The sequence below is a fragment of the Pseudomonas sp. BIGb0278 genome (assembly GCF_024809895.1).
GTDB lineage: Bacteria > Pseudomonadota > Gammaproteobacteria > Pseudomonadales > Pseudomonadaceae > Aquipseudomonas > Aquipseudomonas shirazensis.
This window is the reverse complement of the sequence record NZ_JANUEL010000006.1, coordinates 114,156-171,826: the sequence shown is the minus strand read 5'-3', so window position 1 is coordinate 171,826 and position 57,671 is coordinate 114,156. Positions and strand designations below refer to the sequence as shown.

General features: G+C 64.6%; 41 protein-coding genes and 1 other RNA gene (2 of these 42 cut by a window edge). 17 read left to right on the top strand and 25 right to left on the bottom strand.

Annotation, left to right across the window (positions count from 1 at the left end):
- The 4 genes from smc to ffs all read left to right on the top strand — a co-directional run.
- Nucleotides 1-3,387, top strand: partial view of a chromosome segregation protein SMC gene (gene smc, locus M2396_RS19505; RefSeq protein WP_259077363.1) — the 3' portion only. It extends 102 nt beyond the left edge of the window; 3,387 of the gene's 3,489 nt are visible here — the last part of the coding sequence; its start codon lies off the left edge, out of view; the stop codon is at nucleotides 3,385-3,387.
- Between the two features lie 205 nt (nucleotides 3,388-3,592).
- On the top strand, nucleotides 3,593-4,480 hold the full coding sequence (gene zipA, locus M2396_RS19500; RefSeq protein WP_103436714.1) for a cell division protein ZipA: 888 nt from the start codon (nucleotides 3,593-3,595) through the stop codon (nucleotides 4,478-4,480).
- A 308-nt stretch (nucleotides 4,481-4,788) separates the two neighbouring features.
- Nucleotides 4,789-7,119: an NAD-dependent DNA ligase LigA gene (gene ligA / locus M2396_RS19495; protein WP_150569728.1), complete on the top strand. Its 2,331-nt coding sequence runs from the start codon at nucleotides 4,789-4,791 to the stop codon at nucleotides 7,117-7,119.
- A gap of 121 nt (nucleotides 7,120-7,240) precedes the next feature.
- Nucleotides 7,241-7,337, top strand: an RNA gene (gene ffs, locus M2396_RS19490) — signal recognition particle sRNA small type.
- A 79-nt stretch (nucleotides 7,338-7,416) separates the two neighbouring features.
- On the opposite strand, the gene M2396_RS19485 is transcribed toward ffs, so the two are convergent.
- A complete protein-coding gene (locus M2396_RS19485; RefSeq protein ID WP_259077359.1) occupies nucleotides 7,417-7,821 on the bottom strand; it encodes a helix-turn-helix domain-containing protein in 405 nt (134 codons plus the stop codon).
- Nucleotides 7,822-7,904: 83 nt separating this feature from the next.
- Between M2396_RS19485 and M2396_RS19480 the strand changes: the two genes are divergently transcribed.
- Nucleotides 7,905-8,393 carry a DUF2938 domain-containing protein gene (locus M2396_RS19480; RefSeq protein ID WP_259077356.1) on the top strand — a complete coding sequence of 163 codons (489 nt, stop codon included), beginning with the start codon at nucleotides 7,905-7,907 and terminating at the stop codon, nucleotides 8,391-8,393.
- Here M2396_RS19480 and M2396_RS19475 read toward each other — a convergent pair.
- The gene (locus M2396_RS19475) at nucleotides 8,382-9,152 is read right to left on the bottom strand and encodes an ABC transporter substrate-binding protein (protein WP_259077353.1); all 771 of its coding nucleotides are present in this window, start codon (nucleotides 9,150-9,152) and stop codon (nucleotides 8,382-8,384) included. The genes M2396_RS19480 and M2396_RS19475 overlap by 12 nt on opposite strands.
- Nucleotides 9,153-9,280: 128 nt before the next feature.
- On the opposite strand from M2396_RS19475, the gene dnaX reads away from it, so the two are divergent.
- The 3 genes from dnaX (at nucleotide 9,281) to recR (ending at nucleotide 12,529) form a co-directional block, all read left to right on the top strand.
- A complete protein-coding gene (dnaX, locus tag M2396_RS19470; protein ID WP_259077350.1) occupies nucleotides 9,281-11,314 on the top strand; it encodes a DNA polymerase III subunit gamma/tau in 2,034 nt (677 codons plus the stop codon).
- A 65-nt stretch (nucleotides 11,315-11,379) separates the two neighbouring features.
- Nucleotides 11,380-11,706, top strand: coding sequence for a YbaB/EbfC family nucleoid-associated protein (locus M2396_RS19465; RefSeq protein WP_101318032.1), 327 nt, complete (start codon nucleotides 11,380-11,382; stop codon nucleotides 11,704-11,706).
- A 220-nt stretch (nucleotides 11,707-11,926) separates the two neighbouring features.
- On the top strand, nucleotides 11,927-12,529 hold the full coding sequence (gene recR, locus M2396_RS19460) for a recombination mediator RecR (RefSeq protein ID WP_101318035.1): 603 nt from the start codon (nucleotides 11,927-11,929) through the stop codon (nucleotides 12,527-12,529).
- Nucleotides 12,530-12,547: 18 nt separating this feature from the next.
- Here the strand turns inward: recR and M2396_RS19455 are convergent, their stop codons facing one another.
- On the bottom strand, nucleotides 12,548-14,401 hold the full coding sequence (locus M2396_RS19455) for a sigma-54-dependent Fis family transcriptional regulator (protein WP_259077346.1): 1,854 nt from the start codon (nucleotides 14,399-14,401) through the stop codon (nucleotides 12,548-12,550).
- Nucleotides 14,402-14,680: 279 nt separating this feature from the next.
- On the opposite strand from M2396_RS19455, the gene M2396_RS19450 reads away from it, so the two are divergent.
- The 5 genes from M2396_RS19450 to M2396_RS19430 are packed head-to-tail and all read left to right on the top strand — an operon-like array spanning nucleotide 14,681 to nucleotide 20,009.
- The gene (locus M2396_RS19450) at nucleotides 14,681-15,736 is read left to right on the top strand and encodes an ATP-NAD kinase family protein (protein ID WP_150569720.1); all 1,056 of its coding nucleotides are present in this window, start codon (nucleotides 14,681-14,683) and stop codon (nucleotides 15,734-15,736) included.
- Nucleotides 15,737-15,758: 22 nt separating this feature from the next.
- Complete coding sequence (locus M2396_RS19445) at nucleotides 15,759-16,736, top strand: thiamine pyrophosphate-dependent dehydrogenase E1 component subunit alpha (RefSeq protein ID WP_101318041.1); 978 nt, start codon at nucleotides 15,759-15,761, stop codon at nucleotides 16,734-16,736.
- A gap of 33 nt (nucleotides 16,737-16,769) precedes the next feature.
- Nucleotides 16,770-17,792 carry an alpha-ketoacid dehydrogenase subunit beta gene (locus M2396_RS19440; RefSeq protein ID WP_150569719.1) on the top strand — a complete coding sequence of 341 codons (1,023 nt, stop codon included), beginning with the start codon at nucleotides 16,770-16,772 and terminating at the stop codon, nucleotides 17,790-17,792.
- Nucleotides 17,789-18,895 carry an acetoin dehydrogenase dihydrolipoyllysine-residue acetyltransferase subunit gene (locus tag M2396_RS19435; RefSeq protein ID WP_150569718.1) on the top strand — a complete coding sequence of 369 codons (1,107 nt, stop codon included), beginning with the start codon at nucleotides 17,789-17,791 and terminating at the stop codon, nucleotides 18,893-18,895. Before M2396_RS19440 ends, M2396_RS19435 begins: the two co-directional genes overlap by 4 nt.
- A 49-nt stretch (nucleotides 18,896-18,944) precedes the next feature.
- Complete coding sequence (locus tag M2396_RS19430; protein WP_259077553.1) at nucleotides 18,945-20,009, top strand: 2,3-butanediol dehydrogenase; 1,065 nt, start codon at nucleotides 18,945-18,947, stop codon at nucleotides 20,007-20,009.
- Between the two features lie 67 nt (nucleotides 20,010-20,076).
- Here the strand turns inward: M2396_RS19430 and M2396_RS19425 are convergent, their stop codons facing one another.
- From M2396_RS19425 to ccoN (M2396_RS19350), 16 genes are all read right to left on the bottom strand, one after another.
- Complete coding sequence (locus M2396_RS19425) at nucleotides 20,077-20,625, bottom strand: adenine phosphoribosyltransferase (RefSeq protein ID WP_101318049.1); 549 nt, start codon at nucleotides 20,623-20,625, stop codon at nucleotides 20,077-20,079.
- A gap of 48 nt (nucleotides 20,626-20,673) precedes the next feature.
- Nucleotides 20,674-21,408 (bottom strand): Crp/Fnr family transcriptional regulator FnrA, encoded by a 735-nt coding sequence (gene fnrA / locus M2396_RS19420; RefSeq protein ID WP_101318051.1) that lies wholly within the window; start codon nucleotides 21,406-21,408, stop codon nucleotides 20,674-20,676.
- 180 nt (nucleotides 21,409-21,588) lie between these two features.
- The gene (gene hemN / locus M2396_RS19415; protein WP_259077343.1) at nucleotides 21,589-22,971 is read right to left on the bottom strand and encodes an oxygen-independent coproporphyrinogen III oxidase; all 1,383 of its coding nucleotides are present in this window, start codon (nucleotides 22,969-22,971) and stop codon (nucleotides 21,589-21,591) included.
- Nucleotides 22,972-23,068: 97 nt separating this feature from the next.
- Entirely contained in the window at nucleotides 23,069-23,752 is a 684-nt protein-coding gene (locus tag M2396_RS19410) for a sulfite exporter TauE/SafE family protein (protein ID WP_259077341.1), read from the bottom strand.
- On the bottom strand, nucleotides 23,745-23,954 hold the full coding sequence (gene ccoS, locus M2396_RS19405; RefSeq protein ID WP_150569714.1) for a cbb3-type cytochrome oxidase assembly protein CcoS: 210 nt from the start codon (nucleotides 23,952-23,954) through the stop codon (nucleotides 23,745-23,747). The genes M2396_RS19410 and ccoS overlap by 8 nt, the downstream gene beginning before the upstream one ends.
- A gap of 11 nt (nucleotides 23,955-23,965) precedes the next feature.
- A complete protein-coding gene (locus tag M2396_RS19400) occupies nucleotides 23,966-26,428 on the bottom strand; it encodes a heavy metal translocating P-type ATPase (protein ID WP_259077337.1) in 2,463 nt (820 codons plus the stop codon).
- Between the two features lie 152 nt (nucleotides 26,429-26,580).
- Nucleotides 26,581-27,105, bottom strand: a complete 525-nt coding sequence (locus M2396_RS19395) for a FixH family protein (protein ID WP_101318061.1) — start codon at nucleotides 27,103-27,105, stop codon at nucleotides 26,581-26,583.
- 12 nt (nucleotides 27,106-27,117) lie between these two features.
- Nucleotides 27,118-28,533 carry a cytochrome c oxidase accessory protein CcoG gene (ccoG, locus tag M2396_RS19390; RefSeq protein WP_101318063.1) on the bottom strand — a complete coding sequence of 472 codons (1,416 nt, stop codon included), beginning with the start codon at nucleotides 28,531-28,533 and terminating at the stop codon, nucleotides 27,118-27,120.
- A gap of 223 nt (nucleotides 28,534-28,756) precedes the next feature.
- A complete protein-coding gene (ccoP, locus tag M2396_RS19385; RefSeq protein ID WP_259077330.1) occupies nucleotides 28,757-29,737 on the bottom strand; it encodes a cytochrome-c oxidase, cbb3-type subunit III in 981 nt (326 codons plus the stop codon).
- Complete coding sequence (locus tag M2396_RS19380) at nucleotides 29,734-29,931, bottom strand: cbb3-type cytochrome c oxidase subunit 3 (protein ID WP_101318067.1); 198 nt, start codon at nucleotides 29,929-29,931, stop codon at nucleotides 29,734-29,736. Before M2396_RS19380 ends, ccoP (M2396_RS19385) begins: the two co-directional genes overlap by 4 nt.
- 5 nt (nucleotides 29,932-29,936) lie before the next feature.
- Entirely contained in the window at nucleotides 29,937-30,545 is a 609-nt protein-coding gene (gene ccoO / locus M2396_RS19375) for a cytochrome-c oxidase, cbb3-type subunit II (RefSeq protein ID WP_101318069.1), read from the bottom strand.
- Nucleotides 30,545-31,987 carry a cytochrome-c oxidase, cbb3-type subunit I gene (gene ccoN, locus M2396_RS19370; RefSeq protein ID WP_103436733.1) on the bottom strand — a complete coding sequence of 481 codons (1,443 nt, stop codon included), beginning with the start codon at nucleotides 31,985-31,987 and terminating at the stop codon, nucleotides 30,545-30,547. Before ccoN (M2396_RS19370) ends, ccoO (M2396_RS19375) begins: the two co-directional genes overlap by 1 nt.
- 422 nt (nucleotides 31,988-32,409) lie before the next feature.
- On the bottom strand, nucleotides 32,410-33,351 hold the full coding sequence (gene ccoP / locus M2396_RS19365) for a cytochrome-c oxidase, cbb3-type subunit III (protein WP_101318073.1): 942 nt from the start codon (nucleotides 33,349-33,351) through the stop codon (nucleotides 32,410-32,412).
- The gene (locus tag M2396_RS19360) at nucleotides 33,348-33,539 is read right to left on the bottom strand and encodes a cbb3-type cytochrome c oxidase subunit 3 (RefSeq protein WP_101322973.1); all 192 of its coding nucleotides are present in this window, start codon (nucleotides 33,537-33,539) and stop codon (nucleotides 33,348-33,350) included. Before M2396_RS19360 ends, ccoP (M2396_RS19365) begins: the two co-directional genes overlap by 4 nt.
- Before the next feature lie 9 nt (nucleotides 33,540-33,548).
- On the bottom strand, nucleotides 33,549-34,157 hold the full coding sequence (gene ccoO, locus M2396_RS19355; RefSeq protein ID WP_101318075.1) for a cytochrome-c oxidase, cbb3-type subunit II: 609 nt from the start codon (nucleotides 34,155-34,157) through the stop codon (nucleotides 33,549-33,551).
- 13 nt (nucleotides 34,158-34,170) lie between these two features.
- Nucleotides 34,171-35,595 carry a cytochrome-c oxidase, cbb3-type subunit I gene (gene ccoN / locus M2396_RS19350; protein ID WP_101318077.1) on the bottom strand — a complete coding sequence of 475 codons (1,425 nt, stop codon included), beginning with the start codon at nucleotides 35,593-35,595 and terminating at the stop codon, nucleotides 34,171-34,173.
- Nucleotides 35,596-35,644: 49 nt separating this feature from the next.
- On the opposite strand from ccoN (M2396_RS19350), the gene M2396_RS19345 reads away from it, so the two are divergent.
- On the top strand, nucleotides 35,645-36,337 hold the full coding sequence (locus M2396_RS19345) for an alpha/beta family hydrolase (protein WP_259077323.1): 693 nt from the start codon (nucleotides 35,645-35,647) through the stop codon (nucleotides 36,335-36,337).
- Between the two features lie 49 nt (nucleotides 36,338-36,386).
- Here M2396_RS19345 and M2396_RS19340 read toward each other — a convergent pair whose 3' ends face one another.
- Nucleotides 36,387-36,671, bottom strand: coding sequence for a pyrimidine/purine nucleoside phosphorylase (locus M2396_RS19340; protein ID WP_101318081.1), 285 nt, complete (start codon nucleotides 36,669-36,671; stop codon nucleotides 36,387-36,389).
- 77 nt (nucleotides 36,672-36,748) lie between these two features.
- Nucleotides 36,749-37,300 carry an exonuclease domain-containing protein gene (locus M2396_RS19335; RefSeq protein ID WP_101318083.1) on the bottom strand — a complete coding sequence of 184 codons (552 nt, stop codon included), beginning with the start codon at nucleotides 37,298-37,300 and terminating at the stop codon, nucleotides 36,749-36,751.
- Nucleotides 37,301-37,450: 150 nt separating this feature from the next.
- Here M2396_RS19335 and M2396_RS19330 point away from each other — a divergent pair, with 150 nt between their 5' ends.
- Entirely contained in the window at nucleotides 37,451-38,254 is an 804-nt protein-coding gene (locus M2396_RS19330) for an ABC transporter substrate-binding protein (RefSeq protein ID WP_259077551.1), read from the top strand.
- A gap of 3 nt (nucleotides 38,255-38,257) precedes the next feature.
- On the opposite strand, the gene M2396_RS19325 is transcribed toward M2396_RS19330, so the two are convergent.
- Nucleotides 38,258-38,788 (bottom strand): RNA polymerase factor sigma-70, encoded by a 531-nt coding sequence (locus M2396_RS19325; protein WP_150569709.1) that lies wholly within the window; start codon nucleotides 38,786-38,788, stop codon nucleotides 38,258-38,260.
- 289 nt (nucleotides 38,789-39,077) lie between these two features.
- Here M2396_RS19325 and M2396_RS19320 point away from each other — a divergent pair, with 289 nt between their 5' ends.
- Nucleotides 39,078-52,031, top strand: coding sequence for a non-ribosomal peptide synthetase (locus tag M2396_RS19320; protein ID WP_259077319.1), 12,954 nt, complete (start codon nucleotides 39,078-39,080; stop codon nucleotides 52,029-52,031).
- Nucleotides 52,032-52,157: 126 nt separating this feature from the next.
- Nucleotides 52,158-53,777: a PvdJ/PvdD/PvdP-like protein gene (locus M2396_RS19315; protein ID WP_259077318.1), complete on the top strand. Its 1,620-nt coding sequence runs from the start codon at nucleotides 52,158-52,160 to the stop codon at nucleotides 53,775-53,777.
- 33 nt (nucleotides 53,778-53,810) lie between these two features.
- On the opposite strand, the gene M2396_RS19310 is transcribed toward M2396_RS19315, so the two are convergent.
- The 3 genes in view from M2396_RS19310 to M2396_RS19300 are tightly spaced (at most 3 nt apart) and all read right to left on the bottom strand, a layout consistent with a single transcriptional unit that may run on beyond the window.
- Nucleotides 53,811-55,214, bottom strand: a complete 1,404-nt coding sequence (locus M2396_RS19310) for an efflux transporter outer membrane subunit (protein ID WP_101318091.1) — start codon at nucleotides 55,212-55,214, stop codon at nucleotides 53,811-53,813.
- Between the two features lie 3 nt (nucleotides 55,215-55,217).
- Complete coding sequence (locus M2396_RS19305; protein WP_259077316.1) at nucleotides 55,218-57,179, bottom strand: MacB family efflux pump subunit; 1,962 nt, start codon at nucleotides 57,177-57,179, stop codon at nucleotides 55,218-55,220.
- A protein-coding gene (locus tag M2396_RS19300; protein WP_101318096.1) for an efflux RND transporter periplasmic adaptor subunit crosses the window boundary here: on the bottom strand, nucleotides 57,180-57,671 show its final stretch. The gene runs 687 nt beyond the window's last position; only the last 492 of its 1,179 coding nucleotides appear in the window; its start codon lies off the right edge, out of view; the stop codon is at nucleotides 57,180-57,182.

The window sequence follows — 57,671 nt, the reverse complement described above, 5'->3', positions numbered from 1 at the left end:
TGTGGCAAGTCCAACATCATCGACGCGGTGCGCTGGGTGATGGGCGAAAGCTCGGCTAAAAACCTGCGCGGCGAGTCGATGACCGACGTCATCTTCAATGGCTCGACCAGCCGCAAGCCGGTCAGCCAGGCCAGTATCGAACTGGTGTTCGACAACAGCGACAACACCCTGGTCGGCGAGTACGCCGCCTACGCCGAGATCTCGATCCGGCGCAAAGTAACCCGCGACGCGCAGAATACCTACTACCTCAACGGCACCAAATGCCGTCGCCGCGACATTACCGATATCTTCCTCGGAACCGGGCTGGGCCCGCGCAGCTACTCGATCATCGAGCAGGGCATGATCTCCAAGTTGATCGAGGCCAAGCCAGAAGAGCTACGTAACTTCATCGAAGAAGCCGCCGGCATCTCCAAGTACAAGGAGCGCCGCCGCGAGACCGAAACCCGAATTCGCCGCACCCAGGAAAACCTCGCCCGCCTGACCGACCTGCGCGATGAGCTCGGGCGCCAGCTCGAGCGTTTGCACCGCCAGGCCCAGGCCGCAGAAAAGTATCGCGAGTACAAAGCTGAAGAGCGTCTGCTCAAGGCGCGCTTGTCGGCCCTGCGCTGGCGTGAGCTGGACCAGAAGGTGCAGCAGCGCGGCGCCGTCATCGGCGATCAGGAAGTAGCCTTCGAGGCGCTGGTGGCCGAGCAGCGCAATGCCGATGCCAGCATCGAGCGCCTGCGCGACGGCCACCATGAATTGTCCGAACGCTTCAATCAGGTCCAGGGCCGCTTCTATTCGGTGGCCGGTGACATTGCCCGGGTCGAGCAGAGCATTCAGCACGGCCAGCAGCGCCTGCGCCAGTTGCAGGATGATCTCAAGGAAGCCGAGCGCACACGGCTGGAAACCGAGTCGCACCTGGGCCATGACCGCACCCTGCTGGCGACCCTCGGCGAAGAGCTGGAGCAGCTTGAGCCTGAGCAGGAGATGACCCTCGCGGCAGCCGAAGAAGCGGCTGCCGTGCTCGAAGAAGCCGAGTTGGGCATGCACGGCTGGCAGGAGCAGTGGGACAGTTTCAATACCCGCTCAGCGGAGCCGCGGCGCCAGGCCGAAGTCCAGCAGTCGCGCTTGCAGCAGCTGGAAACCAGCCTCGAGCGCTTGGCTGAACGCCAGCGCAAGCTGGCTGACGAGCGTGATCAGCTCAGCGCCGACCCGCAGGACGCAGCCATGCTCGAGTTGACCGAGCAGGTCGCCAGCAGTGAGCTGCTGCTGGAAGAACTGCAGCTCAGCGAGCAGGACGTGCTCGAACGCCTCGAAGCTGTGCGTGAGCAACTGCAGCAGCTCAACCAGAGCCATCAGCAGTTGCAGGGCGAGCAACAGCGTCTGGGCGGCCGGCTGGCGTCGCTGGAGGCGTTGCAGCAAGCCGCCCTGGAGCCGTCTGCCGGTGCTGGCGAGTGGCTGCGCGAGCAAGGTTTGCAACAGCGTCCGCGCCTGGCCGAGGGTTTGCGCGTCGAGGCAGGTTGGGAGCTGGCCGTCGAGACGGTGCTGGGTGCTGACTTGCAGGCAGTGCTAGTCGACGACTTCAGCCAGCTGGACTTTGCCACGCTGGAACAAGGTGATTTGCGCCTGTTGCTGACGGCCGGCGAGGGCGCTCGGGTGCCCGGCAGCTTGCTCGACAAGGTCGAAGGGCGCACCGACCTCAGCCCTTGGCTGGGCCAGGTGCGTCCGGTCGAGACCCTTGAGCAGGCGCTGAGCCAGCGCGCAAGTCTGCTGGCTGGCGAAAGCCTGGTCAGCCGCGATGGCTACTGGGTGGGCCGGCATTTCCTGCGCGTCAGCCGCGGCAGCGAAGCGCAAGGCGGCGTGCTCGCCCGCGCGCAGGAGATCGAACAGCTGGCCGAGCAGCAACTGCAGCAACAGGAGCAGTTGGACCAGTTCGAGCAGCGCCTGCACAGCCAGCGCGAGCAACAGCGTGACCTTGAAGAGCAGCGTGAACAACTGCGCCGCCGTAGCCAGGACGAAAACCGTCAGCACGGTGAGCTCAAGGCGCGTTTGTCTGCCGGTCGCGCCCGCGCCGAGCAGCTTGAGCTGCGTCGCCGCCGCCTTGAAGAAGAATTAAGCGAGCTCGGTGAGCAGCGCGCCATCGAGCACGAACAGCTCGGCGAGGCGCGGCTGATCCTGCAAGAGGCCCTTGACCTGATGGCCGAGGACACCGAGCAGCGCGAACAATTGCTGGCCCGCCGCGACACCCTGCGCGAAAGCCTCGACCGCATCCGCCAGGAAGCCCGCCAGCACAAGGACCACGCCCACCAGTTGGCCGTGCGCCTGGGCTCGCTGCGCGCCCAGCATGATTCCACCCGGCAGGCGCTGGAGCGGCTGGAGCAGCAAGCCGAGCGCCTGAGCGAGCGCCAGGAGCAGTTGAGCCTGAATCTGGAAGAGGGCGAAGCGCCGCAGGAAGAGCTGCGCCTGAAACTTGAAGAGCTGCTCGAACGGCGCATGAGCGTCGATGAAGAAATGCGCCTGGCCCGGCTGCATATGGACGACGCCGACCGCGAACTGCGCGACGCCGAAAAACGCCGCACCCAGGCCGAGCAGCAGTCGCTTTTGCTGCGCGGTCAGCTGGAACAGTCACGGCTTGAATCGCAAGGCCTGAACCTGCGCCGCAGCACCTTGCAGGAACAACTGCTGGCCGACGGTTTTGACCTGCAAGGCGTGCTTGCCACGCTCGATCCCGAGGCCAGCGAAGCGACGACCGAACAGCAGCTCGAACAAATCGAAGGGCGTATTCAGCGCCTAGGTGCGATCAACCTGGCAGCCATCGAAGAGTACGAGCAGCAGTCCGAGCGCAAACGCTATCTGGATGCGCAGGACGCCGACCTGGTCGAAGCGCTCGAGACCCTGGAAAATGTCATCCGCAAGATCGACAAGGAAACCCGCACCCGCTTCAAGGATACCTTTGATCAGATAAATGCCGGTTTGCAGGCACTTTTTCCAAAAGTTTTCGGCGGTGGCAGCGCTTACTTGGAACTGACGGGCGAAGATTTACTCGATACTGGGGTGACAATCATGGCGCGCCCGCCGGGCAAGAAAAACAGCACCATCCATTTGTTGTCGGGTGGCGAAAAAGCCCTGACTGCGCTGGCGCTGGTGTTCGCTATCTTCAAACTCAACCCGGCACCGTTCTGCATGCTCGACGAAGTCGATGCGCCGCTGGACGATGCCAACGTCGGGCGGTACGCCCGGTTGGTCAAGGAAATGAGCGAGACCGTGCAGTTCATCTACATCACCCACAACAAGATCGCCATGGAGATGGCCGATCAACTGATGGGGGTGACGATGCACGAGCCAGGCTGTTCACGTCTTGTTGCAGTTGATGTAGAGGCGGCAATGGCCATGGTAGACGCCTGATAAGCGACGCTGAGGCGTTTTCAGCAGCTAAAACGCCTGTCATGTGTGACAGACGGTGTAAAGTTGCCTTTGGTCGTGCTAGCTTTACCGTCACGTGTATTCTGCGTGGGTAAAACGCCTGTCAGAACATAGAGTTGGCGCCACGTGTTAAAGGGCTTTGAACCCTTTGTTTTCAAGCATATTTTTTATAGAGGCACGGGATTAAATGGAAATCGGTCTGCGCGAGTGGCTGATCGTCATCGGCATCATTGTCATCGCCGGTATTCTTTTCGACGGCTGGCGTCGCATGCGTGGTGGCAAAGGCAAGTTGAAATTCCGTCTCGATCGCAGCTACTCCAATGTTGCGGACGAAGAAGGCGGCGCGGAAGTGCTCGGCCCGGCACGCGTGCTGGAAGGCCAGCACAAAGAGCCCGAGCTGGATGAAACCGACCTGCCGTCGATGAGCGCAGGGCGTGAGCGCGAGCGCGAAGCCAAACCCGTCAAGGCCGCCAAGCGCGGCAAGCGCAACAGCGAGCCGCAGCAGGGCGATCTGAGCCTGGCGGCCGAGCCGCGTGAGCCCGACCTGTTCGCCGAGCCTGACAACGCCTACGAGACTGACAACAACCGCACTAGCGGTTTCTCCTCGAGCTCGTCCAGCAGCAGCGTCAAGGAGCTGCCACCGGCTGAAGAAGTGCTGGTGATCAGCGTGATCTCCCGTGACGAAACCGGCTTCCGCGGCCCGGCCCTTTTGCAGAACATTCTCGAGAGCGGTCTGCGCTTTGGCGAAATGGACATCTTCCACCGTCACGAGAGCATGGCCGGCCACGGCGAAGTGCTGTTCTCGATGGCCAACGCGGTCAAGCCAGGGGTGTTTGACCTGGATGACATCGACCATTTCAGCACCCGTGCGGTGAGCTTCTTCCTCGGCTTGCCAGGCCCGCGCCACCCCAAGCAGGCGTTCGACGTAATGGTCGCTGCTGCGCGCAAGCTGGCCCATGAGCTCGATGGCGAACTCAAGGATGACCAGCGTAGCGTGTTGACGGCGCAGACCATCGAGCATTATCGCCAGCGCATCGTTGAGTTCGAGCGTCGCGCGCTGACTCAGAAACGTTGATTTAACTGTGCGGGCAGGGTCGATAGTGATCCTGCCCGCAGTGATTTTTGCGCTAGAGCAGCTTTGGGGTTGAGTGGGGCAGGCGAGTGCGGCGGTGCCTGGATTGGGGCTGCGGCGCAGCCCTTTCGCGACACAAGGCCGCTCCTACATGGATCCCGTTGCCCTTGAGGTCAGTGCGCTCCCCGCCGCTCTTTAGGCATGCGCGGTCCCCTGTAGGAGCGGCCTTGTGTCGCGAAAGGGCCGCATAGCGGCCCCCCATCCGCCAAACCCACCCAAAGCCGCTCTTGTGCCCAGCAAGAGACCCCCCCATGACCGCCGAAACCCGCATCCATCAGCTGCGCGCCGAACTCGACCAGCACAACTACCGCTACTACGTCCTCGACGAGCCAAGCATCCCCGACGCCGAATACGACCGCCTGTTCAACGAACTCAAAGCCCTCGAAGCCGAACACCCGCACCTGGTCACCCCTGACTCGCCAACCCAGCGCGTCGGCGGCAGTGCCCTGGCGGCTTTCAGCCAGATCCGCCACGAAGTGCCCATGCTCAGCCTGGGTAACGCCTTCGAAGAAGCTGACCTGCGCGAATTTGATCGCCGCGTAGTCGACGGCCTCGATCAGCCCGGCGCCGTCGACTACAGCTGCGAGCCCAAGCTCGACGGCCTTGCGGTTAGCCTGCTGTACCGCGATGGCCAGTTGGTGCAAGGTGCCACCCGTGGCGACGGCACCACCGGCGAAGATATCAGCAGCAACGTGCGCACCGTACGCAACATCCCGCTCAAGCTGCAGGGCAGCGGCTGGCCAGCCGTGCTCGAAGTGCGCGGTGAAGTGTTCATGAGCAAGGCCGGCTTCGACCGTCTCAACGCCAGCCAGGCTGCCATTGGCGGCAAGACCTTCGCCAACCCGCGCAACGCCGCCGCCGGCAGTCTGCGCCAGCTGGACTCGAAGATCACCGCCAGCCGCCCGCTGGAATTCTGCTGCTATGGCGTTGGGCAAACCTCCGAAAGCATCGCCGACAGCCACATCGACACCCTCGAGAAGCTCAAGACCTGGGGCATGCCGATCAGTCGCGAGCTCAAGCACGCCGCTGGTATTGAAGAATGCCTGGCCTACTACCAGGACATCGGCGCTCGCCGCAACGAGCTGGCCTACGAGATCGATGGCGTGGTGTTCAAGGTCAACAGCCTGGCCGCACAGCGCGAGCTGGGCTTCCGTGCACGCGAGCCGCGCTGGGCGATCGCCCATAAATTCCCGGCCATGGAAGAGCTGACCGAAGTGCTCGACGTCGAGTTTCAGGTCGGTCGTACCGGCGCAGTCACGCCTGTCGCGCGCCTCAAGCCGGTCAAGGTCGCCGGCGTCACCGTATCCAATGCCACCCTGCACAACATGGACGAAGTCGCCCGGCTCGGCGTGCATATCGGCGACACGGTGATCATCCGTCGCGCTGGCGACGTCATCCCGCAAGTCATGCAGGTGGTGCTCGAGCGCCGCCCAGCTGACGCCCGTCCGGTGCCGGTTCCGAGCGAATGCCCGGTGTGCGGCTCGCAGGTCGAGCGTACCCAGTTGATCAAGCGCAGCAAAGGCAAAGAGACCACCAGCGAAGGTGCGGTCTACCGCTGCGTTGGCCGCCTGGCCTGCGCCGCGCAGCTGAAGCAGGCGATCATCCACTACGTCTCGCGCCGCGCCATGGACATCGATGGTCTAGGCGAGAAAAGCGTCGAGCAGTTGGTCGATGAGGGGCTGATCCGCTCGCCGGCTGACCTGTACAAGCTGACTTTCGAGCAGATCGTCGACCTCGAAGGCTTTGCCGAGGTTTCCAGCAACAAACTGCTCGAGGCCATCAACAACAGCAAGCGACCAAACCTGGCGCGCTTCATCTACGCCCTCGGCATCCCCGATGTCGGCGAAGAGACCGCCAAGGTCCTCGCGCGCTCGCTGGGCAGCCTGGCGCGGGTGCAGGAGGCGCTGCCGCAGGTGCTCACCTACCTGCCCGATATCGGCCTGGAAGTCGCCCACGAGATCCACAACTTCTTTGAAGACCAGCACAACCGCGACGTCATCCAGCAGTTGCTCGACAGCGGCATGCAGTTGCAGGAGGAGGGTGAGCTGGCCCCCGAGTTCGCCGCCAGCACTACCCTCGCCGGGCTGATCGCCAAGCTCGACATCGCTTCGGTCGGCCCGACTGGCGCCGAGAAGCTGGTGGCCAAGCTCGGCAGCCTCGAGCAGATCATCCAGGCCGACGGCATCGACCTGCGTCAGGCCCTGGCGGCCAAGCAAGCCGAAGCCGTGCGCGAGTTCTTCAAGGTCGAGGCCAACCAACAGCTGGCACGCGCTATCGAAGCGCAACTGCTGAAGTTCGGCATGCACTGGGCCAGCGAGAAGCGCGTGGTCGAAGGCCTGCCCCTGGCCGGGCAGACCTGGGTGCTTACCGGCAGCCTCGAGCGCATGAGCCGCGACATCGCCAAGGACAAGCTCGAACAGCTCGGCGCCAAGGTCGCCGGTTCGGTCTCTGGCAAGACCCACTGCGTCGTCGCCGGCCCCGGCGCCGGCTCGAAGCTGGCCAAAGCCAGCGAACTCGGGGTCAAGGTGCTCGATGAAGACGCCTTTGTCGGCTTTTTGGCCGGCCACGGCATCGACATCTGACTGCCTCGCGGGACAAGTCATTGAGAAATGATGATTTTTTCTTGATGCAGAGGTTGTAACTTCGTCCCAGAGCGGTACAATGGCGCGGCTTGTCACATGGCAAGTCGCGTTATGGTGGCCCTATCGGTCCCTCCGCATTGATTACCCGTTGACCTGGTCAGATCCGGAAGGAAGCAGCCAAGGCGGGGACATTGAGTGCCGGGGTGTGGCTGGTGGGGCTGCCTCCATTTCAGGGGTCGGAAAATCTTTCGACGCGCCTGCTTCAGCATCTCCCTTCGCTGTCCAACCCAACTCCCCTCAGTTATTCGAGCGCCGCTCGCGTACACGTACCCCTGCAGCCGCAACCTTCATCAACCGCTGAAACGTCGGACACGCCAGATGATCGTCCTCAGGGCACGCCGCCGCATGCCGCAGCCCTTTGCTCATGGCCTGCAAGCGTTTGACCTGTTCATCGATTTCGTCCGCCTTGGCCCTGAGCATGTCGCGATCGACCTGCAGGTCTACCAGCATCGCCCGCACTTCACTCAATGAAAACCCTGCTGCCTGCCCAAGCACGATCAGGGCCAGGCGATCGGCTACGTCTGCGGAAAACTGGCGACGTTGGCCGGGGCTGCTAAGTGACTCGAGCAAGCCAGTCTTGGCGTAATAGCGCAGGGTCGAGGCGGGTACTCCGGTGCGCTTGGCGACATCGGCGATGTCCATGATTGCTCCCTTGACTTGAAGTTTACTTCAACTTCTATGCTGCGCGGCATTGGGGTTTTTCGTCAATCTGCGAGGGTGTATTCATGGGCATTACGGTTTTATTGATTTCCACGCTGGTGCTCGGCATCGGCGCCACGTTGGTGATGGATGTGTGGGCGATGGTGCTGCGCCGCCTGGGGGTGACAACGCTGAACTACGCCATGCTCGGGCGCTGGGCGGGGCACCTGCTGCGGGGCAGGGTGCACCATGCAGCTATCGCCAAGGCGGAGCCGATCAGGCACGAGCGGGTGTTGGGCTGGGCGCTGCATTACGCGATTGGCCTGTTCTTCGCCGCCGCGTTGCTGGCACTGCAAGGGGCCGACTGGCTGCACGCGCCGACGCTGCTGCCAGCGCTGACCTTTGGGCTGTGTACCGTTGTGGCGCCGCTGTGCATTCTACAGCCGGCGATGGGGGCGGGCTGGTTTGCCAGCAAGACGCCAGCGCCGCTGCGCAACAGCCTGCGCAGTGTGGCCACGCACCTGGTGTTCGGCAGCGGCTTGTATGCCACGGCGTTGCTGCTTTCACTGGTGTGAGCCGATCACCATCGGCGCTGGCGAAGTGGGCGCGGCGTAGTGCTGAACAATGCGTTCCATCTCGCCGGACTGCTTGATCCGCACCAGCGCCCTGAGCAGCGCCTGGGTCGGGCGCGACGGGTCGCTGCGGACCACGCAACCGAGGTTTTGCTCTTCCAGCAGCGCGCGGCTCTGCAATTGCGCTTCGGCTGGCAGTTGGCGGTTGAACCACTGCAGCGATAACTCATTGCTCACTGCGTACTGGTAGCGCCCGGCCTGTAGTTTCTGCAGGGCCAGTTGTTGGCTACGGCTGTCTTCGCGGTGCAATTGTCCTCGGCTGAACAGGGGTTGCAGGGTTGGGTAGCTATAGCCGAGGACCGTACCAATGGCTTGAGCCGGCAGGCGCGAGGCATCCACGGGGTCGAGCAGGCCGGCGCGGCTCACCAGCAGATCGCGCTGGACCATCAGCGGCACGCTCCAGATGTACTCGCCTGGGCGCTCGATCAACCAGTTGGTTGCGAGGTGGCAGCGCACGTCGACATCGCCGTCCTCCATGGCTTGCTGCATGCGCAGGCGGGCCAACACGTGGTACTCAGGCCGCACCCCGGCTTCGCGCGCGGCAGACTGCATCAAGTCATAAAGAATGCCTTCGACCGGCTGACCCTGCTCGATGCGGATCAGCGGCATGCTCCAGCTCTCGGCAATGGCGAAGCGCAGCACCGGTTGCTCGGCCCAGCTGGGCGTGGCGCATAACAGCAGGCTGGCCAGTAGTCGGCGCACGTGTATTCCTCCTTGATCTGCGTCGAACCGTGCATGGCTTAGCGTAGACGAGATTGGCCGGGTGCAATTTCGGCCCCGCTCCGCTAGCATTAGCGATCTTCCGCTGGTTCAGTTTGCGATGGTTTTTGATGAGTTATCAGGTTCTTGCACGTAAGTGGCGTCCGCGCTCGTTCCGCGAAATGGTCGGCCAGACCCATGTGCTCAAGGCATTGATCAATGCGCTGGACAACCAGCGGCTGCATCACGCTTACCTGTTTACCGGTACCCGCGGGGTCGGCAAGACCACCATCGCGCGGATCATCGCCAAGTGCCTGAACTGCGAAACCGGCATCACCTCGACGCCCTGTGGCACCTGCTCGGTGTGCCGGGAGATCGACGAGGGGCGCTTTGTCGACCTGATCGAGATCGACGCCGCCAGCCGAACCAAGGTCGAAGACACCCGCGAGCTGCTCGACAATGTGCAGTACGCACCGAGCCGTGGCCGCTTCAAGGTCTACCTGATCGACGAAGTGCACATGCTCTCGTCGCACTCGTTCAACGCCTTGCTGAAGACGCTGGAAGAGCCGCCGCCCTACGTCAAGTTCATCCTCGCCACCACCGACCCGCAAAAGCTGCCGGCCACCATCCTCTCGCGCTGCTTGCAGTTCTCGTTGAAGAACATGAGCCCGGAGCGGGTGGTAGAGCACCTGAATCACGTGCTGACTGCCGAGAACGTGCCGTTCGAGAATGACGCATTGTGGCTGCTCGGGCGCGCTGCCGATGGCTCGATGCGCGACGCCATGAGCCTGACCGATCAGGCCATCGCCTTTGGCGAAGGCCAGGTACTGGCCGCCGATGTGCGGGCGATGCTCGGCACACTTGACCACGGCCAGGTGTACGGCGTGTTGCAGGCCTTGCTCGAAGGCGATGCGCGAGCGCTGCTGGAGGCGGTGCGCGATTTGGCCGAGCAAGGCCCGGACTGGTCCGGCGTGCTCGCCGAGATGCTCAACGTGCTGCACCGCGTGGCCATCGCCCAGGCACTGCCCGAGGCGGTCGACAATGGTCAGGGCGACCGTGATCGAGTCCTGGCGCTGGCGTCGGCGCTGCCTGCCGAGGACGTGCAGTTCTACTATCAGATGGGTTTGATCGGCCGGCGCGACTTGCCGCTGGCACCAGACCCGCGCGGCGGTTTCGAAATGGTCCTGCTGCGCATGTTGGCATTCCGCCCGGCGGACAACGATGACGCGCCGAGACCGCAGCTAAAGCCAGTGGGGATCAGCCAGGCCACAGCTGATTCAGCAACAGCGGTGGCAGCGGCAGCGCCCGTCAGCGCGGTTGCAGAGGTGCCGGCCCCGGCTGCACCGGTGGCCCCAGCGGTTGCCGAACCAGTAGTCGCGGAGCCTGTTGCGGAACCAGAGCCAGAACCAGAACCTGCTGCGCCAGCGCCAGTTGCCGAGCAAGCCATCGACCTGCCATGGGAAGAGCAGGCAGCGCCTGTCGCTCCGCCGAAGCCACCTGCGCCTGAGCCGCCAGCCAAGCCCGAGCCGCAACCCGAAGCACAGCACGCGCCGTCACGTGACGACGCGCCGCCGTTCGACCCGGCTGCCTACGATGGCGTCGGTATGGAACGTGACGACGAGCCGCCGCTGGACGAGGACTATTATGCCGGTGAGGCCGACCCGGTTGGTTTCAGCTACCTCGACGAACTCGCCGAGCACGTTCAGGAAGACCAGCAGGCGCCGCCGCCCGAGCCGCTGCCAGCCTCCAAGCCGGCAACTGGGCTGGCCCTGCAATGGTTGGAATTATGCCCACAGTTGCCTGTATCGGGGATGACAGGCAACATCGCCGCAAACTGTACGTTAATTGCCGTCGACGGCGACAACTGGCTGCTGCACCTTGACCCGGCGCAGGGCGCGCTGTTCAACTCGACCCAGCAGCGGCGCTTGAACGACGCGCTCAACCAGCACCTCGGGCGCACCCTGCAGCTGAGCATCGAGCTGATTCGCCCGGAGCAGGAAACCCCGGCCCAGGCCGCAGCGCGCAAGCGTTCCGAGCGTCAGCACGATGCCGAAGTGTCGATCGAGCAGGATCCGCTCATCCAGCAGATGATCCGCCAGTTTGGCGCGACCGTGCGGCAGGATACTATTGAGCCCGTAGAGCCTCTGGTCAGCCAGGGGCAATAAACCGATATCCATGCGGCCGGCACTGCGCCAGGCCGCATCATATGAACCAATCGAGGTATACCCCCATGATGAAAGGTGGCATGGCAGGCCTGATGAAGCAGGCTCAGCAAATGCAGGAAAAAATGGCCAAGATGCAGGAAGAGCTGGCCAGCGCCGAAGTCACTGGTCAGTCCGGCGCCGGCCTGGTCAGCGTGGTCATGACCGGCCGTCATGACGTCAAGCGCATCAGCCTCGACGACAGCCTGATGCAGGAAGACAAGGAAGTCCTCGAAGACCTGATCGCTGCCGCCGTCAACGACGCCGTGCGCAAGGTCGAGCAGAACAGCCAGGACAAGATGGGCGGCATGACCGCTGGCATGCAACTGCCGCCGGGCTTCAAGATGCCTTTCTAAGGCATTGGCTTTCCTGCAGGACAAAACGCCCGTTGATCGGGCGTTTTTTTTTGCACTGGGTAAACCCTGGCAAGTAACCGCAGCCGACCGAACCCGCAGGCGCGGTCTAGGGTCAACCACAACACAGGTAGGCCTTGTCGGTTTCGGCTGTAGCTGATTTGACGCTGCCTGCCGTGGCCGGTATAAACCGCCTCTTAATTTGTATTGTCAGGCCTCTCCGATGAGCTTCAGCCCACTGATCCGCCAACTGATCGACTCGCTGCGCATCCTGCCCGGTGTCGGCCAGAAAACCGCCCAGCGCATGGCCCTGCAGTTGCTCGAGCGTGACCGCAGCGGCGGCCTGCGCCTGGCGCAGAGCCTGACCCAGGCGATGGAAGGGGTCGGCCACTGCCGCCAGTGCCGCACCTTGACCGAACAGGAGCTATGCCCGCAGTGCGCCGATGTGCGCCGCGACGACACCCAGCTGTGCGTGGTCGAGGGGCCGATGGATGTGTATGCCGTGGAGCAGACTGGTTTCCGCGGTCGCTACTTCGTACTCAAGGGGCACCTGTCGCCGCTCGATGGCCTCGGGCCTGAGGCTATCGGCATCCCGCAGCTGATGGCGCGCATCGCCGAGCAGGGCAGCTTCACCGAAGTGATCCTCGCCACTAACCCGACCGTGGAAGGTGAGGCGACCGCGCACTACATCGCCCAGTTGCTGCACGAGCAGGGCCTGGTTGCCTCGCGCATCGCTCACGGCGTGCCGCTCGGTGGCGAGCTGGAGCTGGTCGACGGCGGCACCCTGGCCCATGCCTTTGCCGGGCGCCGACCGATTGCGCTGTAACTGGCTGCCCCCAGCCGGTTACTTCATCCGCGGCATTTCAATCCGGTGCTCGTGCACGCGCCGGTACAAGGTTGCCCGGGAAATGCCCAGCGCCTGAGCTGCATCCGCCGGTTTCCAGCGATGACGAATCAGCGCATCGAGAATCATCTGCCGGGCCGGGCTGGAGACGCTGGTCAGCGCCGGCGCGTCCTGAGCGGCGCCGCGCAACTCTTGCGGTAGATCATCCAGGCGCAACTGGCCACCATCACACACCGCGCAGGCATAGCGCAGCACCTGGCGCAGCTGCCTGAGGTTGCCCGGCCAGCGGTAGCTCAACAGCGCTTCCAGCGCCGCATCGGTGAGCAGCACCTCAACCCTGCAGGCCTGCGCCTCCTCGGCCAGCAGGCGGTGGATCAGGCTCAGGCGGTCGTCGCGCTCGCGCAGCGGCGGCAGTTCGAAGCGGGCGTTGGCCAGGCGGAAGTACAGGTCCTCGCGAAAGCGCCCGTCGCTGACCATCGTTGCCAGGTCACGGTGAGTGGCGCAGATCACCTGGATATCGACGCGCTCGCGCCGGGCCGCACCCAGCGGCGCCACCTCGCCCTCGGCCAGCACCCGCAGCAGCCGGGTTTGCAGGCTTAGCGGCATGTCGCCGATCTCGTCGAGAAACAGCGTGCCGCCATCGGCTTGCTGGAGCAGGCCCTGCATGCCTTTGCTGGAGGCGCCGGTAAACGCTCCGGCAACATAGCCGAACAGCTCGCTTTCGATCAGCGACTCCGGGATCGCCGCGCAATTGAGCGTGACAAACGGCCCTGCTGCGCGCTGGCTGAGCTGGTGCAGCTGGCGGGCGAAGACTTCCTTGCCGACCCCGGTTTCACCTTGCACCAGCACCGCCAGGTTGCAGTCCTTGACCCGCGTGGCCAGGCGCAGGTGCTGGCTGATGCGCGCGTCTTGGGCTGGCGCCGTGGGCACTGATGGCGGGCTGCGCCGCTGTGGCGCGCTGACTCGCCCATACAAGGCAAAACCTGGCAGGCGCTGGGCGCTGGCCTCGCTGGCGCGGCGCAGTTGCTCAAGGTCGAACAGCTCGCCGATGTGTTGCGGCAGGCGCCCGTTGCGTGCCAGCAGATGCTCGCGGGCGAGGCTGTTGAGCGCTTGCAGGCGGCCTTCGGCATCCCAGGCGAGCAGGTAATCGGGCTGGCTTTCGACATAACCGGGGGTGCCGTGGGCGCGCATCACCCAGTGGCCCTGGCTGCTGTGCATGAAGAAGGCGTTTTCGATCTCGCGAGCGGTCTGCTCGACCAGCTGGCGAATCAGGTGCTGGCTGCGCCGATCATCCGGCGACTTCAGCGCGGACACGTCGACCACCCCCAGCAGTTCGCCCAGCGGGTCGAACACCGGCGCTGCGGTACAGGTCAGGCCGATGAATGCAGCGCGATAGTGATCGCGCTTGTGCACGGTCACCGGCGCCTTGCTGGTCAGCACCGCCGCCACGCCGCAGGTGCCTTCTTCCACTTCCGACCAGCAGGTGCCCAGATACAGGCCGGCCTTGCGGCAGTCAGTGCGGATGCTGCTGTCGACCCGGTAGTCGATGGTGCGGCCCTGGCCGTCGGTCAGCAGCACGCAGTAGTCGGCGCCGCGCACTTGGGCGTGCAGGCGCGCCACGGCGTCGCTGGCGATGCGCAGAAACAGCTCGGCGCGCTCGCGGCATTCGTTGAGCAGGTTTGGCGAAAGGATGCGTGGACCCTGCTGCGAGCCAGGGTCGAGGTGATGCAGCTCCATCGAGCGCCGCCACGAATCGAGGATCAGCGCGGGTACCGGCACCTGTGGCTGGCGTTCGGCGTTTTTCAGCACGCGGCTGACGCAGTCGACATGGGCTCTGGAGTTCGCGGCGAGCATTCGGGCCTCCGGGTCTCTCGTTCTTGTCTTTATCGAGCCATTAAGCACCCGTGCGAAAGCCGCGACAAGCGCTGCTTGATTGGCGGCGAGGCTGAGACGCGGCGTCTCAGCGTCTCGCGGTCGGCGCTGCTGGCGCGGCACCCGGCGTCTCGCCGGCAAGCCGCTAACGTGCGCTGGACAATAGCTGAAACCGCTCTGCCACAGGGCTTGCAGCGTTCAGATCAAAAGCTGGCACCGGCCTTGCTCTGGCTCTTCTCAAACAATAAAACGAGGTGCGCCATGCGCCAGCCCGGCCCGATCATCGGGATCATTGCCAACCCTGCCTCCGGTCGCGACCTGCGCCGCCTGACGGCCAATGCCGGTTTGTATTCCAGCACCGACAAAGCCTCGGCGATCCAGCGCCTGCTCGCCGCATTTGGCGCCACCGGCATTGCCCAGGTGCTGCTGCCAACCGATATGACCGGCATCGCCGCCGCGGTGCTCAAGGCCAGCACTGGCCCGATGGCCCGTGAGCAGCGCTGGCCGGCGTTGCAGATGCTCGATCTGCCTCTGACGCAAACCGTCGCCGACACCCGCCTCGCGGCTCGCCAGATGGTCGAGCAGGGCGTGGCGATGATCGCTGTGCTGGGCGGCGACGGCACGCACAAGGCGGTCGCCGCCGAAGCCGGCGATACGCCGTTGCTGACCTTGTCGACCGGCACCAACAACGCCTTCCCTGAACTGCGCGAAGCGACCAGCGCGGGCCTCGCCGGTGGCCTGCTGGCCAGCGGGAAGATCCCAGCAGCCATCGGCCTGCGCCGCAACAAGCGGCTGCTGGTGCGGGTGCCGCAACAGCAGCTGTGCGAATGGGCGTTGGTCGAGGTCGCGGTTTCACCTCAACGCTTTGTCGGCGCCCGCGCCTTGAGCCGCAGCGAAGACCTGGCAGAAGTGTTCGCCTGCTTTGCCGAGCCACACGCCATCGGCCTGTCGGCCATCTGCGGGCTGTGGTGCCCGGTTTCACGTCAGGCCGAGCAGGGCGCCTGGGTGCGCCTCGATACCAGCGCCACACAGGTCTTGCTGGCGCCGCTCGCGCCGGGCCTGTTGCAAGGCTGCGGGGTGACCGCCAGTGGCCCGCTGCAGCCGGGCGTGGCGTATCCGCTGAGCCTGCGCAGCGGCACCCTGGCGCTGGATGGCGAGCGTGAAATCGAGTTTGCCGAGCAAGACACCCCAACCATCACCCTCGACCTGCACGGCCCACTTTCGGTCGATGTCGAGGCAGTGCTGGCGCATGCCGCCCGCCACCATCTGCTGGTCGTCCCCCGCGACCAGCGGCACACCCCTGCAACCCTGCGTTGAGACAACCCTGGAGAACAACAAGATGTCCACCCAACTCAGCTCCGAGCAGTTGCTGCATGCCTATGAAGTCATGCGCACCATTCGCGCCTTCGAAGAGCGCCTGCATGTCGAGTTTGCCACCGGCGAGATCCCCGGTTTCGTCCACCTGTATGCCGGCGAAGAGGCCTCGGCGGCCGGGGTCATGGCGCACCTGCGCGATTCCGATTGCATCGCTTCCAACCACCGCGGCCATGGCCACTGCATCGCCAAGGGCGTCGATGTGTACGGGATGATGGCCGAGATCTACGGCAAGAAGACCGGCGTCTGCGGCGGCAAGGGCGGTTCCATGCACATCGCCGACCTGTCCAAGGGCATGCTCGGCGCCAACGGCATCGTCGGTGCCGGCGCGCCGCTGGTGGCCGGCTCGGCGCTGGCAGCCAAGCTCAAGGGCCGCGATGACGTCTCGGTGGTGTTCTTCGGCGACGGCGCCTCCAACGAAGGCGCGGTGTTCGAAGCCATGAACATGGCCTCGGTGATGAACCTGGCGTGCATCTTCGTCGCCGAGAACAACGGCTACGCCGAAGCCACCGCGTCGAAATGGTCGGTGGCCTGCGACCATATTGCCGACCGCGCCGCCGGCTTCGGCATGCCCGGGGTGACGATCGACGGCTACGACTTCTTTGCCGTGCACGAAGCCGCAGGCGCCGCCGTCGAGCGTGCGCGCAGCGGCCAGGGGCCGTCGCTGATCGAGGTCAAGCTGACCCGCTACTACGGCCACTTCGAGGGCGACGCACAAACCTACCGCGCCCCCGACGAGGTCAAGAACCTGCGCGAAACCCGCGACTGCCTACTGCAGTTTCGCAACAAGACCACCCGTGCCGGCCTGCTCAGCGCCGCGCAACTGGACGCCATCGATGGCCGCGTCGACGACCTGATCGAGGACGCCGTACGCCGCGCCAAGGCCGACCCCAAACCACAGCCCGCCGATCTGCTCAGCGACGTTTACGTCAGCTACCCGTGAGCCCCCGACAATAACAACGACAGGACAATCACCATGGCAAGAAAGATCAGTTACCAGCAGGCCATCAACGAGGCCCTAGCCCAGGAAATGCGCCGCGACAGCACTGTGTTCATCATTGGCGAAGACGTCGCCGGCGGCGCCGGTGCGCCGGGTGAGCAGGACGCCTGGGGTGGCGTGCTTGGCGTGACCAAGGGCCTTTATCATCAGTTTCCGGGGCGGGTGCTGGATGCGCCGCTGTCTGAAATCGGCTACGTCGGTGCCGCCGTCGGTGCTGCCACCCAAGGCCTGCGCCCAGTCTGCGAACTGATGTTCGTCGACTTTGCCGGCTGCTGCCTGGACCAGATCCTCAACCAGGCGGCGAAGTTTCGCTACATGTTCGGCGGCAAGGCTGTGACACCGCTGGTGATGCGCACCATGGTCGGTGCCGGCCTGCGCGCAGCGGCCCAGCACTCGCAGATGCTCACCTCGCTATGGACGCATATCCCGGGCCTGAAGGTGGTCTGCCCGTCGTCACCGTATGACGCCAAGGGCCTGCTGATCCAGGCCATCCGTGACAACGACCCGGTGATCTTCTGCGAGCACAAGCTGCTCTACAGCATGCAGGGCGACGTACCCGAAGAGCTCTACACCGTGCCGTTCGGCGAGGCCAATTACCTGCGCGACGGCGACGACATCACCCTGGTGACCTACGGGCGCATGGTCCATCTGGCCATGGAAGCTGCCAACAACCTGGCCCGCCAGGGCATCGACTGCGAGGTGCTCGACCTGCGCACCACCAGCCCGCTGGACGAGGACAGCATCCTTGAAAGCGTGGAGAAAACCGGCCGGCTGGTGGTGATCGACGAAGCCAACCCGCGTTGCTCGCTGGCCACTGACATCAGCGCGTTGGTCGCGCAAAAGGCCTTTGCCGCGCTCAAGGGGCCGATCGAGATGGTTACCGCGCCGCACACGCCAGTGCCGTTCTCCGATGCCCTCGAAGACCTGTACATCCCCGATGCGGCGAAGATCGAAGCCGCCGTGCGCAAAGTCATGGACGCCTCAAGGAGTGCTGCATGAGCCAGATCCATACCCTGACCATGCCCAAGTGGGGCCTGTCGATGACCGAGGGCCGAGTCGACGCCTGGCTCAAGCAGGAAGGCGAGCAGATCAACAAGGGCGACGAAGTGCTGGATGTCGAGACCGACAAGATCAGCAGCAGCGTCGAGGCGCCGTTCAGCGGCGTGTTGCGCCGCCAGGTCGCCCAGCCGGACGAAACCCTGGCAGTCGGCGCATTGCTCGCCGTGCTGGTCGACGGCGAGGCCGATGAGGCCGAGATCGACGCGGTGGTCGAGCGCTTCCAGGCCGAGTTCGTCGCCAGCGCTGCCAGTGAGCAGGCGCAAGGCCCGGCACCGCAGAAAGCCGAGGTCGGCGGGCGCCTGCTGCGCTGGTTCGAACTGGGCGAGGGCGGTACACCGCTGGTATTGGTGCACGGCTTTGGCGGCGACCTCAACAACTGGCTGTTCAACCACCCGGCCCTGGCCGCCGAGCGGCGGGTGATTGCGCTGGACCTGCCCGGTCACGGCGAGTCGGCAAAGACCCTTGAGCATGGTGACCTGGACGAGCTCAGCGGCGCCGTGTTGGCCTTGCTCGACCACCTCGATATCACCCGCGCGCACCTGGCCGGGCATTCCATGGGCGGCGCGGTGTGCTTGAACCTGGCCCGCCTGGCGCCGCAGCGGGTGGCCAGCCTGAGCTTGATCGCCAGCGCTGGTCTGGGCCGGGAGATCAATGGCGACTACCTGCGCGGTTTTGTCGAAGCGGCCAATCGCAATGGCTTGAAACCAGCCATGAGCCAACTGTTTGCCGACCAGGGCATGGTCACCCGGCAGATGCTCGAGGACATGCTCAAGTTCAAGCGCCTCGAAGGCGTCGACGCTGCCCTGCGTTTGTTGGCCGCAGCGATTGCCGATGGCGACCAGCAACGCCATGACCTGCGCGGCGTGATCGCCCAACAGCCGACCCTGGTGCTGTGGGGCAGCGAAGACGCGATCATCCCGGCCAGCCATGCCCAAGGCGTAGAGGCCGAAGCGGTGGTGCTGCCAGGGGTTGGCCATATGGTGCAGATGGAAGCTGCCGAGCAGATCAACCAGCTGCTGCAGGACTTTGTCCGCAAGCACTGATCCCGCGAGCCTGGAGAAAACAACAATGAACGACCTCAGCCACTCCCATATGCGCGCCGCCGTCTGGCATGGGCGCAATGACATTCGCGTCGAACAGGTACCGCTGCCGGCAGACCCACCGCCGGGCTGGGTGCAGATCAAGGTCGACTGGTGCGGCATCTGCGGCTCGGACCTGCACGAGTACGTGGCCGGGCCGGTATTTATCCCGGTCGAAGCACCGCACCCGCTGACCGGTATTCAGGGCCAGTGCATTCTAGGCCACGAATTCTGCGGCGAGATCGCCAAGCTCGGCGAGGGCGTCAGCGGCTACGCCGTTGGCGATCCGGTTGCTGCCGATGCCTGCCAGCACTGCGGCACCTGCTATTACTGCACCCATGGCTTGTACAACATCTGTGAAAAACTGGCCTTTACCGGGCTGATGAACAACGGTGCGTTCGCCGAGCGAGTGAACGTCCCGGCCAATCTGCTCTACCGCCTGCCCGAAGGCTTCCCGCGCGAAGCCGGCGCGCTGATCGAGCCGCTGGCGGTGGGCATGCATGCGGTGAAAAAGGCCGGCAGCCTGCTTGGGCAGAACGTGGTGGTAGTCGGGGCTGGCACCATCGGCCTGTGCACCATCATGTGCGCCAAGGCCGCAGGTGCGGCTCAGGTCATCGCCCTGGAGATGTCCTCGGCGCGCAAGGCCAAGGCCCTTGAGGTCGGCGCCAGTGCCGTGCTCGACCCGAGCCAGTGCGACGCGCTGGCTGAAATCCGCGCGCTCACCGGCGGGCTGGGTGCTGATGTCAGCTTCGAGTGCATCGGCAACAAGAACACCGCCAAGCTGGCCATCGATGCGATTCGCAAAGCCGGCAAGTGCGTACTGGTGGGGATTTTCGAGGAGCCCAGCCTGTTCAACTTCTTCGATCTGGTCTCGACCGAGAAACAGGTGCTGGGTGCCTTGGCCTACAACGGCGAGTTTGCCGATGTGATCGCCTTCATCAACGATGGCCGCCTGAACATTCAGCCACTGGTGACCGGGCGCATTGGCCTGGAGCAGATCGTCGAGTTGGGCTTTGAGGAGTTGGTCAACAACAAGGAGCGGAATGTGAAGATCATCGTCTCGCCAGGCGGGCGTTGATCTACACAGGCTGACCTACACGGGGAGATGCGCTGGCCGCCAGCGGCCAGCGCAGATCAGGCAGCCCCTAGTATTCGCTCAGGGAAAACTCGGTCAGGCAGAAGGTCGGCACGCCTGCGTCCTGCAGCCGTTGCGAGCCTTCCAGCTCCGGCAGGTCGATGATCGCCGCCGCTTCGAATACTTGCGCGCCGGTGCGCCGGACCAGGTTGGCTGCTGCCAGCAAGGTGCCGCCGGTGGCAATCAGGTCATCGAAGATCAGCACCGAGTCGCCTTCACACAGGCTGTCCGCGTGCACTTCAAGAAACGCCTCGCCGTACTCGGTCTGATAGCCCTCGGACAGCACATGCGCCGGCAGCTTGCCCTGTTTGCGGAACAGGATCAGCGGCTTGTTCAACTGGTGGGCAATGATCGACCCGATCAGAAAACCGCGCGCATCCATGGCACCGATATGGCTGAATTCGGCCTCGACATAGCGCTCGATGAACCGGTCGGCCACATAGCGCAGGCCGCGCGGCGACTGGAACAACGGGGTGATGTCACGGAAGATCACACCCGGCTTGGGGAAGTCCACTACCGGGCGGATCAGGGCTTTGAGGTCGAAAGTGTCGCTGTACATGAGGGGTATCCTGAGAAATCTGGCCGCAAGTATACCCCGTCAACTGGCTCAGGCGTCGATAGCGCCGCCGGCCAGTGCGCACAGCTGGATCGGGTCGAGGATATGCACTTCCTTGCCCTCGGCCGTGATCAGGCCGTTTTGCTGGAAGCGCGTGAACACCCGCGACACGGTTTCCACAGCCAGGCCCAGGTAGTTGCCGATCTCGTTGCGCGACATGCTCAGACGGAACTGGTTGGCCGAATAACCGCGTGCGCGGAAGCGCGCCGACAGGTTGACCAGGAAGGTGGCGATGCGCTCGTCAGCGGTTTTTTTCGACAGCAGCAGCATCATTTGCTGGTCGTCGCGAATCTCCCGACTCATCACTCGCATCAGCTGGCGGCGCAGTTGCGGCAGTTGCACCGACAGTTCGTCGAGGCGCTCGAAGGGGATCTCGCATACCGAAGTGGTTTCCTGGGCCTGGGCCGATACCGGGTAGGCCTCGGTGTCCATGCCCGACAGGCCGACCAGCTCGCTCGGCAGGTGGAAGCCGGTGATCTGCTCCTCGCCGCTGTCGCTCAGGCTGAAGGTCTTCAGGGCACCGGAGCGAACTGCATAGACCGAGCCAAAATCGTCGCCCTGGCGGAACAGGAATTCCCCCTTTTTCAGCGGGCGGCCGCGTTTGACGATTTCATCCAGCGCATCCATGTCCTCAAGGTTAAGGGACAATGGCAGGCACAACGGGGCCAGGCTGCAATCCTTGCAGTGGGCCTGGTTGTGTGTGCGCAGTTTTACTGGCTCGGACATTTCAATCGATCCTTGTGGGAAATCACACATAAGCCGTAAGGATAACCGACGGCATGGCTTGAGGGCCAGCCTGCACTTTTTTTGTGCAGGCTGGCGGGGCTGCAGCGTGGTGTCGCGCAGCCCGTCCTCAGCCAATGATGTGCCTGCCCCACAGGGAAGTCCATGCGCTGCTTGGTCGCGTCAGATCACCCGCGAGAAACGCTGGCGATTGTGTTGCGCCAGGTAGGCATCGAACACCATGCACACCGAGCGGACCAACAGGCGCCCGGCCGGCAGGACCTTGATGCCCTTGCTGTCGAGACGGATCAGACCGTCGCGGTGCATCGCCTGCAGTTGCGGCCACAGCTCATTGAAGTAACCACGAAAATCGATCATGAAAGTGCGTTCGATCTGCTCGAAGTCCAGCTCGAAGTGGCAGATCAATTGCTGAATCACCGCCCGGCGCAGGCGATCATCCTGGTTGCACAGCAGCCCGCGTTGGGTCGCCAGTTGTGCGTTGGAGAGGAGCTCCTTGTAGGTGTTCAGGTCGCTGCTGTTCTGGCAGTACAGGTCGCCGATCTGGCTGATGGCCGACACGCCGAGGCCGATCAGGTCGCAATGGCCGTGGGTGGTGTAGCCCTGGAAGTTGCGCTGCAGGGTGCCTTCTTCCTGGGCGATGGCCAGCTCGTCGTCGGGCAGGGCAAAGTGGTCCATGCCGATGTAGCGGTAACCCGCTGCGGTCAGTTGCTCGATGGTGGCGTGGAGCATTTCCAGCTTGGCTGCCGGGGCCGGCAGGTCGTTGCTGTCGATACGCCGCTGGGGCATGAAGCGCTCTGGCAGGTGCGCGTAGTTGAACACCGAAAGGCGGTCGGGCTGCAGTCGGATCACTTCGTCGACGGTGCGAGCGAAGCCCTCCGGGGTCTGCTTGGGCAGGCCGTAGATCAAGTCCAGGTTGACCGAGCGGAACTGCAAGGTACGCGCCGCCTCGATCAGGGCGCGGGTCTGCTCCAGGCTCTGCAGGCGGTTGACCGCACGCTGCACCACTGGGTCGAGGTCTTGCACACCGAGGCTGACCCGGTTGAAGCCCAGTTCGCGCAGCAGGCCCATGGTCGACCAGTCGGCTTCACGCGGGTCAAGCTCGATGCCGTAGTCGCCGGAGTCGTCGTCGAGCAGGTTGAAGTGCTCGCGCAGGCTCGCCATCAGCTGACGCAATTCGACATGGCTGAGGAAGGTCGGCGTGCCGCCACCAAAGTGCAGCTGTTCAACACGTTGTTTAGGTTCCAGATGACAGGCGATCAGCTGGATTTCCTGTTGCAGGCGCTGCAGGTAGGGCAGGGCGCGGGCGCGGTCCTTGGTGATGACCTTGTTGCACGCGCAGTAGTAGCAGATGTTGGCGCAGAACGGCACGTGCACATACAGCGACAGCGGCCGTACCGCGCGGCGGCTCTCGCGCAGGGCATGCAGCAGGTCGAACGAACCCACTTCGCTGTGCAGTTGCAGAGCGGTTGGGTAGGAGGTGTAGCGAGGGCCGGCCAGGTCGTAACGACGGATAAGGTCGGCGTCCCAACGAAGTTCGTCGAGCATGTGAAATAGTCCCCGGATAGGAGCAGCAGTGTCCGAAGTCTATGGGCGTCTGTAGGAATCTGTTTTGATTTGTATCAACGCGCCTCGCGAGGCGCCCTCAGTGGCCCATCAGCCAGTGCTGGTGCGGGCCGGGCAGGGTCCACAGGCCAAACACCATCACCAGCAGGCCACCGGCCACGCGCACACTGCGTTTGCGCAGCAGCCGATTGACCCGCTCGGCGGCCAGCCCGGTGGCGAGCAGTACCGGCCAGGTGCCGAGGCCGAATGCCAGCATCAGCGCCGCGCTGTAGCCGGCATTGCCCTGGCTCGCTGCCCACAGCAGGGTGCTGTAGACCAGCCCGCACGGCAGCCAGCCCCACAGCGCACCGAGCAGCAGCGCCCGCGGCAAACTCGACACCGGCAACAAGCGAGTTGCCAGCGGTTGAATATGCCGCCACAGGCCACGGCCGAGTGCTTCGATGCGGGTCAGCCCGCTCCACCAACCCGCCAGGTACAGGCCCATGGCGATCAACAGCAACGCCGCGATTACCCGCAACACCTGCGCTGCCGGGCTGCTGGCCACGGCCCAGCCGGCCATGCCCAGCAGCAGGCCGGCGCTGGCATAGCTCAGCACGCGGCCCAGGTTGTAGGCCAGCAACAAGCGCAGCCGGCGGCCGCGTTGTTCTGCCGGGATGGCCAGGGTCAGCGCGCCCATCAGGCCGCCGCACATGCCCAGGCAGTGGCCGCCGCCAAGCAGGCCGAGCACCAGCGCCGAGCCCAGCAGGGGCAGCAGCTCAGCCACGGGGCGGGGTGTCCTCATCCGCGGGCTTGGTCTCATGCTTGACCGCCGCTTGATGGCCTGGGTCCTGGTCATCGAAGAGGATGCTGTGCGCCGGGCTGTCGAGGTCGTCGTACTGGCCGCTGTCGACGGCCCAGAAGAAGATGTAGATGGCCACGCCAACGATCAGCAGGGCTGCGGGAATCATGATGTACAGCGCAGGCATGGCGGTATCGCTCAGTGAAGGATGGTCGCGCCGGCACCCGCCTCGACGCGGGCCGTGCTGGCGGGCGCGGGGTCGGGCAGGCGGGTCAGGCGCAGGGCATTGAGCACCACCACCAGCGAGCTGACCGACATGCCGATGGCGGCCCACACGGGGGTGATCCAGCCCAGCGCCGCGAACGGCAACATCAGGCCATTGTACAAGGTTGCCCAGGCCAGGTTCTCGACGATTATCCGCCGCGTGCGGCGTGCCAGCAGCAGCGCCTGGGCCAGCGCTTGCAGGCGGTTGGACAACAGCACCGCATCGGCGCTGGTTTTTGCCAGGTCAGTAGCCGAGCCCATGGCAATGCTGATGTCCGCTGCAGCCAGCACGGGCACGTCATTGACCCCATCACCGAGCATCAACACCTTGCGCCCTGCGGCCTGCAAGGCGCGCAGGCGGGCCAGCTTGTCGTCGGGGCGCAGGCCGCCAACCGCCTCATCGATGCCCAGTTGCGCGGCCACCTCAGCGACCATCGGCGAGCTGTCGCCTGACAGCAGCAAGGTCTGCCACCCGCGCGCCTTGCAGGCGTCGAGCAAACCCTGGGCGTCATCGCGCAGGCGGTCGTCCAGGCCAAACCAGGCCAGCGGGCCGTGTGCATCGCCGAGCAGCAGCCACTGGCCACGCGGCTCGGGCAGCAGCGGTGGCTCGCTGCCGCTCAGGGCACAGACGAAACTGGCTTGGCCGATGCGCAGGTGCTGGCCGTCGAGTTGGCCTTCCAGGCCCAGCCCGGGCACGTTCTGCACTTCTTCGGCGGGCCGCGTGCTGCGGCCGAAGGCACGCGCGATCGGGTGCTCCGAGCGGTTTTCCAGGGCGGCGGCGAGGGCCAGGCACTGGTCGCTGCCCAGCGTGCCCAAAGGGCGAATGCTGCGCAGGGTCAGGCGGCCTTCGGTGAGCGTGCCGGTCTTGTCGAAGATCACCGTGTCGATCTGGTTGAGGCCTTCCAGCACATGCCCGCGGGTCACCAGCAGGCCAAGCTTGTGCAGGGTGCCGGTGGCGGTGGTCAGCGCGGTCGGCGTGGCCAGCGACAGGGCGCAGGGGCAGGTGGCGACCAGCATCGCCAGCACGATCCAGAATGCCCGGCTCGGGTCCAGTTGCCACCAGAGCAGGCCGATGGCGACTGCGGCCAACAGCGTGAATAACAAGAACCACTGCGAGGCGCGGTCGGCGATCTGCGCCAGGCGCGGCTTTTCGGACTGGGCGCGTTCCAGCAGCCGGACGATGGCGGACAAGCGCGTGGCCTGGCCCAGCGCTTGGACCTCGACGCTCAGCGTGCTTTCGATGTTCAAGGTGCCGCCGGTGACGTGATCGCCCGGGCTGCGCGCCAGCGGCAGGTACTCGCCGGTGAGCAATGACTCGTCGATGCTCGAACGGCCCTCGACAATCCGCCCGTCCGCCGGGATCACCGCGCCGGGCAGCACCTGCACCCGATCGCCGCAGTTGAGTTCGGCCAGCAGAATACGCTCGCTGCGCCCCCCGCTGTCCAGGCGCAAGCACGAGGCCGGCAGCAGGTTGACCAGTTGCGCAGTGGCCGCCGCCGTGCGCTCGCGGGCGCGGCGTTCAAGGTAACGGCCAGTCAGCAGAAACAGGGCAAACATGCCGACCGTGTCGAAGTACAGCTCGCCACTCCCGGTGATCGCCGTCCAGATACCGGCGCAGTAGGCCAGGGCGATGGCCAGCGACACCGACACATCCATGGTCAGGTGGCGGGTGCGCAGGTCGCGCGCGGCGCCTTTGAAAAACGGCGCACAGCTGTAGAACACGATCGGCGTGGTCAGAAACAGCGCAACCCAACGCAGAATGGTGTGCAACTCGGGGCTGAGGTCGATGTTGAATTCCGGCCAGGTGGCCATGGTCGCCATCATCGCCTGGAACCACAACAGCCCGGCCACACCGAGGCGGCGCAGGGCGCTGCGGTTCTCCCGCGCAAGCTGCTCGGCGGCCTGGTCGGGCTGATACGGGTGGGCGGCGTAGCCAATCTGGCGCAGCTCGGCCATCAGCTTCGACAACGGCAGTTGCAGGTCGTCCCAGCTCAGCAGCAGGCGGTGGTTGGACAGGTTCAGGCGGGCGTCGGCCACGCCTGGCACATTGCGCAGGTGTTTCTCGATCAGCCAGCCGCAAGCGGCGCAACTGATGCCTTCGATCATCAGCACCGCTTCGGCATGGCCATGGTCATGGCGGACGAAGCCTTGCTGAACATCGTTGCGGTCGTACAGCGCCAGTTCGTCCTGCAACTGCTGGGGCAGGGCCTCTGGGTTGGCGCTGGTTTCGCTGCGGTGCTGGTAGTAGTGCTCAAGGCCGCCAGCGACGATGGATTCGGCAACGGCCTGGCAACCGGGGCAGCAGAATGCGCGCAGCTCGCCCAACACCTTGGCGTTGAAGCGGCTGCCGGCAGGGACCGGCAGGGCGCAGTGGTAGCACGGGTTGGGCTGAGTCATCACATCATGGCCTTACAAAAACCGCAAAGTTGCACGCATTCCCGTAGGAGCGGCCTTGTGTCGCGAAAGGGTGGCGAAGCGGCCCCAGGATTCATGCCGCGGCCACAATTGCCGGGCCAGCTTCGCTGACCTTTCGCGACACAAGGCCGCTCCTACAGGTGCTCGGCGCCCTGGATGGCTTCATCGCCGAGCTGGAGGGTTACGCCGTGCTCGACCTTCTCTTCCTCGAACAAGCGCCAGATGTGGCCATCCTGGCTGCCCAGCAGCTCGACAAAGCGCCGGCCCTCGACCTTGTCGTCCAGTTGGCCAACATAGCGGCCCGCTTCACTGCGCGCCAACTGGACTTTGCGGTCCTTGTCCGGCTGGGTCGGCGAGATCAGGTTGAGTTCCAACGTCTGCGGGTCGCTGTTGCCGCTCAGACGCAGCTCGACCTCGCCGGTCAGCTCATCGAGGAGCACGCTGGCCTTGAGGTTGAGAGTCTGCGCCAGCAGTTCGCGGTCGAGCGAGCGGTTGATGCCTTTGCCGGCCTCGTAGTAGTTGTCGTTGACCAGGTTGTCTGGGTTGCGCACGGCAATGCTGACCATGGTCAGGCTCAGACACACTGAGGTGGTGAGGATGCCGATGAGGATCCAGGGCCAGAGGTGCTTGTACCAGGGGCTGGCGGCAGTAGCAGGCATGGAGCGGGTTCCTTAGCGAATTTGCGGGCCGATGAAACGGCTCTTGGCTTCAACCTGGGTGCCGTTGTCGTCGGCGTCCTTGAGGGTGAAGATGACTTCGTTGGTGGTCGACGGCAACTGCTCGGGGGCCACCGACAGCTGCACCGGCAGGCTGACGATATCACCGGCCTCGACACGGATCTCGCGCCGGCCTTGCAGTTGCAGGTCTGGCAGGCCGCTGGCCTCGAGCACGTAGACGTGATCGCGCTGGTCCTTGTTCATGACTTTGAGGCTGTACACGTTCTCGATCCGCCCCTGGGCGTTTTCGCGGTACAGCACGCGGTCCTTGCTGACATCGAACCCCACCAGCGAACGGGTAGCGAAGGCCGTGGCCAGGGCGCCGATCATCACCAGCAGGACTACTGCATAACCGATCAGGCGCGGCCGCACCATGTGTGTCTTTTGCCCGGACAGGTTGTGTTCGGTGGTGTAGCTGACCAGGCCGCGTGGGTAGTTCATCTTGTCCATGATGGTGTCGCAGGCGTCGATGCAGGCAGCGCAGCCGATGCACTCGACCTGCAGGCCGTCACGGATGTCGATGCCGGTCGGGCACACCTGCACGCACATGGTGCAGTCGATGCAGTCGCCCAGGCCTTGCGCCTTGTAGTCGGCGTCTTTCTTGCGCGGGCCGCGCAGTTCGCCGCGGCGCGGGTCATACGAGACGATCAGGGTGTCCTTGTCGAACATCACGCTCTGGAAGCGCGCATACGGGCACATGTAGATGCACACCTGTTCACGCAGCCAACCGGCATTGCCGTAGGTGGCCAAGGTGAAGAAGCCGACCCAGAAGTAGGCCCAGCCATCGGCTTCGCCGGTGAAGAATTCCACGAGCAGTTCGCGGATCGGCGAGAAGTAACCGACAAAGGTCACCCCGGTGACGAAACCGATCAGCAGCCACAGGCTGTGCTTGGCGGTCTTGCGAGCGAGCTTGTTGGCGCTCATTGGCGCCTTGTCGAGCTTCATGCGCTGATTGCGGTCACCCTCGGTGATTTTCTCGCACCACATGAACACCCAGGTCCACACGCTCTGCGGGCAGGTGTAGCCGCACCAGATGCGCCCGGCGAACACGGTGATGAAAAACAGGCCGAAGGCGGCGACGATCAGAATGCCCGACAGCAGAATGAAATCCTGCGGCCAGATGGTGGTGCCGAAGATGTAGAACTTACGCTCGGGCAGGTTCCACCAGACAGCCTGGTGGCCGCCCCAGTTCAGCCACACGGTGCCAAAGTAGAGCAGGAACAGCAGCGCGCCGCCGACCATGCGCAGCCTGCGGAACACGCCGGTGAAGGCGCGGGTGTAGATCTTGGCACGGGAGGCATAGAGGTCGACGGAATCCTTTCCCTTGTTGGCAGGCGGGGTCACGTCATGTACCGGAATGTGCTTGCTCATCATCGAGTCCCACGGCAGTGGAGAAGTGCCGCGGCCAGTGCATGCCGGCCGCGGTCGTGCGCCTGGTGCTGACGCTCTGCGGCCTATGATACGCCTGTGCTGGCGAGGTCGGACCGTGCTGCGACGTTATGTCGCGTTGGGTTTGCCTGTGAAATGGTGTAGGTGCGATTGTCAATTGATCCAGGTCAGCCGAGGTGCAAACGCCTCGGCTGACCTGGCTGGATTACGGCTTGGCAGGCTCGGCGGCATCCTGCTGCGACAGGCTGTACACATAGGCGGCCAGCAGGTGCACCTTGTCATTGCCTTGCAACTCGGCCTGGGCCGGCATCTGGCCCTGACGGCCGTAGCGGATGGTCTGCTGCAACTGGGCGAAGCTTGAGCCGTAGATGAACGCCTGCGGATGGGTCAGGTCAGGTGCGCCCATGGCCGGCGTACCCTTGGCCTCGGGCCCGTGGCAGGCGACGCAGTTGGTGGCGAACAGTTTCTGGCCGTTGGCAGGGTCTGCCTTGATGCCCTCGGGCAGCTTGCGCCCGTCCAGGTTGGTCAGGACAAAGGCGGCCACATCAGCCACACCTTGCTCGCCGAGCACCTCGGCCCAGGCCGGCATCACGCCGTGGCGGCCGTTCATGATCGAGGCCTTGATCGTCTCCGGCTCGCCGCCCCAGCGCCAGTCGCTGTCGGTCAGGTTGGGGAAGCCATAGGCGCCCTTGGCGTCGGAACCGTGGCACACCGAACAGTTGGAGGCGAACAACCGGCCACCCATTTTCAGCGCCTGCGGGTCCTTGGCGACTTCCTCGATCGGCATCGCGGCAAACTTGGCATAGATCGGCCCGAAGCGGGCATTGGCCTTGGCCATTTCCTTTTCCCACTCGTGCACGCCGGTCCAGCCCGCCTCACCGTTGCTGAACTCGGTCTGCTTGTCGTTATCGAGGTAGCTGTAGCCTGGCAGGATGCCTTTCCAGTTGCCCAGGCCTGGGTATAGCACCAGGTAACCAAGGGCAAAGATGATGGTGCCGACAAACAGCCAGAACCACCATTTGGGCAGCGGGTTGTCGTATTCCTCGATACCGTCGAAGGCGTGGCCGACGGTCTCGTCGGTGATGTCCTCGCGCTGGCCCTTGCGGGTCGACAGCAGCAGCCAGGTGAGGGCGAAGATCGTGCCCAGTGTCAGCACGCTGACGTACAGGCTCCAGAAGGTAGTCATTGTTGTTTGCTCCTAGACGCTTTTGCTTGCGCTTGCTCGACGTGCTGGCTGGCTTCGGGGTCATCAGCAAAAGGCAGTTGCGTGGCCTCGTCGAAGTCGCGCTTGCGCCGTGGGCTGAACACCCACAGGGCGAGGCCGACGAACGCCACCAGTACCACCACGGTGCCCAGGCCGCGGATCATTCCGATATCCATCAGCGTCACCGTTTGCTTTTGATGATGGTGCCAAGGCCTTGCAGGTACGCCACCAGCGCGTCCATCTCGGTCTTGCCCCTGACCGCGTCGGCAGCGCCGGCGATGTCGGCATCGGTGTACGGCACGCCCAGGGTGCGCAGCACTTCGAGCTTTTTCGCGGTGTCCTTGCCATCGAGCTTGTGCTCGACCAGCCACGGGTAGGACGGCATCTTCGACTCGGGCACGACGTTGCGCGGGTTGTACAGGTGCGCGCGGTGCCAGTCATCCGAGTAACGCCCGCCGACCCTGGCCAGGTCCGGCCCAGTGCGCTTGGAGCCCCACAGGAACGGGTGGTCCCAGACACTTTCGCCGGCCACCGAGTAGTGCCCGTAGCGCTCGGTTTCGGCGCGGAATGGCCGGATCATCTGCGAGTGGCAGCCGACGCAGCCTTCGCGGATATAGATATCGCGGCCTTCCAGCTCCAGCGCGGTGCGCGGCTTCATGCCTTCGACCGGCTTGTTGGTGACGTCCTGGAAAAACAGCGGGACGATCTGGGTCAGGCCACCGATGCTGACGGCAATGACCATGAAGAAGGCCAACAGGCCGATGTTCTTCTCGACTGCTTCATGCTTCATCAGTGCGCTCCCACAACGACGATCTTGGCGGCGGCTTCAGCTTCTGTGGCATCCGCTGCACGTACAGTGCGCAGCACGTTGTAGGCCATCAGCAACATCCCCGAGGCGAAGAACGCACCGCCCACTGCGCGGACGATATAGCCCGGGTGGCTGGCCTGCAGCGCCTCGACGAACGAATAGGTGAGGGTGCCGTCATCGTTGATCGCACGCCACATCAGGCCCTGGGTAATGCCGTTGACCCACATCGAGGCGATGTACAGCACGGTGCCGATAGTGGCCAGCCAGAAGTGCGCGTTGATCAGGCCGACGCTGTGCATCTGCGCCCGGCCGTAGAGCTTGGGAATCATGTGGTAGATGGCGCCGATCGAGATCATCGCCACCCAGCCGAGCGCGCCGGCGTGTACGTGGCCGATGGTCCAGTCGGTGTAGTGCGACAGCGAGTTGACCGTCTTGATCGCCATCATCGGCCCTTCGAAGGTCGACATACCGTAGAACGCCAGCGACACCACGAGGAAGCGCAGGATCGGGTCGGTGCGCAGTTTGTGCCAGGCCCCGGACAGCGTCATCATGCCGTTGATCATGCCGCCCCAGCTCGGCGCCAGGAGGATGATCGACATGACCATGCCCAGCGACTGCGCCCAGTCGGGCAGGGCGGTATAGTGCAAATGGTGCGGGCCGGCCCAGATGTACAGGGTGATCAGCGCCCAGAAGTGCACGATCGACAAGCGGTACGAGTAGATCGGCCGCTCGGCCTGCTTGGGCACGAAGTAATACATCATGCCGAGGAAGCCCGTGGTCAGGAAGAAGCCCACCGCGTTGTGCCCGTACCACCACTGGATCATCGCGTCGGTCGCACCGGCGTAGGCCGAGTACGACTTGAACAGGCTGACCGGCAGCGAGATGTGGTTGACGATGTGCAGCATCGCGGTGACGACGATGAAGGCGCCGTAGAACCAGTTGCCGACATAGATGTGCTTGGTCTTGCGCTTGACGATGGTGCCGAAGAACACCACGCCGTAGGTGACCCAGACAATCGCCAGCAGAATCGCGATTGGCCATTCAAGCTCGGCATATTCCTTGGTGGTGGTGTAACCCAGCGGCAAGGTGATCAAGGCGCTGACGATGACCGCCTGCCAACCCCAGAAGGTGAACGCCGCCAGGCTATCGGAAATCAACCGCGTCTGGCAGGTGCGCTGGACCACGTAATACGAGGTGCCAAACAGCGCACAGCCACCGAAGGCGAAGATCACCAGGTTGGTGTGCAGCGGGCGCAGGCGGCCGAAGCTGGTCCAGGGCAGGTCGAGGTTCAGTTGCGGCCAGACCAGTTGCGAGGCGATGAACACCCCGAGCCCCATGCCAAGGATCCCCCAGACCACCGTCATGATGGCGAACTGGCGGACGACCTTATAGTTATAAGCAGTCGGACTGATTGCTGTGCTCATTCTAAGGTTCCACGGTTTGAATATTCTTGTTGGTTGAAAATCGGCGCCAGTATCGGTAACCCCTGGGGGTATGGCAACGCAAGGCTCCTCGCGCCGACCCGTGTCCAAACCCTGCATGCTGCCGTCCCGCAGCGCTTGGGTCTGGATGATTGTACACAAATAAATATTTGTTATGTGTACCGTTTCTCGACTTTTTCTGATCGATTGGTCAGGCTTTTTCGGGCCTGTCTGGGTAGGTCGGATACCCTTCCAAAGCCGTAGCTTGAACCGCCCAAAGTCGGCCCGGCGTCAGGCGCTATGGGACGTGCGAGTAGGGCGTTGCCGCCTTGGCATCAAGCTTAGTTGTGTTCGGAGGGGGTGCAAGCGAGGTGAGCGGTGGGGAGAAGCGGGGAAGCCGGGGCCGTGAAACGGCCCCGAGGGTGTCACTTGGCGGTCACGGTCTGCGCCGGTTGCGGTTGCGACAGGCTGTACACGTAGGCTGCCAGCAGGTGGACCTTGTCGTGGCCCTGAATGTCAGCCTGGGCTGGCATCTGGCCCTGGCGGCCGTAGCGAATGGTCTGCTGCAACTGGGCGAAGCTGGAACCATAGATGAACGCCTGTGGATGGGTCAGGTCAGGTGCGCCCATCACTGGCGTGCCTTTGCCTTCCGGTCCGTGGCAGGCGACGCAGTTGCTGGCGAAGATCTGCTGGCCTTTGGCTGGATCAGCCTTGACCCCTTCAGGCAGCTTGCGGCCGTCCATGTTGGTCAGCACGAACGCTGCCACATCCGCCACGCCCTGTTCACCGATCACCTCCGCCCAGCCCGGCATGACGCCGTGGCGGCCGTTCATGATCGAGGCCTTGATGGTTTCCGGGTCGCCGCCCCAGCGCCAGTCGCTGTCGGTCAGGTTGGGGAAGCCGTAGGCACCTTTGGCGTCCGAGCCGTGGCACACCGAGCAGTTCGAGGCGAACAGGCGACCGCCCATTTTCAGCGCTTGCGGGTCCTTGGCCACTTCTTCCACCGGCATGGCGGCAAACTTGGCGAAGATCGGCCCGAAGCGGGCGTCGGCCTTGTCCATCTCGCGCTGCCATTCATCGACCTGGGTCCAGCCATTCTCATAGCCCGGCAGGATGCCCTTCCAGTTGCCCAGGCCTGGGTACAGGATCAGGTAACCGACGCCGAAGGCGAGGGTGCCGACGAACAGCCAGAACCACCACTTGGGCAGCGGGTTGTCGTACTCCTCGATGCCATCGAAGCTGTGGCCCATGGTCTGGTCGGTGGTGTCCTTGCTCTGGCCCTTGCGGGTGCTGAGCAGCAGCCAGGTCAGGCCGATCAGGCTGCCGATGGTCAGTACGCTGATGTACGTACTCCAGAAGGTGGTCATTGCCCGTTACTCCTCATTGCAGGCTCCTGCCCGGCAGGGGGCAGGCGGTCATCGTCGAAGGGCAGCAGGCGCGCTTCGGCGAAATCACGGTCACGGCGACGGTTGAACACCCACAGGCTCAGGCCGATGAAGGCGATCATCACCACCAGGGTGCCGAGGCCGCGGATCATGCCGATGTCAATTGACAGTTCCATTGCTTACCTCTTGTTCTTGATCGCAGTGCCGAGCACCTGCAGGTAGGCGACCAGCGCGTCCATCTCGGTATGGCCCTTGACGGCGTCACGGGCACCGGCGATATCCGCGTCGGTGTAAGGCACGCCGAGGGTGCGCAGGGCGCGCATCTTGGTCTCGGTGTGGCTGTTGTCGACCTGGTCGGCGACCAGCCATGGGTAGGACGGCATCTTCGACTCGGGGACGACGTTGCGCGGGTTGTACAGATGCGCGCGGTGCCAGTCGTCCGAGTAGCGCCCGCCGACTCGGGCAAGGTCCGGCCCGGTGCGCTTGGAGCCCCACAGGAACGGGTGGTCCCAGACGCTCTCGCCGGCGACCGAGTAGTGCCCGTAGCGCTCGGTCTCGGCGCGGAACGGCCGGATCATCTGCGAGTGGCAACCGACGCAGCCTTCGCGGATATAGATATCGCGGCCTTCCAGCTGCAGCGCGGTGTACGGCTTCATGCCTTCGACCGGCTTGTTGGTGACGTCCTGGAAGAACAGCGGGACGATCTGGGTCAGGCCGCCGATACTGACGGCCAACACCATCAACACCGCCAGCAGGCCGACGTTTTTCTCGATGACTTCATGTTTCATCAGGCAACTCTCCTCAGGCCAACTGGGCGTTCGCAGGGGCGGCGGCTGCATCCGGTGCGCGCACCGTGCGCCAGGTGTTCCAGGCCATCAGGAACATGCCGCTGAGGAAGATCGCACCACCGACGAAGCGCACGATGAAGCCTGGGTGGCTGGCCACCAGGGTTTCGACGAACGAGTAGGTGAGGGTGCCGTCGGCGTTGACCGCGCGCCACATCAGGCCCTGGGCGATGCCGTTGACCCACATCGAGGCGATGTACAACACGGTGCCGATGGTCGCCAGCCAGAAGTGCGCATTGATCAAGCCAATGCTGTACATGCGCTCTTTGCCCCAGATTTTCGGGATGGTGTGGTACAGCGCACCGATGGAAATCATCGCTACCCAACCAAGCGCGCCGGCATGGACGTGGCCGATGGTCCAGTCGGTGTAGTGCGACAAGGCGTTGACGGTCTTGATCGCCATCATCGGCCCTTCGAAGGTCGACATGCCGTAGAACGCCAGCGACACCACGAGGAAGCGCAGAATCGGGTCGCTGCGCAGTTTGTGCCAGGCGCCCGACAGGGTCATCATGCCGTTGATCATGCCGCCCCAGCTTGGCGCGAGCAGAATCAGCGACATGACCATGCCCAGCGACTGCGCCCAGTCAGGCAGGGCGGTGTAGTGCAGGTGGTGCGGGCCGGCCCAGATGTACAGGGTGATCAGTGCCCAGAAGTGCACGATCGACAGCCGATAGGAATACACCGGGCGTTCGGCCTGCTTGGGCACGTAGTAGTACATCATGCCGAGGAAGCCTGCGGTCAGGAAGAAGCCCACCGCGTTGTGGCCGTACCACCACTGCACCATGGCGTCGGTTGCGCCGGCATACACCGAGTAGGACTTGGTCAGGCTGACCGGGATTTCAAGGTTGTTGACGATGTGCAGCAGCGCCACGGTGAGGATGAACGCACCGAAGAACCAGTTACCCACATAGATGTGCTTGGTGGTGCGCTTGATCAGCGTACCGAAGAACACGATCGCGTAGGCCACCCAGACAATGGTGATCAGGATGTCGATCGGCCATTCCAGCTCGGCGTATTCCTTGGAGCTGGTGTAGCCCAGCGGCAGGCTGATCGCGGCGAGCACGATCACCAGTTGCCAGCCCCAGAACGAGAATGCCGCCAGGCGCGGCGCGAACAGGGTGGTCTGGCAGGTGCGCTGCACCGAGTAATACGAGGTGGCAAACAGCGCGCAGCCGCCGAAGGCGAAGATCACTGCGTTGGTGTGCAGCGGTCGTAGGCGGCCAAAGCTGGTCCACGGCAGGTCGAAGTTGAGGGCAGGCCAGGCGAGTTGGGCAGCGATGAAAACGCCGAGCCCCATCCCGACGATTCCCCACACCACCGTCATAATGGCGAATTGGCGGACCACCTTGTAGTTGTAGGCGGTTCTGGGTGTTGTGTTCATGTATGGGTTCCCATCCACGGTTATAGGCAGACTAAACAGCGAGGCAAGAATGAGAGATGGGCAAAATGCCGGTATTGACGGGGATCAATGGGCGCAAGTGACAAATGTTTCAGGCTTGCGCTGCGATTTGCCGCAAGCCGGTGGCGAGCAGGGTTATGTGGGGTGTTTGATCCTGGCCCACGGTGCTGGCGCACCGATGGACAGCGGGTTCATGAACGACATGGCGCAAAGGCTGACAGGGCAAGGGCTGGCGCTGCTGCGCTTCGAGTTTCCGTACATGGGCGAACGGCGCGCAACAGGCGGCAGGCGGCCACCTAACCCGCAGAAGGTTTTGCTTGAATGCTGGCGCGAGGTGTATCAACAGGTGCGACCATTGGTCACAGGGCCGCTGGCGATTGGCGGCAAGTCAATGGGCGGGCGCATGGCCAGTTTGCTGGCCGATGAACTGCAGGTGGATGCACTGGTGTGCCTGGGATATCCGTTCTACGCAGCGGGCAAGCCGGAAAAGCCGCGGGTCGCGCATTTGGCGGAACTGCAGACACCGACCTTGATTGTGCAAGGCGAGCGCGATGCCCTGGGCAACCGAGAAACGGTCGCGGGCTACCAGCTGTCGCCAGCCATCGAACTGTGCTGGCTGGCGGCGGCGGATCATGATCTCAAGCCGCTGAAAGCGTCGGGCTTCACCCATGAGCAGCACCTGCAAACCACCGCAGAACGGGTTGCCCGCTTCATCCAGCGCTGAGCAGCAACTCAGCAGGCGCCGCGCCTGCTGAGCCAATGCGATTGCTGGATCAGTCGCGGTATTCGCACAGGTAAGCGGTTGCAACTGCGACCTTGAGCTGGAACTTGCTGTCGGCAGGCACGTTGAACTGGCTGCCAGCGATGAATTCCTGCCAGTTGTCGCTGCCCGGCAGCTTGACGGTCAGGGCGCCGGAAACCACGTGCATGATTTCGCGCTTGGCGGTGCCGAACTCGTATTCGCCCGGGGCCATGACGCCGACGGTGGCCGGGCCTTCAGTGCCTTCGAAAGCGATCGACTTGACGGTGCCATCAAAGTACTCGTTGACCTTGAACATGGGGGCGACTCCTGTAAAGGGGGGATGAAAAAGGGGCTGGCCAGTATGCCCAAGCCCCAGCGTGTCGTCATCTGCTTTCAGGGGCTCTCGGCCGGCAGGCTCAGCGGCAGCAAACGCGCGGTGTTGCGCGCATCTTCGAGGGCGCGGTGCTGCTGGCCGCTGAACTGCAGGCCAGCCAGTTGCAGGGCGCTGTTGAGCCCGGCCGGGCGTTGCAGGTGGCGGGCCTTGGCGAAGCGCTGCTTGAGGTTGATGTGGGCGGTGTCCTGGAGCACGCTGCGCACTTTATAGTCGTGCCATTCCTGCAGCAGCTGGCGGCGGTCATAGTCGCCCCAGCTGACCCAGGCTTGCAGTTCATCGGCATGCGTCCTCAGCCAGCCCTCGAACCCAGCCCAGGCCTCACGAAAACACGCGGCGGCGTCGACGTCCGCCTGGCTGATGTGGGTCAGCTGGCGGCAGAACGGAGTCAACTGCGGGCGTTTTTTCGGTTTGACGAAGCACTGGAACTGGTCGACCTCATGGCCTTGCCGCGTCACCAGGCTGGCGCCGATTTCAATGATTTCCATCTCTGTGAGCGGCCAGCCACCGTCGTCGGTGGTGGCCTCCAGGTCGATCACTAACCAATGGGCCATGGCAGGCTCCCTTGCAAGACTCGCTAGAGAGTAGCCAAACTCGGCCAAACAGGCACCCTATGGCACTTTGGCATATGTGCTGGTTGTGCCGCTTGCAGAAAACGCCTAGCTTAGGCGCATCAAGGTTTGGTGTGTCTGCAAGTGTCTGTGTTGATTCCACTGCCCAGGCTCAAGGCCTTCTCGTCGCTGTTGCTGGTTGCTCTGCTGGGGCACGTCGCGCCTGGCTGGGCCGAACCCGAGGCAGGCATCGAGGTGCGCATCGGTGCGGCGCATTTTCCGCCTTATTCCGAACGCCCGGAGCGGGGCGCCGACAGTGGCCTGCTGCCGCAACTGACACAGGCGCTCAACACGCTGCAAAAGGACTACTTCTTCGTTCTGGTGCCCACCTCGATTCCGCGGCGCTTTGCCGACCTGGAGCAAGGGCGCACCGACATGGCGATTTTCGAGAACCCTCAGTGGGGCTGGCAACAGGTCCCCCACCAGGCCGTCGACATGGGCCTGGAAGATGCCGAAATTTTTGTCGCGCGGCGCCAGCCGGGAAGGGACCAGAATTACTTCGCTGAGCTGCATGGCAAGCGTCTGGCTGTTTACCACGGCTATCATTACGCCTTCGCCGACTTCAACGCCGACCCACAGCAGCTCAGTGCGAACTACCATGCGACCTTGACCTACTCGCATGACAGCAACCTTTTAATGGTCCAGCGAGGGCGCGCCGACATTGCCCTGGTAACGCGCTCGTACTTCAATGATTTTCTTGCTCGCAACCCTGCCAGCCGCGAGCAGTTGATGGGCTCGGAACGCGTCGATCAGCTTTATCATCATTACGCACTGCTGCGCCCGAATGCACCGATCAGCCCGCAGGCATTTGCCGCGCTATTGCAACAACTGCGCAGCAACGGTGAATTGACGCGGATTTTTCAGCCCTATCAGATCCAGACGATGAGCCCGCAGTAGCCCTCAAGCGTGCGGCTGGGCGCTTTTGCGGCAATGGATCAGGGCGTCGCGAATCATGAAGTTGACCAGCGTCGGCGAGACGCCAAGTTCCTTGGCGATGTCTTTCTGCGGGACGCCGTGCAGCCGGTACATCTCGAAGGCATAACGGGTGCGCTGGGGCAGTTCATTCAATGCATCGGCGATATGTTCAAGCGCAGCCAGGTTGATGTGGGTGTGCTCGGGCGATGCATTGACGATCACCACGTTCATGCCTTCCTCTTCGGTGCCCGAATACCTCAGCTCCATCGCCTGTTTGCGATAGTGATCGATGGCCAGGTTGCGCACGATCTGGAACAGATAGCTGAGTTGAGCTTTGATCGAGGAGGTGATCTGCGGTGCGGCGTTGAGCCGGAAGAAGGCGTCCTGAACAACATCCTCGGCACGCGAGCGGCAGCCAGTGATGCGCGCGGCGATTTTGAGGAGAATGCTGCGATTGTCGACGAACGCCTGGAGTAAGGGTGAATCGCACTTACTTGTGGATAGTTGTTCCGCCATGGAAATCACCTTAGCTCTTTTAGGAATAGGAGCGCTTTTGGATAGGGCGCTTCCTGCGACGAGCGACAAATTAGGCGGAATGATAATGGTTGTCAAATACGAAAGTTAATGAGTATCTATTCGTGTTTGATCTAAGCCTGCCCTCGCACAGTCATCACCCTCGGTGCCCGCACTGTTAATTATTTGCCCTGCCCATCCGTTCCCCTGTGTACCCAAGGCCGCCTACGCCGCCCGCATTCAGCGAGGCAACGGCCAGGCCCGACTTACCCAGACACTGGCAGGAACACCCATGACGGACGCCTTCGAACTCCCGCACTCGCTGGTCCAGGCCCTGGCGCAACGCGCCAAGCAGACCCCCGAGCGGATCGCCTTGCGCTTTCTGGCCGATGACCCGCGCGAGCAGGCAGTACTGACCTATCAGGCGCTGGATGCGCGGGCGCGGACCATCGCCGCAGCACTGCAGGCGCGGGCCGAGTTCGGTGATCGGGCAGTGCTGTTGTTCCCCAGCGGTGCCGATTACGTCGCGGCGTTCTTCGGCTGCCTGTATGCGGGTGTGATAGCCGTGCCGGCCTATCCGCCGGAGTCTGCAAAGCGCCATCATCAACAGCGCCTGTTGTCGATCATCGACGATGCCCAGCCGCGCTTGCTGCTGACCGTGGAAACACTACGCGACAGCCTGCAGGAACTTGACGCGCTCGCTGCTGACGGCGCGCCGCAGTTGCTGGCGGTCGACCAGCTCGACCCGGCGCTGGCGGCGCAGTGGCGCGAGCCGCAGTTGGCGGGCGATGACATCGCCTTCTTGCAGTACACCTCAGGCTCTACCGCATTGCCCAAGGGCGTGCAGGTCAGCCATGCCAACCTGGTCGCCAACGAGCAACTGATTCGCCAGGGCTTTGGCATCGACCTGAACCCCGACGACGTCATCGTCAGCTGGCTGCCGCTGTACCACGACATGGGCTTGATCGGCGGCTTGCTGCAGCCGATCTTCAGTGGCGTGCCGTGTGTGCTTATGTCGCCGGGGTACTTCCTGGCCCGGCCGCTGCGCTGGCTGCAGGCGATCAGCGAGTACGGCGGCACCATCAGCGGCGGGCCGGATTTTGCCTACCGCCTGTGCAGTGAACGGGTTAGCGAAGCGGCCTTGGCCGGGCTCGACCTTAGCCGCTGGCGGGTGGCGTATTCCGGTTCCGAGCCGATCCGCCAGGACAGCCTGGAAACCTTTGCCAGCAAGTTTCAGCCATGCGGCTTCGAGCGCAGCAGCTACTTCGCCAGTTACGGCCTGGCCGAAGCCACCTTGTTCGTCAGCGGCAGCCGTCGCGCTCATGGCATTGCTGCTCTGCAGGTCGATGCCCAGGCGCTGGCCGAGCACCGTATCGAAAGCGGCGAGGGCAGTGTGTTGATGAGCTGCGGCTATCCGCAACCCGAGCACGCCGTGTGCATCGTCGAACCACAGCAGCAACAGCTGCTGGCGGATAACCAGGTCGGGGAAATCTGGGCCGCCGGCCCGAGCATCGCCCGTGGCTATTGGCGCAACCCGCAAGCGACGGCACGCACCTTCGTCGAGATGAACGGCCAGACCTGGCTGCGCACGGGCGACCTGGGCTTTATCCGCGACGGCGAGATATTCGTCACCGGGCGCCTGAAAGACATGCTCATCGTACGTGGGCAAAACCTCTACCCGCAGGACCTGGAGCAGACCCTCGAGCGCGAAGTCGAAGGGCTGCGCAAGGGGCGGGTGGCGGTATTCGCCGTCGACGACAACGGCGAGGAGGGCATCGGTGTCGCTGTTGAAGTGAGCCGCAATGTGCAGAAGTCGACCGCTCCCGAGGCGCTGATCAAGACCCTGCGCCAGGTGATAGCCGATGCCTGTCGGCAGGCACCGGCGGCAGTGCTGCTGCTCAACCCCGGCGCGCTACCGAAGACTTCCAGCGGCAAGCTGCAACGCGCGGCCTGTCGCCAGCGCATGGATGACGGCAGCCTTGATTGCTACGCGCGCTTCCCGGCGATCAGCAGCGTGGCGTCGGCGGCCTCTGTGACAGAGCCCCTGCAAGCGCGCATCGCTGCCATCTGGCGTGACCTGCTCAAGGTCGAAGCGGTGGCGGCCGATGACCACTTCCTGCTGCTGGGTGGCAACTCGATTGCCGCCACGCAGGCGACCGCACAACTGGCAGACGAGCTTGGCATCGAGCTGAGCCTGCGCACCCTGTTCGACGCCCCGGTGCTGGCTGACTACAGCGCAGCGGTAGCTGCACTGCTGGCTGACGGCGGCCAGCAGCGCACTCATATCGACGTGCGCGGCCGCGCTCAGCCACTGCCGCAGTCGCTGGCGCAAAACCGCCTGTGGCTGCTGTGGCAGCTGCAACCGCAGTCGGCAGCCTACAACATCCCGGCCGGCCTGCACCTGCGCGGCGAACTCGACGTTGCCGCGCTGCAGCACAGCCTGCAAGCGCTGGTCAGCCGGCATGAATCGTTGCGTACGGTGTTCAGCGAAGTCGCCGGCCAGGCCCTGCAACGGGTGCTGCCTGAGCTGCAACTGGAGCTCGCTCAGCTTGACCTGCATGGGCTGGACCCCGCACAGGTTACGGCCCGCCGCGAAGCCGAGGCGCAGCAGCCGTTCGATCTGGGCAATGGGCCGCTGCTGCGCGCTACTCTGGCGCGGCTGGATGATGAGCAGCACCAGCTGTGGCTGACGCTGCACCACATCGTCGCTGACGGCTGGTCGCTGAACATTCTGCTGGATGAGTTCGCTCGCCTGTACGCGGCCCGCTGTCAGGGCCAGCACGTCAGCCTGCCAGCGCTGCCGTTGGGCTACGCCGATTACGGCATCTGGCAGCGCCAGTGGCTGGCCGAGGGCGCGGCTGCAGCACAACTCGAATACTGGCAAGCGCAATTGGGTGATGATCTGCCGGTGCTCGATCTGGCCACCGATCAGCCGCGTTCGAGCCAGCGCACACTGCGCGCCGAGCGCCTCAGCGTAAAAGTCCCGGCCCAGCTCACCACCGCGCTCAAGCAGCTTGCCGAGCAGCAACAGGCCAGCCTGTTCATGATCCTGCTGGCTGCCTGGCAGGGCTTGCTGCACCGCTACAGCGGGCAGCACGACATCCGCGTTGGCGTGCCCAATGCCAACCGCCCACGCCTGGAAACTCAGGGCATGGTTGGCTTCTTCATCAATACCCAGGTGCTGCGTGCGCAGCTCGATGGTCGCCAGCCGTTCAGCCAGTTGCTGGCCCAGGTGCGTCAGGCCACGATCGAGGCGCAGGCGCATCAGGACCTGCCGTTCGAGCAACTGCTTGAAGCACTGCCGCAGGCGCGTGAGCAGGGCCTGTTCCAGGTCATGTTCAACCATCAGCAACGCGACCTGTCAGCGCTGCGCCGCCTGCCTGGTTTGCTCGCCGAAGAGTTGCCATGGCACAGCCGTGAAGCCAAGTTCGACCTGCAACTGCACAGCGAAGAAGACCAGCAGGGCCGCCTCAGCCTGGCCTTCGACTATGCCGCTGAGCTGTTCGACGCGGCCACCGTGCGGCGCCTATCGCAGCACCTGCTGGCCTTGCTCGAACAGGTCAGCGCGCAACCGCAGCTGGCGCTGGGCGATGTGCAGTTGCTTGATGCCGCCTCGCGCACGCAACTGCTGCAATGGGGCCAGTGCGCAGCGCCGACGCCGCAGCGCTTGCTGGTCGAGCAGCTTAACGAACAGGCGCGCCTGACCCCGCAACAGCCGGCTCTGCTCTGGGACGGCGGCAGCCTCGATTACGCCAGCCTGCACCAGCAGGCCAACCGCCTGGCGCATTACCTGCGCGACAAAGGTGTCGGCCCCGATACCTGTGTCGCGATTGCCCTGCAGCGCTCGCCTCAGTTGCTGGTCGGCTTGCTGGCGATCCTCAAGGCCGGTGGCGCCTATGTGCCGCTGGACGTCGATTACCCTGCCGAGCGGCTGGCGTTCATGCTCGCCGACTGTGGCGCGAGCCTGTTGCTCAGCCACAGCGACTGCCTGGCACAGCTGCCGCAGCGTGCCGAGGTCAGCGTGATCGCCCTTGACCAGTTGCACCTGGACAGCTGGCCAAGCCTTGCGCCGGGGCTGCATCTGGAAGGCGACAACCTCGCCTACGTAATCTACACCTCAGGCTCCACCGGCCAGCCCAAAGGCGTCGGCAATACCCATGGGGCATTGGCCGAGCGCCTGCAGTGGATGCAGACCAGCTATGCGCTGGAGGCCAGCGATGTGCTGCTGCAAAAGGCACCGATCAGTTTTGACGTGTCGGTGTGGGAGTGCTTCTGGCCGCTGCTCACCGGTTGCCCATTGGTCCTCGCCGGCCCCGGCGAGCACCGTGATCCGCAGCGCATCGCCGAGCTGGTGCAGCAGTTTGGCGTGACCACGCTGCACTTCGTCCCGCCGTTGCTGCAGGTGTTTGTCGAGGAGCCGCTGGCTGCGAGCTGCACGAGCCTGCGCCGGCTGTTCTCCGGTGGCGAGGCGTTGTCGGCCAGCCTGCGTGATCGGGTTCTGCAGGTACTGCCGCAGGTGCACCTACACAACCGCTATGGCCCGACCGAAACCGCAATCAACGTAACCCATTGGCATTGCCAGCCAAGCGATGGCGAGCGTTCACCGATTGGCAGGCCGCTGGCCAACGTGCTCTGCCAGGTGCTCGATGACGAGCTCGAGCTGAGTCCGCCAGGTGTGCCGGGCGAGCTGTGCCTGGGTGGCGTCGGCCTGGCTCGGGGTTACCTGGGCCGACCAGGACTGACCGCCGAGCGCTTCGTGCCGCAGGCCGATGGCAACGGCGCGCGCCTGTACCGCAGCGGCGACCGCGTCCGTTGGTTGCCCGAGCATGCGGCGCTGGACTATCTGGGCCGGCTCGATCAGCAGGTCAAGGTCCGTGGCTTCCGGGTTGAACCCGAAGAAGTGCAGGCCTGCCTGCTGGCTCAGCTGGGCGTCTCTCAGGCGGTGGTGCTGATTCATCAGGACGCGGTTGGTGCGCAGTTGCTCGGCTATTACACCGGTAACGAGCAGAGCGAGGCGCTGCTGGCCGCACTGAGCGAGCGCCTGCCGGCCTATATGGTCCCGGCGCAATTGATCCACCTTGCTCAGATGCCCATCGGCCCGAGCGGCAAGGTCGAGCGCAAGGCGCTGCCGGCGCCGGTCTGGCAACAACGCCAGCACGTCGAGCCGCACACTGCGCTGCAACAGCAGGTCGCGGCAATCTGGCGCGAAGTGCTCGGCGTGCCGCAGGTGGGCTTGCAGGATGACTTCTTCGCCCTCGGTGGCCACTCGCTGCTGGCCACCCAGATCGTCTCGCGCACACGCCAGGCGTTGGACGTCGAACTGCCGTTGAAGACCTTGTTCGATGCCAGCCAGCTGGGCGCATTCTGTGTCGAGATTGCCGGGCTGCGCGAGCGCGGCGAGCATAACCAGCAAGGCGCTATTGCGCGGGTCGACCGGCGCCAGGCGGTGCCGCTGTCGTATTCGCAGCAGCGCATGTGGTTCCTCTGGCAGATGGAGCCGGACAGCCCGGCCTACAACGTCGGCGGCATGGCGCGCCTGCGCGGCACCTTGCACGTGGATGCCTTCGAGCGCGCCCTGCATGCGTTGATTGCCCGTCACGAAACCCTGCGCACCACCTTCCCGAGCATCGACGGCGTGCCATACCAGTGCGTCGCCGAGCACAGCCCATTGCAGGTGCAGTGGCATGACTTCAGCGCGGTGGCTGCCGAGCAGCGCCAACAGCGCCTGCAAGCGCTGGCCGATCAACAGGCGCACCAGCCGTTCGATCTGGAGCGCGGTGCGCTGCTGCGCGCCTGCCTGGTCAAGGCCGGCGAGCGCGAGCACTACTTTGTCCTGACCTTGCACCATATCGTCACCGAAGGCTGGGCGATGGACATCTTTGCCCGCGAACTGTGTGAGCTGTACGAAGCCTTTGTCGATGATCGCGAGTCGCCGCTGGCGCCGTTACCAGTGCAGTACCTGGACTACAGCGTGTGGCAGCGGCAATGGCTGGAAGGCGGCGAAGGCCAGCGCCAGCTGGCCTACTGGCAGGCCCGGCTGGGCGATGAACAGCCGCTGCTGGAACTGCCCAGCGACCGCCCACGGCCGCCGGTGCAGAGCCATCAGGGCGGGCTGTACCGCTTCGACCTCGACCCGGCACTGGCGGCGCGGGTGCATGCGTTCAATGGCGAGCGCGGCCTGACCCTGTTCATGACCATGACCGCCACTCTGGCGGCCTTGCTGCACCGCTACAGCGGCCAGCGCGACCTGCGTATCGGTGCGCCGGTGGCCAACCGGATTCGCCCGGAAAGCGAAGGCCTTATTGGCGCCTTCCTCAACACCCAAGTGCTGCGCTGCGAGCTGGACGGGCAGATGCGTGCAGGCGACCTGCTCGAGCAACTGCGTGAGACCATCGTGGCCGGCCAGTCGCACCAGGACCTGCCGTTCGAGCAACTGGTCGAAGCCTTGCAACCGGCGCGCAGCAGTGCCTACAACCCGCTGTTCCAGGTGATGTGCAACGTGCAGCGCTGGGCCTTCCAGCAAAGCCGCGAGCTGGCCGGGATGCAGGTCGACTACCTGCTCAACGACGCCAGTGCGACCAAGTTCGACCTGTACCTGGAAGTTACCGACCTGGACGGCCGCCTCGGCTGCTGCCTGACCTACAGCCGCGACCTGTTCGATGAACCGCGCATCGCCCGTATGGCCGAGCACTGGCAACAGCTGCTGGCTGGGCTGATCGCCGACCCGCAGCAGCGTCTGTGCGAGCTGCCGATGCTGGCCGCGGCCGAGCAACAGGCGCTGCTTGAGCAATTGCAGGGCGAGCCTGCTGGCGAGCTGCAACACACCCTGCACGGTCTGTTCAGCGTGCAAGCCCAGCGCAGCCCGGATTCGCTGGCGCTGACCTTTGCCGGTGAACACCTCAGCTATGCCGCCCTCGACCAGCAGGCCAATCGCCTGGCGCGGGTGCTGCGCGAGCGTGGCGTCGGCCCGCAAGTGCGGGTTGGCCTGGCACTTGAGCGCTCGCTGGAAATGGTCGTTGGCCTGTTGGCAATCCTCAAGGCCGGCGGTGCCTATGTGCCGCTCGACCCGGAATACCCACTGCAACGCCTGCAATACATGATCGAAGACAGCCGCATCGGCCTGCTGCTCGGCCAGCGCGATTTGTTCGAACGGCTCGGCGAGTTGCCGGCCACTGTCGGCCGTTGGTGCCTTGAGGATGATGTCGCAGCCTTGGCTGATTACAGCGATGCAGCGCTGACCAACCTCAGCCTGGCGCAGCATCAGGCCTACCTGATCTACACCTCCGGCTCGACCGGCCAGCCCAAGGGCGTGGTGGTCAGCCACGGCGAAATCGCCATGCATTGCCAGGCCGTGATCAGCGCGTTCGGCATGCGCAGCGACGACTGCGAGCTGCACTTCTATTCGATCAACTTCGATGCTGCCAGTGAGCGCCTGCTGGCGCCGCTGTTGTGCGGTGCGCGGGTGGTCTTGCGCGGGCAAGGACAGTGGGGCGCCGAGGAAATCTGCCAGCTGGTGCGCGAGCAGCAGGTGAACATTCTTGGCTTTACCCCAAGCTACGGCAGCCAGCTGGCTCAGTACCTGGCCAGCAGCGCCGAGCAATTGCCAGTGCGTCTGGTAATCACCGGCGGTGAAGCGCTGACCGGCGAGCACCTGCAGCGGATCCGCCAGGCGTTTGTTCCGCAGCAGCTGTTCAACGCCTATGGGCCGACCGAAACCGTAGTCATGCCGCTCGCGTGTCTGGCGCCGACGACCCTGCCGGCCGACGCTGGCAGCGTGCCGATCGGCCAAGTGATCGGCGCTCGTAGCGCGTACGTGCTGGATGACGATCTGGCGCTGTTGCCCCAGGGCGGCATCGGCGAACTGTACATCGGCGGCGCCGGCCTGGCCCAGGGTTATCACGACCGCCCCGGTTTGACTGCCGAGCGTTTTGTCGCCGACCCATTCAGCGGCGACGGCGGCCGCCTGTACCGCACCGGCGACCGCGTGCGCCTGCGTGCTGATGGCTTGGTCGAATACGTTGGCCGTGCCGACCAGCAAGTGAAGATCCGTGGCTTCCGGATTGAACTGGGTGAAATCGAAAGCCGCCTGCAAGCTCATGCCGACATTGACGAAGCCGTGGTGCTCGCGCTGGATCTGCCCGGCGGCAAGCAACTGGTCGGTTATCTGGTCTGCGCTCAGGCCAATGCCGATGCTGCTACCCAGGCCGATCTGCGCGAAGCGCTGAAGGCTCATGCCCGCCGGCACCTACCGGACTACATGGTCCCTGCGCACCTGGTGCTGCTCGCCCAGCTGCCGCTGATGGGCAACGGCAAGCTTGACCGCCGCGCCTTGCCAGCGCCGGATCTGGAGCTGGTGCAGCTGCATTATCAAGCCCCGGCGAATGCGCTCGAGGAGCAACTGGCGCAGGTCTGGCGGGAGGTGCTCAACGTCACCCGAGTCGGCGTGCAGGACAACTTCTTCGAGCTGGGCGGCGATTCGATTCTGTCGATCCAGGTGGTCAGCCGGGCCCGCCAGCTGGGCCTGCAGTTCACCCCGCGCGACCTGTTCCAGCACCAAACCATCCAGGCACTCGCCGCGGTGGTCAGGCACAGCGATGCGCCGAGCGTGATCGAGCAGGGCGCGCGGGTCGGCAGCAGCGCGTTGACGCCGATTCAGCAGTGGTTCTTCGACAGTGAAGTGGTCGAGCCGCAGCATTGGAACCAGGCCGTGCTGTTGCAGGTCCGTGAGCCATTGCTGGCGGCGAGCCTGGAACAGGCGCTGGCCGCGTTGCTGGTCCAGCACGACAGCTTGCGGCTGCGCTTCACTCAGGTGAACGGTCGCTGGCACGGCGAGTATCAACAGCCGACCAGCGAGCAACTGCTGTGGACGGCGACGGTCGCCGATCTGGACGACTGCCAGGCGCTGTATACCGATGTGCAACGCAGCCTCGACCTGCAGCAAGGGCCGCTGCTGCGCGCCTTGCTGGTCAGTGATGGACAAGGCCAGCAGCGTTTGCTGGTCGTTATCCACCACCTGGTGGTCGATGGCGTGTCCTGGCGGGTGCTGCTCGAGGACTTGCAGGCGCTGTACCGCGGCGCCAGTCTCGCGGCCAAGACCCACGCCATGGGCGACTGGGCAGCGCGCCTGGCTACCTATGCCGGCAGCGACTCGCTGCGCGATGAGCTTGGCTGGTGGCAGACGCAACTGGCTGGCGTGCGCCGTGAGCTGCCCTGTGATCATCCTCAGGGCGGCAACCTCAACCGACATGCACAGACCCTGAGCATCAACCTTGAGGTCGAACAAACCCGCCAGCTGCTGCAGCAGGCGCCGGCGGCCTATCACACCCAGGTCAACGACCTGCTGCTGACCGCCCTGGCGCGCACCCTGTGCCGCTGGAGCGGCGACCGCGAAGTGCTGGTGCAACTGGAAGGCCACGGCCGCGAAGGCTTGTTCGAAGACCTCGACCTGACCCGCAGCGTCGGCTGGTTTACCAATGCCTATCCACTGGCCCTGGCCATCGAGCCAGGCGAACACGATCAGGCCCAGGCAAGCTCGATCAAACGCATCAAGGAACAACTGCGCCAGGTGCCGCACAATGGCATCGGTTACGGCGTACTGCGTTACCTCGCTGACGCCGCCAGCCGCGAAAGCATGGCAGCGCTGCCGCAGGCGCGGATCACCTTCAACTACCTCGGCCAGTTCGACCAGCAGTTCGATGCGCATGCGCTGTTCCAGCCGCTGGATGCGCCGGCGGGCCTGGCCCACGACCTCGACGCGGCGCTGCCCAACTGGCTCAGCGTCGATGGCCAGGTTTACGGCGGTGCCCTGCAACTGCGCTGGAACTTCAGCAGCGAGCGCTACGAGCACGCCACCATCGCCGCGCTGGCCGAAGACTATCGCCGCGAACTGCTGGCGCTGGTTGCCCATTGCCTGGCCGATGGCAACGGCAGCTTCACCCCGTCGGACTTCCCCCTCGCTCACCTGAGCCAGGAGCAGATCGACAGCCTGCCCGTACCCGCTGCGCAAATCGACGACGTCTACCCGATGACGCCGATGCAGGAGGGCATGCTCCTGCATACCCTGCTCGAGCCGGGCACCGGCATCTACTACATGCAGGACCGCTATCGCATCAACAGCGCGCTCGAGCCGCAGCGCTTTGCCCAGGCCTGGCAGGCGGTAGTCGCCCGTCACGAAGCCCTGCGTGCCTCGTTCAGCTGGAGCGCCGGCGAAGCGATGCTGCAGATCATCCATAAGCCGGGCCACACCGCGGTCGACTATCAGGACTGGCGCGAGCTGGATGAAGAGGCCCAGGAGCAACGCCTGCAAGCGCTGCACAAGCAGGAACGCGAAGCGGGCTTCGAATTGCTCAGCCAGGCGCCGTTCCACCTGCGCCTGGTGCGCGTGGCCGACGAGCGTTACTGGTTCATGATGAGCAATCACCACATCCTGATTGATGCCTGGTGCCGCTCGTTGCTGATGAACGACTTCTTCGAGATCTATCAGGCGCTCGGTGAGGGCCGCCAGGCGCAACTGCCAGTGCCGCCGCGCTATCGCGATTACATCGGCTGGCTGCAACGGCAGGACCTCGATGAAGCGCGCCAGTGGTGGCAAGCCAACCTGGCCGGATTCGAGCGCGCCACGGCGCTGCCCAGCGACCGACCGCTGCGCCACGACCATGCCGGCGACGGCATGATCGTCGGCGACTGCTATACCCGGCTGCAGGTCGAGCAGGGCGCACGCCTGCGTGAGTTGGCCCAGGCCCACCAGTTGACCATCAATACCTTCGCCCAGGCGGCCTGGGCACTGGTGCTGGCGCGCTTCAGCGGCGAGCGCGACGTGGTCTTCGGCGTTACCGTGGCTGGGCGGCCGGTGAGCATGCCGCAGATGCAGCGCACGGTTGGCCTGTTCATCAACAGCGTGGCCCTGCGTGTGCAATTGCCGGCGCCGGGGCAGCGGCAAAGTGTGCGGCAGTGGCTGCAGGGCCTGCTCGAGCGCAACATGGAGCTGCGTGAATACGAGTACCTGCCGCTGGTGGCGATCCAGGAGCGCAGCGAGCTGCCCAAGGGCCAGGCGCTGTTCGACAGCCTGTTCGTGTTCGAGAACGCGCCAGTGGAAACGGCCGTGCTCGACCACGCCCAGCACCTCAACGCCAGCTCTGACTCGGGCCGGACCCACACCAACTTTCCGCTGACCGCGGTGTGCTACCCCGGTGATGACCTAGGCCTGCACCTGTCGTTTGACCAGCGCTATTTCGATCACGCCACGGTCGAGCGCTTGCTGGCCGAATTCAAGCGCCTGCTGCTGGCGCTGGTCGAGGGCTTTGACGGCGAGGTCAGCGCGCTGGCGTTGCTCGGCGCTGAAGAACAACGCTTCCTGCTCGAAGACTGCAACCGCAGCGAGCATGCCTACAGCCTTGAACAGAGCTATGTCGAGCTGTTTGAAGCGCGCGTCGCCGCGCATCCGCAGCGGGTCGTGGCGCGCTGCCTGGAGGCCAGTTTTGACTACGCCGGGCTCAACCTGGCCGCCAACCGCATGGGCCACGCGCTGCTCGCAGCGGGCGTCGCCATCGATCAACCCGTAGCCCTGCTGGCCGAGCGTGGCTTGCCGCTGCTGGGCATGATCGTCGGCAGCTTCAAGGCCGGCGCGGGCTATCTGCCGCTCGACCCCGGGCTGCCAGCGGCGCGCCTGCAACGCATCGTCGAGCTGAGCCGCACGCCGCTGCTGGTGTGCACCGCCGCCCACGCCGAACAGGCGCGGCAACTGCTGGATGAGCTGGCCGGTGCCGTACGGCCAACCTTGCTGGTGTGGGAAGAAATTCAGGCCAGCGCCGTGGCTAGCCATAACCCAGGCGTCTACAGCGGCCCGGACAACCTCGCCTATGTGATCTACACCTCCGGCTCCACCGGTTTGCCCAAGGGAGTGATGGTCGAGCAGCGTGGCATGCTCAACAACCAGTTGAGCAAGGTGCCGTACCTGGGGCTGGACGAGCACGACGTGATCGCCCAGACCGCGTCGCAAAGTTTTGATATTTCGGTCTGGCAGTTCCTCGCCGCGCCGTTGTTCGGGGCCCGCGTGGAGATCGTGCCGAACGCCATCGCGCATGACCCGCAAGGCTTGCTCAGCCATGTGCAGGCGAGCGGGATCAGCGTGCTGGAAAGCGTGCCGTCGCTGATTCAGGGCATGCTCGCCAACCCCGAGCAGCACCTGGACCGGCTGCGCTGGATGCTGCCGACCGGCGAGGCGATGCCGCCCGAGCTGGCCGCGCAATGGCTGCAACGCTACCCGGCAATTGGCCTGGTCAACGCTTATGGCCCGGCCGAGTGCTCGGATGACGTGGCGTTCTTCCGTGTCGATGCAGCGTCGACCGAAGGCAGCTACCTGCCGATCGGTACGCCGACCGACAACAACCGGCTGTACCTGCTGGGTGAAGAACAGACCCTGGTGCCGCTGGGTGCAGTGGGCGAGTTGTGCGTGGCCGGCACCGGGGTGGGCCGCGGCTATGTCGGCGACCCGGTGCGCACGGCCCTCGCGTTCATACCGCATCCATACGGCGCGCCGGGAGAGCGCTTGTACCGCACGGGCGATCTGGCCCGGCGCCGGGTAGACGGCGTGCTCGAATACGTCGGTCGCATCGACCACCAAGTGAAGATCCGCGGTTATCGGATCGAGCTGGGCGAGATCGAAGCGCGCCTGCATGAGCAAGGCGAGATCCGCGACGCCGCCGTCGGCGTGCAGGAGGGCGTCAACGGCAAGCACCTGGTCGGCTATCTGGTGGTGCATCACGGCGTGACGGCCGATGCAACCTTGCTTGAACAGGTCAAACAGCGCCTGCGCAGCGACCTGCCGGAGTACATGGTGCCGTTGCACTGGGGCTGGTTCGACAGCCTGCCGCACAACGCCAACGGCAAGCTCGATCGCAAAGCGCTGCCAGCCATCGATATCGGTGCTCAGCACAGCCAGGACTACCTGGCGCCGCGCAGCGAGCTGGAAGCGACACTGGCTGTGATCTGGGCCGATGTGCTCGGCAGCGAGCGGGTAGGCGTGCGCGACAACTTCTTCGAGCTTGGCGGCCACTCGCTGCTGGCCACTCAGATCGCCTCGCGGGTGCAGAAGCAGTTGCAGCTGAACGTGCCGCTGCGGGCAATGTTCGAGTGCAGCACGGTCGAGGAGCTGGCGCTGTATGTCGAAGGGCTGCAGGGCAGTGTGCTGGATGACGACAAGGTCGACCGCCTGAGCGACCTGATGGCCGAGCTGGAAGGCTTCTGACAGCTGCGGCGGGCGGGCGCTGGTCGCCCGCTCGCCGGCGCCTGGCCGAGCGTTAAATTCAACCTGTGGTTATCCGTTCTAGCTTGGACACCACCTGCAGCACCATCGCATTTGATCAGAGGCGCAATGACCATTTCTCGACGCGGCTTCATCGCTGGCCTGGCGCTGGCGGGGGCTACTGGCACGGCGGCTTACTACGCGCACAGGGAGCTGACCCACGACCCGGCCGACGACATCGTTACCCCCGGCGAAGCGACGGTGGAGCCTGCCGATTTCACCGGTCAGGTGCTCGCCGAGCAGATGCGCGGTGTTTGGGACCTGCGCTTCGAGGGCGTTGATGGCGGCCTCGAGGGCTTGCCACTCACGGGCGTGCAGGCGTTTATCGACGTCGCCACCAAGGGCCGTGGCCTGCGTGGTTTTGTCGATACCGGCGAGCAGTTGCGCGCTGACGGCGTGGCCGCCTACCGCATTCTCGGGGACCTGGTCGGGGCCAATTCGCGGCAGGTGCGCTGGCGTTTGATCAGCCTGCGCGGCGGCCCCGGCTACGAGTGCATCGCCAGCCTGGATGAGGTCTGGGGCGAGTTCGCCAATGCCGGCAACGCCAGCCTCAGTGGCCGCTTGCAACGGGTCGACCGCTCGCTGACCCTGCCGGTGCCGGACAGCCGCTTCGTTGCGATCAAACGCAGTTTCCCCGAAGCACGTGAGCGCTTGAGGTACAACGCGGCGATGCAGGCCTGGGTGATCAGCCCCGAACATCGCTTGTTCCATCAGCTCTGGCACGCCACCCGCGACCAGTGGCACAAGCTCCCCGAAGACAAGCGCAACGCCCTGCGTGGGCTCGGTTGGCAGCCCGGCCCACGTGAGCAGGAGCGCGATGCCCGCGGCCCGCGCAAGCACCGCAATGGCTCGGGTATCGACTTTCTGTTCATGCACCGGCACATGCTCGCGGCAGCGCGGCAGTTGCAGGACTTGCCCGCCTGGCAGCAGTTTCCGCTGCCGCAGCCCAACGTCGAGTTCGACCGTCAGGGCTTTGCCCGCTACCACGAGAACCACGACGGCTGCTGTGTGCCGCCCAGCTGGCAGGCGCCGGGCGACGAGCCGTATGGCCAGTGGGTTGCAGCGATCAAGGCCAGCGAAACGTTCTGCAGCAACTTCCAGGTGTGGGAGTCGCAGTATCAGGACCCGCAGTACCTGGCCAGGCTCAGCCTGGGCGAGCTTGGTTCGGAAATGGAAATGACCCTGCACGACTGGCTGCACATGTGCTGGGCCTCGGTTCCGCGCGACCCAAGCAACGGCGCTCCGGTGCCGTTTGCCCGCGATCCGAGCGACTTTGCTCCGCGCTGGTTCGGTGCCGACAACGATTTTCTTGGCGATCCGTTTTCATCCCACGTCAACCCAGTGTTCTGGGGCTTTCACGGCTGGATCGACGAGCGCATCGAGGACTGGTATCAGGCCCATGAGCGGCTGCACCCGGGTCAGGTGCGCCGGCTTGAGGTGAGCGGTGTGAAGTGGTTTGCGCCTGGACGCTTCGTCGAGGTCGGCGATCCGTGGCTGGGGCCGGACACCCACGGTTGCAGCAGCACGCCCGGCCTGCGCGTGGGCAAGTCGGTGGAGATGGACGTAGAGACCATGAAGCTGGCTCTGCGCATCACTTTTGCTGAAGACGACACGCTCGCCGGGTTGGTGCGCAAGGTGCCGCAGCGGCCTTGGTATGCGCGGCACTTGTCGCTGAAGAATATCGTCTGAAGCCGGCCTGGGGCCGCGGCCCCGGGCGTTCGCCTACTGCTCGACCTGCCAGCCACCGCCCAGGGCTTTGTAGAGCGCTACGCTGCCTTGCAGGCGGGCCAGACGCAGTTGCGCCTGTTGGTCCTGGGCCAGGTACAGCGTGCGCTGGGTTTCGAGCACGCTGAGCAGGGTTTCGGCGCCGGCGCTGTAGCGGCGTTGGGCGATATCGAAAGCCAGCCTGGCCTGGGTGAGTTCCTCATCCTGCCACTGGCGCTGACGGTCTATCCCGCTGATCGCGTTGAGCGCCTTTTCCACATCGGCAAAGCCGGCAACGATGCTGCTGCGGTAATTCTCCAGCAGTTCTTCCTGCTCGGCCGTGGCCAGGTCGCGGGCCGCACTGAGGCGGCCGTTATTGAAGATTGGCCCGATCAGCCCGGCTGTCAGGGTGTAGTAGGGGCTGTCGAGGATGTCGGCGAAGGTGCGCGCGCCACTGCCCAGTTCGGCGCCCAGGGTCAGCCGCGGCAACAGTGCAGCGCGGGCGACCTGAACATTGGCACTGGCGGCGGCCAGACGTGCTTCGGCGGCGGCGATGTCCGGGCGGCGGCCGAGCAGGTCGCTGGGCACACCACTGCCGATCTGCGGCCAGCGCACGGCGCTGATGCTGGCGCTGGTCTGCGGCAGGTTCTGCACCGGTTCGCCGAGCAGTGTGGCTAGCGTCACGCGGTTGTCTTGCCACTGTTGTTCGAGCAACGGCACTTGCCGTTCCTGAGCGGCGACCAGACTGCGCTGCTGGGCAAGCTCCAGGCGGGTGGCAGACCCCGCACCCTGGCGCGCCTCGACCACGCCGAGCACATCGCGCGCGTTGGCCAGGTTGAGGCGGGCGATGCGCAGTTGCTCTTGCAGGGTCAGGCCACGCAGGTAGCTGTCGGCAACGGCGCTGGTCAGGGTCAGCTCGACGGTGTGCCGATCAAAGCGGCTGGCGTCGACCTCGCGCAGGGCGCTGTCGCGAGCGGCGCGCACACCGCCCCAGAAGTCCACCTCGTAGCTGGCGTTCAAGCGTGCATCGAAGGCGGTGCTGGTGCGCTCGCTGCTGCTGGCGTCGAGCTGGTCGTTACCCTCGCCACGCAGCAGCCGCTGGCGGCTGGCGTCGAGGCCGTATTGCAGGTCCGGCAGCAACGGCGCGCCGGCAATCACAGCTCGCGCCTGCGCCTGGCGTACCCGTGCGGCAGCGCCGGCAAGGTCGTGGCTGTTGAGCCGGGCGCGCTCGACCAGACCGTCCAGCTCGCTGCTGGCAAACGCCTGCCACCAGCGGGCATTTGGCAGCGGGTGGTTATTAACCTCACTGCCGCCCTGCCAGGCCGACGGTGCAGGAAGGTTGGCCTCGGGGGCGGGCGCGGTGCTGCAGGCGGCGAGGGCAAGGCTCAGGGATAACAGGCTGATGCGGCTGGGCAAGGTCATGGATTATTCGCTGGTAAGGGCTTTGACCGGATCGAGTCGGGCGGCTTTGCGCGCCGGCATGAAGCCGAACACCACGCCTGTCACCACGGCGCAGGCGAAGGCGCCAAGAATGGCCGGCAGGGCGAAGGCTACGGCGATGTCGGCCAGCAGCAGGCCGCCGCCAATCGCCAGGGCGAGGACAATGCCGGTCACGCCGCCGACCATCGACAGCATCACCGCCTCGCTGAGGAACTGGCGGAGGATGTCGCGCTGACGGGCGCCGGTGGCCATGCGGATGCCGATCTCGCGGGTGCGCTCGCGCACGGTCATGAGCATGATGTTCATCACGCCGATGCCGCCGACCAGCAGCGAAATCGCGGCGATGGCGCCGAGCATCAGCGACAGGCTGTTCTGCGTGCGTGCTTCGGCCTGAATCAGCGCCGCGTCGTTGGTCAGTTCGAAATCGGCCTTGCCCTGGTGGCGCTGGCGCATCAAACGCTCGATGGCTGCTTCGGTGGCGCTGACCCTGGCCGAATCGGCGGCAGCGATGATCACGTACTCAGGATCGTGGCTGCCGAACAGGCGGATCGCCGCTGCGGTATAGGGCACCACGATGCGCTCGTCGCTGTCCTGATCGCCGGAACTGGCACCTTTGGCCGCGAGCATGCCGATTACCTGAAACGGCACGTTGCCGATCAGCAGGTACTGGCCGATCGGATCGCTGCCCGGGGCGAGCAGCTTGTCGCGGACCTTCTGCCCGATCACCGCCACAGCGGCGCCGGAGCGCTCGTCGGCCTCGGTGAAGAAGCTGCCGGCCACCACCGGCCAGTTGAGAATGTGCGGGAACTGGATATTGTTGCCGCCGACATAGAACTGCTGATTGTTGTTGCCATGACGGACCATCAGCTCGCCGCCAATGACTGGCATGATCCGCTCGACCTGCGGCAGTTGCGCGACCGCGGCAACGTCATCGAGGCTGACGATGCCGCCCGGTTCGCGCAGGGTGGCGTGGCGCCCGCTCAGGTAGAGGATGTTCGAGCCAAACGCGGCCATCTGCGCCATGACCTGGCGCTTGCTGCCTTCGCCTACAGCGAGCATGACCACCACCGAGGCGACGCCGATGACGATGCCAAGCAAGGTCAGTGCGGTGCGAAAGCGGTTGATCCACATCACCCGCCAGGCGGCTTGCAAGGCTTCGACCAGCTCGCCTTTCCAGGCGCCGCGCTCGACGGCGCCCTGATCCAGACGCTGGCGCAGGTCATCGGACTGCAGCCCTTGTATGACCACAGGCGGCTGGCCAGCCGCCGAGTCGCTGACGATCTGCCCGTCACGAATCTCGATCACCCGCGCTGCTCTGGCCGCGACTTCGCGGTCGTGGGTGATCAGGATGATCACATGGCCCTGGCTGGCCAGTTCGTCGAGCAGGTTCATCACCTCGGCGCCGCTGTGGCTGTCCAGCGCACCGGTCGGCTCGTCGGCCAGGATGATATGGCCGCCGTTCATCAGGGCACGGGCAATCGATACTCGCTGCTGCTGGCCGCCCGACAACTGATGCGGACGGTTGCCGGTGCGGCTGGCCAGGCCCAGCCGGTCGAGCAGGGCGGCGGCACGGGCATGGCGCTCGGCGGCCGCGGTCCCGGCGTAGATGGCCGGCATCTCGACGTTTTCCTGGGCTGAGCCAGACGGAATCAGGTGGTAGCCCTGGAAGACGAAACCGAACGCTTCGCGGCGCAGCCAGGCCAGCTCATCGCTGTCCAGTTCTGCAACGTTCTTGCCAGCGAAGTGGTAGCTGCCGGAGGAGGGCCGGTCGAGGCAGCCGAGGATGTTCATCAAGGTCGATTTGCCGGAACCGGAGGTGCCGACGATGGCGACGAATTCACCCGGATGAATGCTCAGGCTGACCCCGCGCAATACCTGCACTTCAGGGCTGTCGATACCGCCGTAGACTTTGCAGATGCCGTTCAGCTCGATCAGAGGCACAGACATTCAACCTCCGCTGGCGCTGGGCGCGCCGATGACCAGTTGCTCGCCTTCGGCGAGGCCGTCGAGGATCTGCACGCGCAGTCGATCACTGAGGCCGGTGCGGACCTCGCGCTGCTCGATCTTGCCGTCGCGCTTGACCACCTGCGCCAGGCGCAGGCCCTCGGCCTTGCCTTCGTCGAAGGCGGCCAATGGCGCGGTCAGGACCTGGCTGGCCTGGCCGGCGACGAAGAACACCTGGGTGGTCATCTCGGCCATCAGCGCGCCGTCGGGATTGTCGACATCCAGCAGTACCGTGTACTGCACCACCTGGCTGCCGGTGGTACCGGCGCTGGCGCTGGCCGGGCTGCCGCCACCCTGGCTGGTCTGATCCAACGGCTTGGGCGGGATCGGCAGGATCTGCCTTACCTGGCTGGTCCAGCGGCGCTTGCCGCCGGCGAGGGTGGTGAAGTAAGCGCTCATGCCCGGCTTGACCTTGCCGATGTCGGCTTCCGAGAC

Excerpts from the sequence above, each read along its gene's own strand:
- fnrA (WP_101318051.1), bottom strand. The coding sequence starts at position 21,408 with ATGTCCGAGCCAGTAAAACTGCGCACACACAACCAGGCCCACTGCAAG.
- M2396_RS19485 (WP_259077359.1), bottom strand. The coding sequence starts at position 7,821 with ATGGACATCGCCGATGTCGCCAAGCGCACCGGAGTACCCGCCTCGACC.
- M2396_RS19440 (WP_150569719.1), top strand. The coding sequence starts at position 16,770 with ATGGCAAGAAAGATCAGTTACCAGCAGGCCATCAACGAGGCCCTAGCC.
- ccoN (WP_103436733.1), bottom strand. The coding sequence starts at position 31,987 with ATGAGCACAGCAATCAGTCCGACTGCTTATAACTATAAGGTCGTCCGC.
- M2396_RS19320 (WP_259077319.1), top strand. The coding sequence starts at position 39,078 with ATGACGGACGCCTTCGAACTCCCGCACTCGCTGGTCCAGGCCCTGGCG.
- M2396_RS19380 (WP_101318067.1), bottom strand. The coding sequence starts at position 29,931 with ATGGATATCGGAATGATCCGCGGCCTGGGCACCGTGGTGGTACTGGTG.
- ccoP (WP_259077330.1), bottom strand. The coding sequence starts at position 29,737 with ATGACTACCTTCTGGAGCCTGTACGTCAGCGTGCTGACACTGGGCACG.
- M2396_RS19445 (WP_101318041.1), top strand. The coding sequence starts at position 15,759 with ATGTCCACCCAACTCAGCTCCGAGCAGTTGCTGCATGCCTATGAAGTC.
- M2396_RS19335 (WP_101318083.1), bottom strand. The coding sequence starts at position 37,300 with ATGGCCCATTGGTTAGTGATCGACCTGGAGGCCACCACCGACGACGGT.
- ccoS (WP_150569714.1), bottom strand. The coding sequence starts at position 23,954 with ATGCCTGCGCTGTACATCATGATTCCCGCAGCCCTGCTGATCGTTGGC.
- ccoN (WP_101318077.1), bottom strand. The coding sequence starts at position 35,595 with ATGAACACAACACCCAGAACCGCCTACAACTACAAGGTGGTCCGCCAA.
- M2396_RS19465 (WP_101318032.1), top strand. The coding sequence starts at position 11,380 with ATGATGAAAGGTGGCATGGCAGGCCTGATGAAGCAGGCTCAGCAAATG.
- M2396_RS19450 (WP_150569720.1), top strand. The coding sequence starts at position 14,681 with ATGCGCCAGCCCGGCCCGATCATCGGGATCATTGCCAACCCTGCCTCC.
- ccoO (WP_101318069.1), bottom strand. The coding sequence starts at position 30,545 with ATGAAGCATGAAGCAGTCGAGAAGAACATCGGCCTGTTGGCCTTCTTC.
- recR (WP_101318035.1), top strand. The coding sequence starts at position 11,927 with ATGAGCTTCAGCCCACTGATCCGCCAACTGATCGACTCGCTGCGCATC.
- M2396_RS19325 (WP_150569709.1), bottom strand. The coding sequence starts at position 38,788 with ATGGCGGAACAACTATCCACAAGTAAGTGCGATTCACCCTTACTCCAG.
- ccoG (WP_101318063.1), bottom strand. The coding sequence starts at position 28,533 with ATGAGCAAGCACATTCCGGTACATGACGTGACCCCGCCTGCCAACAAG.
- ligA (WP_150569728.1), top strand. The coding sequence starts at position 4,789 with ATGACCGCCGAAACCCGCATCCATCAGCTGCGCGCCGAACTCGACCAG.
- dnaX (WP_259077350.1), top strand. The coding sequence starts at position 9,281 with ATGAGTTATCAGGTTCTTGCACGTAAGTGGCGTCCGCGCTCGTTCCGC.
- M2396_RS19435 (WP_150569718.1), top strand. The coding sequence starts at position 17,789 with ATGAGCCAGATCCATACCCTGACCATGCCCAAGTGGGGCCTGTCGATG.
- zipA (WP_103436714.1), top strand. The coding sequence starts at position 3,593 with ATGGAAATCGGTCTGCGCGAGTGGCTGATCGTCATCGGCATCATTGTC.
- M2396_RS19305 (WP_259077316.1), bottom strand. The coding sequence starts at position 57,179 with ATGTCTGTGCCTCTGATCGAGCTGAACGGCATCTGCAAAGTCTACGGC.
- M2396_RS19340 (WP_101318081.1), bottom strand. The coding sequence starts at position 36,671 with ATGTTCAAGGTCAACGAGTACTTTGATGGCACCGTCAAGTCGATCGCT.
- ccoO (WP_101318075.1), bottom strand. The coding sequence starts at position 34,157 with ATGAAACATGAAGTCATCGAGAAAAACGTCGGCCTGCTGGCGGTGTTG.
- M2396_RS19310 (WP_101318091.1), bottom strand. The coding sequence starts at position 55,214 with ATGACCTTGCCCAGCCGCATCAGCCTGTTATCCCTGAGCCTTGCCCTC.
- M2396_RS19455 (WP_259077346.1), bottom strand. The coding sequence starts at position 14,401 with ATGCTCGCCGCGAACTCCAGAGCCCATGTCGACTGCGTCAGCCGCGTG.
- M2396_RS19395 (WP_101318061.1), bottom strand. The coding sequence starts at position 27,105 with ATGCCTGCTACTGCCGCCAGCCCCTGGTACAAGCACCTCTGGCCCTGG.
- ccoP (WP_101318073.1), bottom strand. The coding sequence starts at position 33,351 with ATGACCACCTTCTGGAGTACGTACATCAGCGTACTGACCATCGGCAGC.
- M2396_RS19480 (WP_259077356.1), top strand. The coding sequence starts at position 7,905 with ATGGGCATTACGGTTTTATTGATTTCCACGCTGGTGCTCGGCATCGGC.
- M2396_RS19315 (WP_259077318.1), top strand. The coding sequence starts at position 52,158 with ATGACCATTTCTCGACGCGGCTTCATCGCTGGCCTGGCGCTGGCGGGG.
- M2396_RS19345 (WP_259077323.1), top strand. The coding sequence starts at position 35,645 with ATGAGAGATGGGCAAAATGCCGGTATTGACGGGGATCAATGGGCGCAA.
- M2396_RS19400 (WP_259077337.1), bottom strand. The coding sequence starts at position 26,428 with ATGACTCAGCCCAACCCGTGCTACCACTGCGCCCTGCCGGTCCCTGCC.
- hemN (WP_259077343.1), bottom strand. The coding sequence starts at position 22,971 with ATGCTCGACGAACTTCGTTGGGACGCCGACCTTATCCGTCGTTACGAC.
- M2396_RS19430 (WP_259077553.1), top strand. The coding sequence starts at position 18,945 with ATGCGCGCCGCCGTCTGGCATGGGCGCAATGACATTCGCGTCGAACAG.
- M2396_RS19425 (WP_101318049.1), bottom strand. The coding sequence starts at position 20,625 with ATGTACAGCGACACTTTCGACCTCAAAGCCCTGATCCGCCCGGTAGTG.